A 56,247-nucleotide genomic window follows, 5' to 3' on the forward strand; every position below is an offset into this window, starting at 1 on the left:
GGCGTCGGCGCCGCGCGGGCGGTCGGCGGCGCGGCCGCGCGCCATCCGCTCGTCGGAGTTCCAGCGGGCCTTCTTGGCGGCGCCGGAGGCGGACTCGGCGGCGCGCGAGGCGCCCCCGCGGTGCTTCGGGCTGGGGCCGCCGACGCGCTTCGCGCCGGGGCCGCCGCGGCCGGTGGAGGATGTGGAGGCGCGCCCGTGCGCGCCGGAGTTCTTCGGCATGATTCCGGGGTTCTTCCCTGGTCGTGGGTGTGATGGCGCACACACGGAGGGTGCGCGGGATACCCGGGCGCATCGTGGGCCGGGGCCGTGTCTCGAGGAGTTCCTCGACGGGGTCTGCCCCATCGATCCGGCCCGCACGACATACAGATGGTGCACGCGGCGGCAGGCCGCGGTGTCGTGAGCCGACACACCAGGATAGCGGAAGACTCCCGCGCATAGGCTGGATGGGGATGGCGACGACTCGGAACAGGGCCCGCGCGACGGCGGTGCTCTCCGCCGCGACCGTCGCGATGGCCCTCCTGGCGGGCTGCACGACGGGCGGACAGCCCGACGACACGGCCACCTCGCGGCGCGATCCGGCCTTCGCCCGCTTCAGCACCGACCCGGACGTGCCGGTGGTCGCCGACCTCGTCTACGGCCGCACCGACGACGGCTCGAAGCTGCTCGCGGATGTCTGCCTGCCCCCGACCGGACCGGACGAGGAGGACGGCCAGGTGCCCGCCGACCAGCCGGGCGACCCGGGCGAGGGCGACGACTCGGCGGACGACGGCGCGGCGGACGACGGCACCACGACGCCGACCTCGGCCCCGACGAGCGGACCCGACGGCGCGGCGCCCGCGGACGGCACGGCGGGCTCCGCGGCCACCGGCGAGAGCACGCCGCAGCCGGATCCGGGCGACGCGACGACCACGAGCCCGGCGGCCGGCGACGACGTGCCCGACGACGCGACGCCGGGCATCCTCATGGTCCACGGCGGCGGCTGGGCCCGCGGCGACAAGGCGACGCTGCCCTATCGCGCCACCTGCCAGTGGCTGGCGAAGTCGACCGGCTTCCCGGTCGTGACGATCGACTACCGGCTCGCGCCCGCACATCCGTTCCCGGCCGCCTGGGACGACGTGCAGACGGCGGTCGAGTGGATGCGGCAGCCCGAGCAGGTGCAGCGCTTCCACATCGACCCGGACCGGATCGGCGCGTTCGGCGGGTCGGCCGGCGGCAACCTCGTCGCGCTGCTCGGGGCGAGCGGGACCGGCTCGTGGTCCGCCGGCACCCGGGTCGCGGCGGTCGTCGACCTCAGCGGACCGGTCGACCTCACCGGCGCCGACGTCGACGCCAAGTTCGTGCCGACGCAGCTCTCCTACACCGGCTGCCAGCAGCTCGAGGACTGCGCCGCGGCCGTCGACGCGTCCGTCGCGCCGCAGCTCGACCGCTCGGATCCGCCGTTCCTCGTCGCGCACGCGGTCGACGATCCGCTCATCCAGTACGCGCAGTCGACGACGTTCGTGAAGCGGCTGCGCGCGAAGGAGGTCGACACGACCTTCGTGAAGGTGGCGGGCGGCGCGCACTCGATCGCGATGCTGTCGGGCAACGACCGCCTCCGCGCCCGCATCGTGCAGTTCCTCACGACGCACCTGACGACGGCGGGCTGAGCGCCCGCGCGCCGGTCAGGCGGTGACGGTGAGGTGGTGCGGCCGGTCGCCGCCGTCGGGGCCGCCGCCGTCCGAGCCGTTCCCGTCGCGCTCCCGCCTCGCCGCGCGGCGCGCCTCCCGGCGCTCCTTCGCACCCTCGACGAGCCAGTACAGCGCGGGCAGCACGATGAGCGTCAGCACGGTCGAGGAGACCAGTCCGCCGATCACGACGATCGCGAGCGGCTGCGAGATGAAGCCGCCGTGCCCCGTGATGCCGAGGGCCATCGGGGTCAGCGCGAAGATCGTCGCGAGCGCGGTCATGACGATCGGCCGGAACCGCCGCGCGGCGCCGTGGATGATCGCGTCGCGGGTCGACATGCCCCGGCTGCGGTACTGGTTCACGAGGTCGATGAGCACGATCGCGTTCGTCACGACGATGCCGACGAGCATGAGCACGCCGATGAGCGACGAGACGCCGAGCGGGATGCCGGAGGCCAGCTGCAGCAGGATCGCACCGGTCGCCGCGAACGGCACCGAGACGAGCAGCAGCAGCGGCTGCCGGAGGCTGCGGAACGTCGCCACCATCACGGTGTAGACGATGAGGATCGCGGCGAGCAGGGCGAGGAACAGCTGCTGGAACGCCGTCGCCTGGTCGGAGCTGACGCCGCCGATCTTCGCGGATACGCCGGCCGGGAGGTCCGTCGACGTGATCGCGCGCGACACGTCCGCGCTCGCCGTGCCGATGTCCTGCGACGAGGGGGTGATCGTGATCGTCGACGAGCGGATGCCGCGCACCGTCGTGATCGACGCGGGACCCTGCCGCTCCTCCACGGTGGCGAGCGACGACAGCGGCACGGGGCCGGTCGCGGTCGGCACGGTGAAGTCGCGCAGCTCCTGCAGCGACGTCGGCTTGCGCGGGTCGTCGATGTAGATGCTCAGCGACGTGTCGTCGATCGTCACGGTGCCCGAGGCGGCCGGCAGCATCGAGTTGGCGACGAGCCCGCCGACCTGCACCTCGCTGAGGCCCGCGGCCGCCGCCTTGGCGCGGTCGACCTCGATCGCGAGGTAGGGCTGGGTGGCCGACAGGTCGTCCTGCACCTGATCGGCGACGCCGGTCTTCTTCACCGCCGCGACGAGCGCGTCGGTGGCGTCGGAGAGCTTGTCGCGCGTCGGGGCGGTGACGTCGATCTCGATGTCGCTCGAGCCGAACCCGCCGGACGAGCTGGCGAGGGTGACGGTGCCGACGTCGTCCGCGTCGAGGCCGTCGACGGCCGTGCGGACGCGCCGCTCGACGGCGGCCTGGTCGGCATCCGGATCGGTCGTGATGTTGAAGGTGACGGCGCCCGACCCGCCGCCGCCGAACGCGGCCGCGACCGACGACCCGGACGAGCCGAGCGAGGTGGCCACGGTGTCGACGCCGTCCACGCCGCGCAGCGCCGACTCGACGGTCTTCGACGCGTCGTTCACGCGCTCGAGGCTCGTGCCCGACTTCAGCGTCTCGCGGACGGTGAGCGTGTTCTGGCCGCTCGAGCCGAGGTAGTTGGTCTGCAGGCGGGTGGCCGCGAAGCCGCTCGCGCCGAGCACGAGCAGCGCGAGCAGCACCGTGACGAGCGGCAGCCTCAGCACGCCCCGGATCACGGGCAGGTAGACGCGCTGGAGGCGGGTCGGCCTGTCGAGCTCGTCGCCGGTCACCGCGTCGACCGCGGCGCCGTCGTGCTTGTGCCCCTTCGCGGGCAGGAACCAGTAGGCGAGCACCGGCACGATCGTGAGCGAGACGAAGAGCGACGCGGCGAGGGCGATCGTCACCGTCAGCGCGAACGGCCGGAACAGCTCGCCCGTGATGTCGGACACGAGCGCCAGCGGCAGGAACACCGCGACCGTCGTGATGGTCGACGCCGTCACCGCGGTCGCGACCTCGCGCACGCCGGCCTTGATCGCCGCGAGCTTGTCCTCGCCGAGGCCGAGATGGCGCTTGATGTTCTCGATCACGACGATCGAGTCGTCGACGACGCGGCCGATGGCGATCGTGAGCGCGCCGAGGGTGATGAGGTTCAGCGTGTAGCCGGAGGCCTGCATCCCGATGAAGGTGATGAGCACGCTGACCGGGATGGAGATGGCGGTGACGAGCGTCGAGCGCACCGACAGCAGGAACACGAGGATGACGATCACCGCGAAGCCGAGGCCGAGCAGCCCCTCGGTTGCGAGCGACTCGATCGAGGACTGGATGAACGGCGCCTGGTCGAAGACGATCGTCATCTTCGTGCCGTCGCCGAGCGCCGACTCGAAGCCGGCGATCTTCGCGCGCACCTCGCGGGAGACGTCGACGGTGTTGCCGTCCGGCGTCTTCGTGATCGAGATCGAGAGGGCGTCCTTGCCGTCGACGCGGGAGTAGCCGGTGACCGGGTTCGCCGCGAGCTGCACGTCGGCGACGTCGCCGATCGTTGCGGCCTCGCGTCCGCCGAGCAGCGGGATGGCCTTCACGTCGTCGACGGAGGTCAGCCGCGTGCCGGACTGCACGACGAGCGTCGAGTCGTCCTCGGTGACCGTGCCGGCGGCGAGCAGGTCGCCGTTGTCGCCGAGCGCCGAGCGGATGGACTGGTTCGAGAACCCTCCGGCGAGCAGCTTCGCGGAGTCGGGCGTGATGGTGACGCGCTGGCCGCTGTCGCCGAGGATCTGCGCCTGGCGCACGCCGTCGAGCTTCTCGATGTCGGTCACCGTCGACGACGAGAGCCGCGAGCTGAGGTCGCTCGCGTCGAGGTCGCTCGTCACGGCGAGCACGATCACCGGGAGGTCGGCGATCGATCCGGCGATCACCTGCGGCTTCACCCCGTCGGGCAGCGCGTCGTCGATGTTGTCGATCGCGAGCTGCACCTTCTGCTGCGCGGTCGTGATGTCGGTGCCGTACTTGAAGGAGGCCGAGACCGACGACACGGACGCCTGCGACGTCGCGCTCGTCTGGTCGAGCCCCTCGACGCCCTGGATCGCGCGCTCGATCGGCGTCGACACGTCGTGCTCGACCACCTCGGGGCTCGCGCCCGGGTACGACGTCGAGATGAAGAGCTGCGGCAGGCTCAGCGACGGGATGAGCTCCTGCTTCAGGGTCGTCAGCGTGATGCCGCCGAAGACGCCGACCACGATCGTGATCAGTGCGATGAGCGCGCGGTTGCGCAGGCTGAAGACGGAGAGCAGGTGCACTGATCAAGTATCGCCACCGGCGGTGGACGAACCGGTACTCCCGGGGGAGCATTCCGCCTGGGGATCAGCCCCGAGCGCGCGCTACGCGATCTGGGCGAAGTCCTCCGTGCCGATCGCGACCGGCTGCCGGGTGACGATCCCCCAGGCCCGCTCCAGCGCATCCAGCCCGCGGTCGAGGTCGGCGACCGGATAGGAGAACGGGATGCGGAGGTAGCGCTCGAACACCCCGTCGAGCCCGAAGCGGCCGCCCGAGGCGATCACGAGCCCCTCCGATCGCGCGGCGAGCGCGAGCGACGAGCTCAGCGGCGCGCCGAGGTTCACCCACGCGGTGAGCCCGCCCGGCACGTGCGGCATCGACCACGCGGGCAGCCGGCGGCGCAGCTCGCCCGCCAGGTGGTCGCGGCCCGCCCGCAGCAGCTCTCGGCGCTCGGCGAGGATCGTGTCGAGCTGCGGCAGCAGCTCCGCCACGAGCAGCTGCTCGAGCACCGGCGTGCCGAGGTCGTGCGAGAAGCGCACGCGCGCCAGGCGCTGCACGAGGTCGCGGGAGGTGCGGATCCAGCCGATCCGGAGTCCGCCCCAGATGCTCTTGCCGACCGAGCCGATGATCGCCACGGACGCCCCGGCGCCCGCGAGGGGCGCGATCGGGCCCTGCCCGTCGAGGCCGAGGTCGCCCATCGTCTCGTCGATGATGAGCGTCGTGCCCTGCCGGGCGGCGAGGTCGAGCACGCGCTGCCGCTGCGCGTCGGACATGACGCGGCCGGTCGGGTTGTGGAAGTCGGGCATGAGGTACGCGACCGTCGGGCTGGTGCGCTGGAAGGCCTGCTCCAGCACGGAGTCGTCCCAGCCGTCCTCCGGCGTGACCGTCACCGGCACGAGCCGCGCGCCCGCGGCGCGGAGGGCGTCGAACGCGTGCGGGTAGCTCGGCGACTCGACGACCACGCGGTCGCCGCGCGAGATGAGCGTGCGCGACAGCAGCCCGATGGCGTGCTGCGCGCCGATCGTGATCATCACCTCGCCCGCGTCGGTCGGCAGCCCGCGGTCGGTGTAGCGGCGGGCGATCGCGTCGCGCAGCCGGTGCAGGCCGACGGCGTCGAAGCCGGACTCGCCGAGGTAGGCGGGCAGCTGGCTCGTCGCGCGCTCCGCGGCGGCCGCGACGGACGGGTGGCTCGGCAGCGTGGCCTTCGAGAAGTCGAGCAGCTCGGGCGCGTAGTCGGGCAGCACGGCCGTGCCGGCGGAGGGCAGCCGCACGACGCTGCCGGATCCGCGCACGCTGTCGACGTAGCCGCTGTCGCGGAGCTCGGCGTAGGCGCTCGTGACGGTCGTGCGGCTCAGCGCCAGGGTGGCGGCCAGCTCGCGCTCCGCCGGAAGCCGGGTGCCGAGCGGGATGCGGCCGTCGAGCACGAGCAGGCGGATGCGGTCGGCGAGGGCGCGGTACGCGGGGCCGGTCGAGCCGTCGCGCCAGCTTCCCAATTGGACCCCGAGCGAGCGGGCCGAGAGCACAGGCATGCGGCCAGGCTATCCGGATTGGCTATCGATTCCCAGTCCAATACTGCGATTGGATGCTCGCGTGACCTCCCCGACCCGGGCCGCCTCGGCCCTCTGGACGCGCCGCATCGCGCAGCTGCTGATCGGCCTCGTGCTCTACGGCGTGGCGATCGCGTTCATGGTGCGCGCCTCCGTCGGCGTCGCGCCGTGGGACGTGCTGACGCAGGGCGTCTCGAAGCGCACCGGCATCGAGTTCGGGTGGGTCACCAACCTCATCGGCGTCGCCGTGCTGCTGCTCTGGATCCCGCTGCGGCAGCGGCCCGGCGTCGGCACGGTGCTCAACGTGCTCATGATCGGCCCGAGCGCGCAGCTCGCGCTGTGGATCATCCCCGAGCAGACGTCGCTGCTGGTCCGGATCCCGCTGTTCGCCGGCGGCCTCCTGCTGCTCGCCGTCGCGACCGGGCTGTACGTGGGGGCGCGGCTCGGACCGGGCCCGCGCGACGGGCTGATGACCGGACTCGTCGCCCGGACCGGCTGGCCGGTCTGGGTGGTGCGCACCGGCATCGAGGTCGTCGTCACGGCGACCGGCTGGCTGCTCGGCGGCAACGTCGGCCTCGGCACGCTCGCCTTCGCCCTGCTCATCGGGCCGCTGGTGGGGATCACGCTGCCGCGGCTGCGGGTGCCGGAGGCGGTCGTCGCGGAAGCCGCCGTCGTGGAAGGCGTCCGGAATCCGCTGGCTGAGGAGGCCCGCTAGGGCCACGCCGGCCTTCCTCAGCCATCGGAACAGGCAGCGCGCTGCTCAGCCATCGGAACAGGCAGCGCGCTGCTCAGCCAACGGAGTCGGGAGCGCGCAGCTCAGCCATCGGAGCCGGCGCGGAGCCCCCGCGCGTACACGGCGAGCGCCTCCCGCACGAGCTCCGCACCCGCCGCTCCCCCGTAGTTCCTCGCGAACCTCGGGTCGGCCGCGACCATCGCGCCGAGGCCCTCCAGGTAGTCCGGCGTCGGGCCGTCCGGGTAGCCGGGCGTGCCCGGGATGCCCGCGAGCTGCTCGGAGTGCCGCGCGGCGAGCGCCTGCGCCTCCGCGCCGGCCGGGTCGGCGCCGCGCGCGGCGGCGTCCGTCCAGTCGGCGGCGAGGGCGCGCTGCCGCTCCTGCTGCTCCGCGCGCTCGGCGTCGCCCATCCCGCGCCACCAGGCGTCCGACTCGGCGTAGGCGCGCCGCCCCCAGCGCTCCACCACCTCGCGCTCGTGGGCCGTGTGATCGAATCCGTCGAACATGTCCTCGTCCATGGGGTCGCCCCCTCCTTCCAGTGCGCCGATGGTGCGCTCGACGCTTGCGATGCGCCGGTCCAGCAGGTCGCGCTCGTGCTCGAGCCGGCCGAGATGGCCGCGGAGCGCCGCCGCGGAGTCCGTCGATCCCGCGAGCACCTCGGCCACGGCGGGGATGCCGAGCCCGAGGCTCCGGAGCAGCAGGATGCGCTGCAGCCGGACGAGCGCCGCCGTGTCGTAGTAGCGGTACCCGTTCGCGCCGACGCGGCTGGCGGGCAGCAGGCCGACGTCGCCGTAGTGCCGCAGCGCGCGGCTCGTCGTGCCGGCGAGGCGCGCCACCTGCTGGATGCTCCAGTCGTCCATGCGCTCGACCGTAGAGGTTGACGCAGCGTCAAGGTCAAGCACGGGATCCGGCCGCACTCGCGATATATCTTGACTCCCCCGTGATACGCGATATATCGTGATGCACGCCGACGCGATATATCGCGAATCGGCCGAACCAGACCCGATCAGGATCCGAACGGAGGGGCCGCCATGGCTCAGGAGAAGTGGCTCGTCAGCGGGCCGAAGACCATCGACCTCGAGCAGGTGCGCCGCCTCAAGGTCGGGCTCGTCGCCGGCCAGGTCGACATCGTCGCCCACGAGGAGCCCGGCGCCCGCGTCGAGGTGCATTCCGTCGAGGGCAAGGAGCTGAAGATCACGCTCGACGGCGACACCCTCGAGATCGACCACGCGCAGCTCGGCTGGGACAACTGGCTCGACGTCTTCCGCAACTTCACCGGCAAGTCCCGCGCCGAGGTGAGCATCATGGTGCCCGCCGACGTCGCGCTGAAGCTCGGCGTGGTCAGCGCCACCGGCCTGATCAGCGGCATCCGCGATGACGCGACGCTGTCCACCGTCTCCGGCGACCTCGTCGTCGACGGGATGTCGGGCGACATCACCCTCAACTCCGTCTCCGGCGACGTGTCGGTGCGCAGCCACACCGGCCGCATCACGGCTCACACGGTGTCGGGCGACGTCACGGCCCAGGGTGAGATCCCGCGGTTCAGCGCCGACGGCGTCAGCGCCGACGTGTTCCTCGACCTCGCGGGCATCCCGACCGAGGTGCGCGCGAACACGGTCAGCGGCGGCGTGACCGTGCGCCTCGAGCCGGAGGTGCCCGCGCAGTACACGATCAACACGGTGAGCGGGCGCCTGCAGCTCGACGACAGCGAGATCCGCGGCGTCCGCGGGCAGTACAAGGGCCGCTACGGCGAGCTCGACCGGCACTGGCTGGCGTTCTCGGCGAACACCGTCTCGGGCGACATCAGCGTGCTGCACCGCACGGTGACGGCATGACCCCGCCCGTCTTCGCGCACGGCCACCTGCGCCTCTACCTGCTGCACCTGCTCGGCGAGCGGCCGATGCACGGCTACGAGCTGATCCAGGCGCTGGCCGACCGCTTCGGCGGCACCTACGTGCCGAGCGCCGGCACCATCTACCCCCGGCTGTCGAAGCTCGAGGAGGAGGGGCTCGTCACGAAGGAGGCCGACGGCCGCAAGACCGTCTACGCCATCACGGAGGCCGGCCGCGCCGAGCTGGACGCCCGCGGCGGCGAGCTCGACGGCATCGAGTCGGAGCTGTCCGACTCCGTGCGGCGGCTCGCCGACGAGGTGCGCTCGTCGGTGGCCGGTGCGATGAAGTCGCTCCGCGCGGACCTCGCCGCGGCGACGCGCGACGCCCGCGACGAGGCCCGCCAGTCCGGGCGCTCCGGCACCGCGGCGCCGACTGCCGACCGCACCGCCCGCAGCGAGTCGCGGATGCACCTCCACGAGGCGGAGCTCGCGCTCGGCGAGTTCCGCACCGCGCTCCGCAGCGAGCTCGGCCGCGCCGCCCTCCGCGGCGAGCTCGACGGCCCGACGGTCGAGGCGCTCCGGCAGGGCCTCGAGTCGCTCCGGAGCGAGGTGCTCGCGCGCATCGCCGGCGCGCGATGACCGTCGCGGCCGTGCTCGGCGTCGTCGCGATCGCGCTGTCCGGCCCGGCGGCGGGCATCTACCTCGCCTTCTCGACCGGGGTGATGCCCGGGCTCGGGCGTGCCGGCGACGACGTGCTGACCCGCGGCATGCGGGGCGTCAACCGCGCCGTCGTCAACCCGGCCTTCCTGGGTCCGCTGCTGCTCGCCCCGGTCGCCTCGGCGGGCGCCGCCGTCGCGGCCGGCGTGACGGGAGCCTCCGGCGCCGCCCTGCTGTCCGGGATCGCCGCCGCCGTCGGCCTCGTCGGCTCGGTCGGCGTGACCATCGCGGGCAGCGTGCCGCTCAACGACCGGCTGGAGCGCTCGACGGCCCCGGCGGCCGAGGCGCGCGCCGCGTACGAGCGCCCGTGGCTGCGCCTCAACGCGGTGCGGGTGGTCGCCGCGACGGCCGCCCTGGTGCTGCAGGCGTGCGCGGTCGCCGCGCTGTGAACCGGACCTGCTGACGAGCACCGCGCCGACCCCGCCGGTGGACGTGCGCTGACCGGCCCCTGAACACGGGCCGCGCCCGTTGTTGACAGCGTTCCTGCCGGGTCTACGCTTGCCCCTCGTGACCGAACAGAGCGGCGATCAGCCGCGGTCGCCGAAGCGGTGGCTCATCGGCGAGCCGCTCGCCTCGTCGAACCTCGAGGGGCAGCTGCTCCCGAAGCACCTCGCGCTCCCGATCTTCTCGAGCGACGCGCTCTCGTCCGTGGCCTACGCGCCGCAGGAGATGCTGCTCATCCTGCTGCTCGGCGGGCTCGCGTTCCTCAGCTTCGCCCCGTGGGTCGCCGCGTTCGTGGTGCTGCTGCTCGTCGTCGTGATGGTCTCGTACCGGCTGCTCATCAAGGCCTATCCGTCGGGCGGCGGCGACTACGAGGTCGCGTCGAAGAACATCGGCGAGAAGGCCGGCCTCATCGTCGGCTCCGCGCTGCTCGTCGACTACATCATGACCGTGGCCGTCTCGGTCGCGTCGGGCGTCGACAACATCATCTCCGCGTTCCCCGGGCTCAACCCGTTCCGCGTCGAGCTGGCGGTCGGCTTCATCGTCGTGCTGGCGGCCGTCAACCTCCGCGGCGTGCGCGAGTCGAGCAAGGCGTTCGCCCTGCCCACGTACCTCTTCATCGCGAGCATCGTGGTGATGCTCGTCACCGCCCTGTTCCGCATGGCGATCGGCGACACCCCGGTGGCCGAGAGCGCCGGCTACACGGTGAAGGCCGAGGACATCACGCACGCCGGATTCGCCCTCCTGCTGCTGCGCGCGTTCTCGAGCGGATGCTCGGCCCTGACGGGCGTCGAGGCGATCTCGAACGGCGTGCAGGCGTTCCGCCGCCCGAAGATCCAGAACGCGCAGAAGACCCTCGTCGCGATGGTGACTGTCGCCATCGTGCTCTTCATCGGCCTCACCGCCGTGGCGCTGACGACCGGCGTGCACTACGCCGAGCGGGCGTGCGACCTCGTGGGCTTCCAGAACTGCGAGACGACGCCGCAGCGCAGCCTCGTCGCGCAGATCGCTGCGGCGACCTTCGGCAACAACACCGCCCTGTTCTTCGTCGTGCAGGTGACGACGGCCCTCGTGCTGCTGCTCGCGGCGAACACCGCCTTCAACGGGTTCCCGCTGCTCGGCTCGGTGCTCGCGACCGATAAGTACGCGCCGAAGTCGCTCGCGAGCCGCGGCGACCGCCTCATCTTCTCGAACGGCGTCATCGCCCTCTCGATCGCCGCCGGCATCCTCGAGGTGATCTACCAGGCGAACGTCACGGCGCTCATCCAGCTCTACATCATCGGCGTCTTCGTCTCGTTCACCCTCGGCCAGAGCGGCATGGTCGTGCACTGGACTCGGGAGCTCCGCAAGTCGTCGACCACGAAGAAGGCCGCGCTGCGCACCTACCGGGTGATCAACTCGGTCGGCGTGCTCATGAGCTTCAGCGTGCTCGTGATCGTCACGATCACGAAGTTCACGCACGGGGCCTGGCTGGTGTTCATCATCATGCCGATCCTGTTCACGCTGATGCTCGGCGTGAACCGCTACTACCGCGACGTCGAGCGCGAGGTGGAGCCGGATCCGGAGACCGTCTTCGGCGCGAAGGGCGACCACGCGATCGTGCTCGTCGGCCGGATGCAGAAGCCGGTGCTCAAGGCGCTCGACTACGCGATCGCTGCCCGTCACGGCTCCATCGAGGCCGTGCACGTGTCGATCGACGACGCCTCGAGCGAGGCGCTCGAGCGGGCCTGGGCCGAGCACAACGTGCAGGTGCCGCTGACGGTGCTCGAGTCGCCGTACCGCGACATCAGCCTGCCGCTGATCAAGTACATCAAGCACCGGCGCGAGGAGCACGGCGCCGAGGTCGTCACCGTCTACACGCCGCAGTACATCGTGGGCCACTGGTGGGAGAACCTGCTCCACAACCACAAGGCGCGGCGCATCCGCCACAAGCTGATGCTGCTGCACGGCGTGATGATCGCGATCGTGCCGTGGCTGCTCGACTCCTCCGACCTCATCTACGGCCGCCGGTCGCGTCCGCTGCCGGGTCAGGACCGCCGCGGCGAGCCGGTGCGCCAGGTCGTCCGCCGCCCGATGGCCCCGGCCAACCCCGCGGCCGCGCGCCGTGCCGCGCTGAAGGGCCGGCAGAACGCGGTGAAGGCCCGCACCGGTGTGCGCGAGTCGACGCCGGACGGGATGCGCTCGGATGCCGGACGCATCGACGTGCGCGAGAAGGCCGACGAGGTCGGCAAGCCGTCGAAGCGCCCCGAGCCGCGGCAGTGACGTCGGCGCGTGACCGCGTGCTCCGGGGCGCCCTCCCGGTTGCCGCGGGCGGGCTGGTCGGCTGCGCGCTCCGGCTCGCGCTCGACGCCGCGCTGCCCCACGAGGCGGACGGCTTCCCGTTCTCCACGCTGATCGAGAACGTCAGCGGCGCGCTGCTGCTCGGGCTGCTCGTGGCCGCGCTCTGGCCGGTGGCGCCCGCCTGGCTCCGCCTCGCGCTCGGCACCGGCGTGCTGGGCTCGTACACGACGTTCTCGGCGCTCGCCGTCTCGATCGTGCAGCTCGGATCGCTCGGACAGGGGATGCTCGCCGCCCTCTACCTCGTCGTGTCGCTCGTCGCCGGCCTCGCCGCGGCGTGGGCGGGGATCGCGGTCGGTGCGGCGATCGCCGGACGCCGCGGGCTCGCGGCCGCGGCGGGCGAGCCGGGGGTCGACGAGTGACCGCCGGGGCCGTCGTCGCGGCGCTGCTGCTCGGCGTCGTCGGCGCGCTCGCGCGCTGGGGCGTGTCGACGGCGCTCGCCGGGCGCCCCGCCCGCATCCCGCTCGCCGTGCTCGTCGTCAACGTGGTCGGCTCCGCCGTCGGCGGCGTGCTGCTCGCCCTCGTGGACGCGGCCGTCGTGCCCGACGCCGCCCGCTACATCGTGGTCAGCGGGTTCTGCGCCGGGCTCACCACGTTCTCGACGTTCACGGTCGAGACCGTGCAGCTCGTGCTCGAGGGCAAGGGGCGCGCGGCGGTCGCGAGCGTCGCCGCGAACCTCGCCCTCGGCATCGGCGCGTGCCTCGCCGCCTGGGCGATCACGTCGGCCCTCGTCGCCTGACCCGCGCTACTCCTTCACCGCGCCCGCCGTCGCCCCGGTGATGCGGCGCTGGAAGATGAAGAACACCACCGCGACGGGGATCGTCATGATCGCACCGGCGGCGAGCTTGATCGGGAACTGCTGACCCGAGCTGAGCTGCCCGCTGGCGAGCGACGCGACGCCCTTCGTCAGGGTCGTCAGCGACGGGTCGTTCGTCGCGACGAGGAAGTGCGCGTACTCGTTCCACGAGCCCTGGAACGACAGGATGATGATCGTCACGAGCGCGGGCCGCGCCATCGGCAGCACGACCGACCAGAAGATCCGGAAGGTGCCGGCCCCGTCGATGCGGGCCTGCTCCTCGACGGAGACGGGGATCGACTCGAAGAAGTTCTTCATGATGAAGACGCCGGCGGCGTCCGCCAGCAGCGGCAGGATCATGCCGAGATACGAGTTGAAGATGCCGAGCTGGTTGATCACGAGGAACTTCGGGATGAGCAGCACCACGTTCGGCACCGCCATCACCGCGACGACGGCCGCGAAGACGACGTTCCGGCCGCGGAACCGCAGCCGCGCCAGCGCGTAGCCCGCGATCGAGTCGAAGAACACCCGCCCCGCGGTCACGAACACCGTCACGATCGCCGAGTTCATCGCCCAGGTGGGGAAGTCGGAGTTGACGAACAGGGTGCGCAGCGCGGCCGTCGTCCAGGTCTCCGGGATGAGCGACAGCGGGTTCGCCGCCGCGTCCGCGTCCGTCTTGAACATGGTCGCGATGTTGATGAGGAACGGGAAGATGTAGAGCACCGCGATGAGCACGAGCACGACGTAGACGGCGCTCTGCGCGACGACGCGGCGGGAGGTCCAGCCGCCGCGGGGTCGCTGAGGGGCTTCGGCTTCGACCGGGTCAGCCATCCGGATGGCGGTGTCGCTCATCGCGCCGTCTCCTTCCGCGCCGCGGTGATCCAGCGCATCCGGCGCTTCGAGACCGCCCTCTCTGCCAGCACCGCCCGCTGCACCAGCGTGAACACGATGATGATCGCGAACAGGATGAACGCGATCGCCGCGCCCGACCCCCACTCGTTCTGGCCGAACGAGTTCTGGTACGAGAGGTACGCCGGGGTGAGCGTCGTCTTGGCCGGGTTGCCCTTCGTGGCGATGTTGACCTGGTCGAAGACCTGCCAGCAGCCGATGAGCCCGAGCGTGATGACGGTGAACAGGGTCGGCCGCAGCTGCGGGAGCGTCACGCGCCAGAAGCGCGTCCACGAGCTCGCGCCGTCGACCTCGGCCGCCTCCTCGACGTCCGGGCTGAGGTTCTGCAGCGCCGCGAGGAACACGAGCATGAAGGTGCCGCTCGTGGTGAAGACGGCGAGCAGGATGAGCACGCTCATCGCCACCGACGGTCCGCCGAGCCAGTTCCACCAGCTCACGCCGAGCGCGGTGCCGTCGAGGAAGCCGGGGCCGCTCTGCGCGCCGAAGTGGAACAGCCCGTTCGGGTCGTTGAACCAGTTCGGCCCGTTCACGCCGAGCCAGCCGAGCACCTCGTTCACGGCGCCGGTGGTGGAGAAGAGGAACGTCCACAGCACGACGATCGCGACCGAGCTCGTCACGGACGGGAAGTAGTAGGCCGTGCGGAAGAACCCGCGCCCGCGCAGCAGCTTCCGGTTGACGAGCAGCGCGAGCGCCAGCGACAGGGCCGTCTGGATCGGCACGACGAAGATGACGTACCAGAGGTTGTTCTTCAGCGACATGCCGAAGTCGCTCTCCGTCAGCCCGCCGCCGCTGACGAGCGCCGAGTAGTTCGCGCCGCCGACGAAGTGCACGCCGGCCGCGAAGGGGCTGCCCCGCCCGGCCCAGTCGCTCACGCTGACCCAGGCCGCCATGAGCACCGGCACGAGCAGGAACAGCCCGAGGATGACGAGGACGGGCGCGGTGAACAGCCAGCCGGAGCCGGCCTCGCCCCGCCGGATGCCGGCGCCCCGGCGCCGCGGCGCCGTGCGGTCGCCGGTCGTCGGCGCTCCCGTCCTCGTCATCCCGGTATCCCTACTTCTTGTAGAGCGGCGCGAGGTTGGACTGCGTCGACTCGAGGATCGACTTCGGGTCGCCCGAGGCCAGCTGCGCCAGCTTCGAGTTGAGATCCGACACCACGTCCGCGGCGCCCTTGGCGGTCGGCGGGGTCTGGGCGTACTTCACGCCGTCGAGGAACGGCTGCAGCGCGGGGTAGTCCTTGCTGAAGTCCGAGGCCGCCGACTGGATGGAGGGCAGCACGCCGAACGCCTTCGAGAAGGCGAGCTGGTCGGACTTGCTCGTCAGCGCGGCGACGAGGTCCTTCGCGCCGTCCTGGTTCGCGCTGTCCGCCGCGATGCCCCAGCAGTTCGTGAACTGGAGCGTGCCCTCGCCCTTCGGGCCCTTCGGCAGCGGCACGGCCTTGTACTTCACGTCCGGGTAGTCGTTCGTCATGGCGCCGGCGATCCAGTTGCCCTCGATCGTCATCGCGCCGAGCTGCTTGCCGAACGCCTCGCCGCCCCAGCCGGCCCCGACGTCCGCGGCGAGCTTGAAGTCGCCGGCCGTCAGGTTCTGCTTGATGTAGGTGAGCGCGTCGACGTTCGCCTGGCTGTCGGCGGTCGCCTCCGTGTTGTCGGCGTTGACGATGTTGCCGCCCGCCTGCACCATGAACGCGCCCATGCGGGCGTACTCGCCGCTCATCACGAGGCCGGTCGTGCCGCCCGAGGTGAGCTTCGTCGCGACGCTCTGGAGCTGGTCCCAGGTGGTCGGGATGTCGGCGTCGGTGAGGCCGGCCTCCTGCCACTTCTGCTCGTTGATGATCAGCTGCAGCGTGGAGAAGTCCTTCGGCGCGCAGTAGAGCTTGCCGTCGTACGTGAACGCCTTCACCAGCGAGGGGTAGAAGTCGTCCTTGTTCGACAGGTCGTCGCCGTAGGCGAGCAGCGAGCCGTTCGAGGCGTAGTTCGCGAGCGAGTCGCTGGAGAGGTAGAACACGTCGGCGGGCTTGCCGGAGCTGAAGCCCTGCGCGAGCTGCTGGCTGAGGTCGCTCGCCGCGGTGACGGTGACCTTGGTGCCCGACTTCTTCGACCAGTCGGCCGCGGCGGCCTTGACGGCCTTCGTCTCGGCGTCGCCGCTCGAGCCGATGAGCACGGTGAGCGGCTTCGACGAGTCCTGCTTCGCGCCGTCGCCCGAGCTGAAGCCCGAGCCGCACGCGCTGAGCGCGAGGGCGGCCGCGACGGCGACGCCGCCGACCGCGATCCTGCGGATCCTCATGATGGTTCCTTTCGTCCTTCGATCGCCGAGGCTGTGGTCTCGGCCGGGTGGTCCTCATCGACGGGTGCCAGGTGACTCGACCGGCGGACGACAAGACGGGGGTCGACGAGCCGATGGCGCGGCTCGCCGGTGTCGGATCCGGCCGGCAGCACGCGGCCGCCGGTCGGTCCGAGGAGCAGGTCCAGCGCGGAGGCGGCGACCTCGTCGAGCCGCTGATCGACGCTGGAGAGTCCGACCGCCTTGGCGACCGGGGTGTTGTCGAAGCCGATGACCGGGAAGCGCGGGAACCCCGCCTCCCGCACGGCCATCATCGCGCCGAGCGCGAGGGAGTCGGAGGCGCAGACGAGGGCGTCGAGCGGCGGCTCGCCGCCGTGCGCGAGCAGCTCCTCGACGACCTGGCGGGCCGGGGCGACGTTCTCCTCGGCGGTGCTCGAGATCGCGTCGAGCTCGGCCTCGTCGCTGCCGAACAGCCCCCGCATCGCGTCGGCCCAGCCGGACCGGCGGTCGTCGCCGGTGCCGGATCCCGCCGGCCAGCCGAGCCAGCCGATGCGCCGCAGCCCCCGCTCGGCGAGGTGCGCCGTCGCGGCGCGGGTGCCGACGGCGCCGTCCACGTCGACCCACGGCCGCAGCGGGTCGTCGATGGTCTCCGACCCCCAGGGGCGGCCGAACGCGACGTACGGCATCCGCTCGCGCACGAGCCAGTCGATCCGCGGGTCGTCGTACGACGTGCCGGTGACGATCACCGCGTCGATGTCGGCGCCGTCGCGGAGGCGGCGGTACTGCTCGATCTCCGACTCGTCGTCGGCCGCGGTGAACAGCGTGATGCGCATGCCGCGGGCGTCCGCGCGCAGCGTGAGCTCGTGCAGGAAGCGGTCGAGCACCGATCCCGAGACGCCGTTGCCGCTCACCGGATCGAGGCGCACGCCGATCGTGCCGCTCGCCCTGGTGCGCAGCCGCCGGGCGGACGCGTGCGGGCGGTAGCCGAGCTCGGCGATCGCCGTCTGCACCCGCTCGCGCGTGGCCGGGCGCACGACGTCGGGAGCGTTGAGCACGTTCGAGACGGTCTGGCGGGAGACGCCGGCGAGCCGTGCGACATCGTCGACGGTGGGCAGTCCTGCCATCCCGATCTCCTTCGACGTCATCGGCGCTCGGCGATCCGCGTTCTGTTTTGAACGATCAAATCGACGGTGCTAGCGTACCCCCGGAAGGCGGGGTGTCAACTCCCCCGCGACCGCGACGACGAGGGGCCGGCCGATGACCGAACCGATCCAGGAGCCTCCGCTCCAGCCGCTCCTGCACGACGGGCTCGTGACGCTCCGCGCGCCCGGCCAGGCCTGGTCGCGTGCCGACGGGCGCATGGGCGCCTCGTCGATCGACGGCATCTACGTCTCCGACGTGCGGATCGCCTCCGGCCTCGAGGTCGTCGCCGGCGGCGGCAGCGGCGAGCACGTCGCCACCGCCGTGCTCGATGCCGCGACCGTGCTCGTCACGACGCTGCACCGCGGCCTCGACGCCGCCGGCGCCGACCCGGACGTGCGCGGCGAGCTGCGCCGCACCACCACGGGCGGCGGCACATCGCTCGACTTCACGCTCCGCTCGCGGCACACCGAGGAGCTCCGCGTGCCCGTCGCGCTGCGGCTGCGTGCCGCGGTCGACTCGATGGCGCTCGTGCGGTCGGGACGCTCGGATGCCCCGGTGGGGGTCGCGGTCGACGGCGCGGGCGCGAGCTGGTCGCGCGACGCCGTCACCGCGCGGCTGGCGGCGCCGGGCGCGGTCGTGGCCGCCGACGGGCCGGATGTCGTCGCCGCCTGGCAGGTCGTCATCCCGGCCGGCGGCTCGGCCTCCGTCGCGTTCGCGATCGAGGGCGCGGACTCCGCCGCCGTCGTCGCCGCGCCCGAGGGCCCGGCGGGCTGGACCGAACCGGACGCCTCCGGCGCCGACGACCGGCTGCGCCGCTGGCTGCGCCGCGCGCTCGACGACCTCGACGCGCTCCGCGTCGTGCGCACCGGCGCCGACGACCAGTTCCTCGCCGCAGGCGCCCCCTGGTTCTTCACGCTCTTCGGCCGCGACTCGATCTGGGCGGCCCGGCTGCTGCTGCCGATCGACGACGGCGTCGCCGCCTCGACGCTGCGCACGCTCGCCGGCCTGCAGGGCACGCGGCGCGACGTGGCGACGGCCGAGCAGCCCGGCAAGATCATCCACGAGGTGCGCCGCACCGAGCCCGACGGACCCGAGGGCATGATGCTGCCGCCCTTCTACTACGGCACCGTCGACGCCACCCCGCTCTGGGTGGGCCTGCTCGTCGACGCCTGGCGCGCCGGCGGCGTGCCGCTCGAGGCCGCGCGCAGCCTCCGTCCGCATCTCGTCGCCGCCCTGGAGTGGATGCGCGACGCCGGCGACAGCGACGGCGACGGACTGCTCGAGTACGTCGACGAGTCCGGGCGCGGGCTCTCGAACCAGGGCTGGAAGGACTCCGACGACAGCGTGCAGTGGCGCGACGGCCGCCTCGCCGAGGGGCCGATCGCGCTCGTCGAGGTGCAGGCCTACGCCTACGAGGCGGCGATCGGCGGCGCCGACCTGCTCGAGGCGCTCGACGGGTCGGACGCGGCCTCGGCCGAGTGGCGGGCCTGGGCGGCGCGGCTGCAGCAGACCGTGCGCGAGCGCTTCTGGATCGACGACCCGGCCGGCGCGTACCCGGCGATCGCGCTCGACGCGCACAAGCGCCCGGTCGACACCCTGACCTCGAACATCGGCCACCTGCTCGGCACCGGCCTGCTCTCGGCCGAGGAGTCGGCGCTCGTGGCGCGACGGCTGGTGTCGCCGGAGCTGTCGAGCGGATTCGGCCTGCGCACCCTCGAGACCGGCGCGGCCGGCTACTGGCCGCTGAGCTACCACGGCGGTGCGGTGTGGGCTCACGACACAGCCATCGCCATCCGGGGGCTCGCGCGCGACGGCTTCGCGGCGGAGGCGGCGCAGCTCGCGGAGGGCCTGCTCGCCGCGGCGGTCGCGTTCGACTACCGGATGCCGGAGCTGCACTCCGGCGACCCGGCGTCGGAGCTGCCCTCGCCCGTGCCGTACCCCGCGGCCTGCCGTCCGCAGGCATGGTCGGCCGCGGCGGCGATCACGGTCTGGGACGCGCTGCGCGGCTGACGGTCAGATCTCGGATCCCCGAGCCGGTCGAAAGGTGCGGCCGCACACGCCGGACCCGTGCGCCCGTCGACGGGCGACTTCGACAGGCTCAGGCATCCGAGCGGAGCCGTCTCAGAGCGACGAGAGCGTCGACACGACCTGCCGGGCGATCGTGCGGCCGACCCGGTTCGCGCCGATCGTCGACGCCGTCGGGCCGTAGCCCGCGAAGAACACCCGCGAGTTGCGCCACGAGGCGCCCTGGCCGACCGTGATGCCGCCCTGCTTCTCGCGGAGCTTCAGCGGCGCGAGGTGCCGGAGCTCGGGGCGGAAGCCGGTCGCCCAGATGATCGCGTCCGCCGGCTCGAAGCGGCCGTCGGGGAAGCGCACGCCGTCCGGCTCGATCGAGGAGAACATCGGCTGCGCCACGAGCAGGCCGCGGTCGATCGCCGCCTGGATGCGCCGCGAGCGCGGCACGCCGGTCGTCGACACGATGCTCGGCAGCGCCCGGCCGTCGCGGGCCGCCTCGTCCTGCATCGCCACGGAGCGGCTGCCGGCCTCGATGTCGAGCTCCTGCTCACCGAGGAACTCGACCGGACGCCGGGAGACCCAGGTGATGCTGCCGGCCACGCGCTCCAGCTCGATGAGGAACCCGATCGCGCTCGTGCCGCCGCCCACGACGATCACGTTCTGCCCGCGGAACTCCTCGGCGTCGCGGTACTTGGCGGTGTGCAGCATCCGGCCGCCGAACGAGCGGAGGCCCGGGTACCACGGGATGAACGGCGCACCCCAGGTGCCGGTCGCGTTGACGAGCACCCGCGAGGTGACGGTCTGGGTGCCGACGCCGTCGTCGAAGTGCACGGCGAAGCCGTCGAGCATGCCGTCGACCCGCGTGACGTCGGCGGGGCGCACCACCTGCAGGTCGAAGTGCTCCTCGTAGCGCCGGTAGTAGTCGGCCACGACGTCCTTCGCCGGCACCTGGCGGTCCGCGGTCTCGAAGCTGATGCCGAGCTCGTCCATGCCGGGCAGGTCGTTCACCCGGTGCGCGTAGCCGAGGCGCAGCGCCTCCCAGCGGAACTGCCATGCCCCGCCGGCGCCGGGGCCGCGGTCGAGCAGCACCACGTCGTTGCCGGGGTCGAGGCCGAGCCGGCGGAGGAAATAGGCCACCGAGAGGCCGGCCTGGCCCGCCCCGATGACCACGACGGACGTGTCGTAGTCAAGGTCGGTCACCCGCAATACGCTAGTGCTGACGGACCGTGCACAGCAGGACGGATGCTGTGTTCACGGGCCCGGCACATCCCCCGGAGGCCGACGTCGCCCCGGAGGGGGCGTCGCGTGCCCCGTGTTAGACTCGCGGCCAGATTTCACCACTGTCCACATCCTGATTTTCGAGGGGGTCACGCATGGGGCGCGGCCGTCAGAAGGCGAAGCACACCAAGGTCGCTCGGGACCTGAAGTACTTCAGCCCGGACACCAACTACTCCGCCCTCGAGAAGGAGCTGGGTGGCAACCCGCGGCTCGAGGAGGATCTCGAGAAATGGCCGGAGTACTCGGACGAGTACGACACCGATCAGGACGACGCCGACGAGTCGAAGACCGCCTAGGTCTCCTCGCCCGGCGGATGGCTGAGCCGCCCACCGGATGGCTGAGCCGCCCACGGGATGACTGAGCCGCCTGCCGGATGGCTGAGCCTGTCGAAGCCCCGCATCCGAGCCCGGGAATGATCTCGCCCGTCTCCCCGTTGCCGTCGTCATGCCGCTGACCGGAGACTACGCACCCTCGACCGCCGACTGGGCCCGCACGCAGGCCGAGACGTACGAGGCCACAGGGGGCGCCGAGGGCGGCGACCTCCAGGGGCATCCGGTGATCGTGCTGACCAGCGTCGGCGCGAAGAGCGGGATGCTGCGCAAGACCGCGCTCATGCGCGTCGAGCACGAGGGCCGCTACGCCGTCGTCGCCTCGAAGGGCGGCGCCCCGCAGCCGCCGGTCTGGTACTGGAACCTGCTGAAGCACCCGCACGTCGAGCTGCAGGACGGTCCGGTCAAGCGCGATTACACCGCGCGCGAGCTCGAGCCCGGTGCCGAGCGCGACGCCTGGTGGGAGCGCGCCGTCGCCGCCTGGCCCGGCTACGCCGACTACCAGACGAAGACCGACCGCCTCATCCAGGTGTTCGTGCTGGAGCCGATCGAGGGCTGAGGTCCCCGCGGGCTAGTCCCCGTACGTGCCGGCCAGTCGCACGGCGCCGCCGTCGACGCCCTTCGCGCCCTGCTCGAAGCCGGTGAGGTCGCGCTGCGACGTGGAGATGCGCCCGGCGGCCCAGGCCGGGATGCCGTCCGCCGCGAGCTCCGCCACGATGCCGTCGGCCGCGCGCGCCGACACGACCGCGAAGAAGCCGATGCCGAGGTTCCACGTCGACTCGACGCTCTCGAGGCTCGTGCCGCCGAGGTCGGCGAGCACCCGGAACACCGGCGGCGGGCTCCACAGCCCGCGCTCCAGCTCGACCCACGAGCCGCGCGGCAGCACGCGCGCGAGGTTCGCCGCGATGCCGCCGCCGGTGACGTGGCTCAGCGCGTGCACGCCGGTGGTCAGGGCCGGGTCGGCGAGCACCCGGAGCAGCGGGGCGGTGTACAGCCGCGTCGGCTCGAGGAGCACCTCGCCGACGACGCCGCCGAGGTCGTCGAGCCGGTCGCCGTAGCCGATGCCGCGGCGCTCGAGGATGCTGCGCACGAGCGAGTAGCCGTTGCTGTGCAGGCCGGACGATCCGAGCGCCAGCACGACGTCGCCGTCCTGCACGCGCTCGGCGCCGAGCACCGACCCCGCCTCGACCGCGCCGACCGCGGCGCCGGCGACGTCGTAGTCGTCGGGTCCGAGCAGTCCGGGGTGCTCCGCCGTCTCGCCGCCGACCAGTGCCGTGCCGGTCTCGGCGCAGGCGCGCGCGATGCCGGCGACGATGTCCGCGATCCGCTCCGGCACGACCTTGCCGCAGGCGATGTAGTCGGTCATGAAGAGCGGTCGCGCGCCGACGACGACGATGTCGTCGACGACCATGCCCACGAGGTCCTGGCCGATGGTGTCGTGCTTGTCGAGCGCCTGCGCGATCGCGACCTTCGTGCCGACGCCGTCGGTGGAGGTCGCGAGGAGCGGGCGGTCGTAGTCCTTGAGGAACGACACGTCGAACAGCCCTGCGAAGCCGCCGACCCCGCCGAGCACCTCGGGCCCGTGCGTCCGCGCCACCGCCGACTTCATCAGCTCGACGGCGAGATCACCGGCCGCGGTGTCGACTCCGGCGGCGGCATAGGGGTTCGCGGGGGCGTCCGTCACGCTCCCAGGGTACCGGCGGCGCGACGGCGGCCCCTCGTAGGGTGGGCGCATGGATCCGATCGGACCGCTCGGCGTCGACGGCCTCTTCCCCATCGCGTTCGGCATCATCGCGCTCGCGGTCGTCGTGGTCGCGGTGCTGATCCTCGTGCGCATCCTGCGCGGTGGGCTCGGCTCCGGCACGCCCACCCGGCCCCCGGGTGCCGGCACGGGCGGGAGCGCCGCGATGCGCGCCGGCCGCGACGCGCACGAGCAGGTGCTCCGCCAGCAGGAGGTGCAGCGCCAGCAGGATCTGCTGAACCAGCAGATCATCAACCAGCAGAATCAGCAGAACCAGCAGCCTCCGGGGCCGCCACCGGGCACCCCGTGAGCGCCCGCTGGCGGGTGGACGAGGACGCGTCGCGCGACGTCCTCGTCGCGCTCTACCTCCGCGACGCCCTCGGCGTGCCCGACCCCTCCGGCCTGCCCCGCCTGCTCGGCACCGGGCTGCCCGCGGCGACGACCGCCGACGAGCGGACCACCTGGGCCTGGACGCGCTGGTGGGTGTCCGTCACCGACCCGGACTCCGGCGTCCGGCCGTTCGCGGAGGCCGGCGGCGAGGCCTTCGAGGCGCTCGTGCGGCGCCACCTCGACGACGCCCGCGCCTGGGCCTCCGTCGTGCACGACGCGTTCGAGACCGCGCACCTCGAGGCCGCGGTCGCCGGCACGCTCGACACCGTCGTGGATGACGCGATCGCGGACTGGGAGACGGCCGCCGGCCACGCGGCGCAGCCGTTCCGCCTCCGCGTGGAGGTCATCCCGCTGACGGCGAGCGGCATCTGGTGGATCGGCGAGCAGGCCATCGCCGTCGACGACCTGCTGCGCGAGGACCCGGCAGCCTGGCGCGCGGCGCTCGAGCCGATCATCGCCCGGCTCGCCGCGGGGCCGGGCGACCAGTCCGCGGAGGGCGCCCCGTAGGGTGACGACATGACGACGCTCGTCCTCACCCTCGTCGGCGCCGACCGGGCCGGCCTCGTGTCGGCGGTCGCGGACGTGGTCGCCGCCCACGACGGCAACTGGGAGCGCAGCCAGCTGGCCGAGCTGGCGGGGGCGTTCGCCGGCGTCGTGCAGGTCTCGGTGCCGGAGGCGCGCGCCGCGGAGCTGCGCGCGGCCCTGCGCGGACTCGACGGCATGCTCGCCATCACCACGCACGACGGCGCCGCCGACGCGACCTCCGGCGGCCGCGACCTCGTGATCGAGCTGATCGGCAACGACCGTCCCGGCATCGTGCGCGACATCTCGACGGCGCTGCAGCGGCACGGCGTCGGCATCCAGGAGCTCGAGTCGCGCACCCGCGACGCGGCGATGTACGGCGGACTGCTGTTCGAGGCACGGGTCGTCGCGCGGATCCCGGACGGCGCCGACGCCGACGCGGTGCGCGAGGAGCTCGAGCGCCTCGCCGCCGAGATCCAGGTCGACCTCACCCTGCTGTAGACCGGATCGCGCCGAGCCGTCCGGGCGCGGTCGACCCGATCCGGGTACGTCGGCGCTCCCGGCCGCGCTGTGCGAAACTGGACCGTACCCGTCCGGGTGCCCCGCTCTTCCTCTCTCGGGAGCCACCTCCTCGCATGTGCGGCATCGTCGGCATCGTCTCCGCCAGCCCGGTCAACCAGCAGGTCTACGACGCGCTGTCGCTGCTCCAGCACCGCGGCCAGGACTCGACCGGCCTCGCCACGAGCGAGGGCTCGATCATCCACATGGTCAAGGCCCGCGGCCAGGTGCGCGAGGCCTACCGAACCCGCGACATGCGCAGCCTGCTCGGCACGATGGGCCTCGGCCACGTGCGCTACGCGACCCGCGGCGACGCGTCGAAGGAGCAGGAGGCGCAGCCCTTCTACGTGAACGCGCCGTACGGCATCGTGCTCGTGCACAACGGCAACCTCACGAACACCCGCGAGCTGACGCAGGAGCTGTTCCACGTCGACCGCCGGCACCTCAACACGAACTCCGACACCGAGCTGCTCGTGAACGTGCTCGCCCACGAGCTGCAGTCGCAGGTGCGCGGCACCGACCTCGATCCCGACCAGGTGTTCGACGCGATCGAGACGCTGCACGAGCGGGTCGAGGGCTCCTACGCCGCCATCGCGCTCATCGCGGGGCAGGGCCTGCTCGCCTTCCGCGACCCGTTCGGCATCCGCCCGCTCATCCTCGGCCGCCGCACGACCGGGCTCGTCGGCGACGACTGGGTGGTCGCGAGCGAGTCGCTCGTGCTCGAGGCCGGCGGCTACGAGGTCGTGCGCGACATCGCCCCCGGCGAGGCCGTCTTCGTCACCGCGAACGGCGAGCTGTTCTCGCGGCAGTGCGCGAAGAACCCGCGCCTCATCCCGTGCTCGTTCGAGTACGTCTACCTCGCGCGCCCCGACTCGATCATGAACGGCATCTCCGTCTACGACGCGCGCTTGCGCCTCGGCGACCGCCTCGCCGACACGATCGCGAAGTACACGCCGTCCGGCGCGATCGACGTCGTCATGCCGATCCCGGACTCCTCGCGCCCCGCAGCCATGCAGGTCGCCCGCAAGCTCGGCATCGAGTACCGCGAGGGCTTCTACAAGAACCGCTACGTCGGCCGGACGTTCATCATGCCGGGCCAGGAGGAGCGGCGGAAGAGCGTCAAGCAGAAGCTCAACGCGATGAGCTCGGAGTTCCGGGGCAAGAACGTGCTCATCGTCGACGACTCGATCGTGCGCGGCACCACGTCGCGCGAGATCGTCGACATGGCCCGCATCGCCGGCGCCAACTCGGTCACGTTCACCTCGGCCGCGCCCCCGGTGCGCTACCCGCACGTGTACGGCATCAACATGCCCACGCGGCGCGAGCTCATCGCCTCCGGCCGCCGCATCCCCGAGATCTCGGACGCCCTCGGCTCCGACTACCTGATCTACCAGGAGGTCGCGGACATGCAGTCGGCGATCCTCGAGGGCAGCGACATCACCGAGCTCGAGATGAGCTGCTTCACCGGGGAGTACGTCACGGGCACGGTCACCGACGAGTACCTCGCCTGGGTGGAGAAGAACCAGCTCAGCTGAGGTCTGGTCTGTTCCGCCGCCGTCCGTGCATCTCGCGGCCGTCCGGATGGGCGCGGAACGCGCAGACGGGCGCGGATCGCGACCTCGCTGGGCCTGAGCGGCGGGCGTCAGCGCGCGACGCGTGAGGGGCAGGCGACTCAGCGCGCGGCGGCGATCCGCTCCACGGCCTCCGTCAGCACCTCGGGCGCGCAGGCCAGGTTGAACCGCACGAAGCCGCGGCCGGGTCCGCCGAACGCGGGTCCGTTGCCGAGCGCCACCTTCGCACGCTCCAGCAGCACCGCGGCCGGGTCGTCGCCCCAGCCCGCCGCGGAGAGGTCGACCCAGCCGAGGAACGACGCGCGCGGCTCGTGGTAGACCGCCTCCGGGAGGTGCTCCGCCAGCAGCTCGCGCAGCAGCACGCGGGAGGCGGCGATCGTCTCGACCACGTCGTCCAGCCAGGCGCCGCCGTCGCGGAAGGCGACGACGGAGGCCTCGGCGCCGAGCTTGCCGGCGCGGAACCCGACCTCCTCCGGCATCCCGGCGATGAGGGAGCGGCTGCGCTCGCCCTCGCCGACGAACAGCGCGCACTTCAGCCCGGCGATGTTGAAGGCCTTGCTCGCGGAGTGCGCGGCCAGGCCGACCTCGCGGGCGGCATCCGAGACGGCGAGGAACGGCACGAACGTCGAGTCCGCGTGCACGAGCGGGGCGTGGATCTCGTCGCTGAGCACGAGGGCGCCGTGGCGACGGGCGATGTCCGCGAGCTCGGCGAGCTGCTCGCGCGGGTGCACCAGGCCGATCGGGTTGTGCGGGGAGCACAGCAGCACGGCCCGCGCTCCCGCGGCGAGCGCGGTCTCGATGCCGGCGAGGTCCATCGACCAGGCGCCGGCGCCCTCGCCCGCGAGCCGGGCGGCGTCGAGCCGGAGCGGCACCTCGACGACCGTGCCGCCGGCCTCGGGCACGAGGTCGAAGAACGGCGGGTAGACCGGCGGCATGATGACGACGCCGTCGCCGGGCTGGATCGCGGCGCGCAGCGTCTCCACGAGCACGACGCTGACGTCCGTCGTCGCGAGCACGGCCTCCGGATCGACGCGCCAGTCCCAGCGGTCGCGGGCGAACCCGGCGAACGCGTCGGCGACCGGACGCGACCCCTCGACGTATCCGGCGTCGTTCGCGCGGAGGCGGTCGATCACGGCCTCGGCGAGCGCCGGCATCAGCGGGTAGTCCATCTCGGCGACGAAGAGCGGCAGCACGTCGTCGGGGAACGTGCGCCACTTCACGCTCGTGCGCCCGCGGAGCGCGGCCAGCGGATCGGCCGGGATGCGGCTCACGCGCGGGGCTCCGGGTCCGGGGCGGCATCCGGGTCCTCGTCGGCGTCGGGGTCGGCCTCAGCGGCGGGCTCCGGGTCCGCCTCGGCGGCGGGCTCCGGGTCGATCGGCTCCGCGGCGACGTCGGGGTCCGGTCCGACACCCGGGTCGGACGACTCGAGCTCCTCCGGCGCCTCGACGACCTCGACCTCGACGGCGACCTCGCGCGCGCGGCGCGCGAGCACGGCGTCGAGCACGAGCCCGACGACCGCGCCGACGACGACGCCGAGCACGGCGCCCCAGATCGCGAGGTAGCCGAACGTGCCGGCGAAGCCGACCTCCTCGTCCACGGGGAAGACGGTCGTGAGCACGAGGGCCGTGATGATGCCGAGCGCGGCGCCGAGCCCGATGAACACGCCGAGCTTCGGAGCGCGGCGCACCCGCACCCGGTCGGGACGGTCGGCAGGCTGCTCGCTCACGCCTCCATCCTCCCAGGCCGCGGGTGAGAGGTCCGACTGCGCGCGGTTCTCAGGCCCGACGCGCGGGACGCGCCGCCACCCGCGCCGGATCTGCCCCACGGCCCGAGAACCGCGCAGCCGGGCCGACGCCGTGAGCCGCGCGCGCGTCGGCCGCGCACGTCAGCCGCACGCGTCAGCCGCGGACGACCGGCAGCGCGTCGGCCAGGTCCGCGCGCGAGCCGGACGCCGAGACCCGCGCCGCGGCGACCGCCTCCGCCCAGGTGAGCCGGCCGGAGGCCATCGCGAGCCAGGTGACGGCATCCGTCTCGACGACGTTCGGCGGGGTGCCGCGGGTGTGCCGCGGCCCCTCGATCGCCTGCACGGCGCCGAACGGCGGCACGCGCACCTCGACGGTGTGGCCGGGGCGCAGCTCCGCCAGCACCTGGAGCGTCCAGCGGACGGCGAGCGCGACCACCGGGCGCTCCGTCGCCCCCGCCAGCGCCGCGTCGTACGCGGGTCGCCCCTCGGTGTCGGGGATGCGGGCGCGGGCCATGCCGACACGGTACCCGCGGGAGCGGATCCCGGTGCCGTCCCGCCCGAGTACCCTGGTCCGGTGCGCATCCTCGTCCTGGGCTCGGGAGCCCGCGAGCACGCGATCGTCAAGGCCCTCCTCGCGGAGGACGCCGGCCACGAGATCACCGCGGCCCCCGGCAATGCCGGCATCGCGGCGGACGTGGAGACGGTCGGGCTCAACGCCTCCGACGGGCGACTCGTCGCCGACTACGCGCGCGACAACGCGGTCGACCTCCTCGTGATCGGACCGGAGGCGCCCCTCGTGGCGGGCGTCGCCGACGCGGTGCGCAAGCACGGCATCCCGGTCTTCGGCCCCGGGAAGGCCGCTGCCGAGCTCGAGGGCTCGAAGGCCTTCGCGAAGCGGATCATGGCGGAGGCGCAGGTGCCGACCGGCAGCGCCACCCGCGCGACCACGATCGAGGAGGTCGAGACCGCGCTCGACGTGCTCGGCTCGCCGTACGTGATCAAGGCCGACGGCCTGGCCGCGGGCAAGGGCGTCATCGTCACCGAGGACCGCGCGGCCGCGATCGACCACGCCCAGTTCTACCTGCAGCAGGGCGGCGTGCTCGTCGAGGAGTTCCTCGCCGGCCGCGAGGTCTCGCTGTTCCTGCTCTCGGACGGCCACGACGTGCTGCCGCTCGCGCCGGCGCAGGACTTCAAGCGCCTCCACGACGGCGACGAGGGTCCGAACACCGGCGGCATGGGCGCCTACTCGCCGCTGCCGTGGCTGCAGCCGCGCTGGGAGACCGAGGCGGACTTCGTCGACGAGGTGATCGACACGGTCGGCCGCCCGACGGTCCGCACGCTCGAGGCCGCCGGCACCCCGTTCATCGGCCTGCTCTACTGCGGGCTCATCGTGACCGAGCAGGGCATCCGCGTCATCGAGTTCAACGCGCGGTTCGGCGACCCGGAGACGCAGGTGGTGCTCGCCCGGCTCGAGACCCCGCTGTCGGAGCTGCTGCTCGCGTCGGCCGCGGGCGGCCTCGCCCGCCTGCCGTACCCGCGCTTCAGCACGGACGCCGCCGTGACGGTCGTGCTCGCGAGCGAGGGCTACCCCGACTCGCCGGTCACCGGACGCCCGATCGACGGCCTCGACCTCGTGTCGGACGTCGTGGTCGAGCACGCCGCGACGGCGCTCGTCGACGGCCGCTTCGTGGCCACCGGCGGCCGGGTGCTCAGCGTGGTCGGCCGCGGGGCCGACATCGCGGAGGCGCGACGCCGGGTGTACGCGGCACTCGACGACATCGAGCTCGAGGGCGGCCAGTACCGCCGCGACATCGCGGACTCGGCGGCCCGGTCGTGACCGGCGCCGGCGGCGAGCCCGCGGGCACGGTCCCGGGCGCCTCCGGCGATCCCCGCCTCGCCACGCTCGGCTGGCGGCACGTGTACTCCGGCAAGGTGCGCGACCTCTACCGGTCCGACGACCAGCCCGGACGCATGCTCGTGGTGGCATCCGATCGGGTGAGCGCCTTCGACCACGTGCTCGAGCCCGGTGTGCCGGGCAAGGGCGCCGTGCTCACGCAGCTCAGCCTCTGGTGGTTCGACCGCCTCGGCATGCCGAACCACCTCGCGGCCGCGCATCCGTCGCTCGGCGAGCACCTGCCGGAGGGCATCGCCGAGCGGGCGATGCTCGTGCGCGAGCTCGACATGCTCCCGATCGAATGCGTCGTGCGCGGGTTCCTCGTCGGCTCCGGCTGGGTCGAGTACCAGGCGTCCGGCACGGTGTGCGGCATCGCGCTGCCCGCCGGGCTCGCGAACGGCGACCGGCTGCCCGAGCCGATCTACACGCCCGCCTGGAAGGCCCCGCTCGGCCAGCATGACGAGAACATCACGTTCGAGCGCACGGTGGACCTGGTCGGCGTCGAGACCGCCGCGGAGCTGCGCGACCGGAGCCTCGCGGTGTTCGCCGAGGCGTCCGCGATCGCGGAGGCGCGCGGCCTGATCCTCGCCGACACGAAGTTCGAGTTCGGCCGCGACCCGTCGGCCGGCGGCGCGATCGTGATCGCCGACGAGGTGCTGACGCCGGACTCGAGCCGCTACTGGGACGCCGAGCACTACGCGGCCGGCGGCCCGGGGCGCCTCGACAGCTTCGACAAGCAGATCGTGCGCGACTGGCTCGCCTCCGTCTGGGACCGCACGGGCACGCCGCCCGAGCTGCCCGGCGAGATCCTCGAGCGCACGTCCGCCCGCTACCGCGAGCTCGGACGCCGGCTGCGCGGATGACCCCCGCGGTGCTGCTGGAGCGCGTCGGCTGGGACGACCCCCGCGGCGCCGCCCTCCGCGCCGCCCAGCGCGTCGAGATCGAGACCCGCTACGGCACACCGGACTCGGAGCCCGGCCCGGCGCCCACGGCCGACGACATCGCGCTGTTCCTCGTCGCCTCCGTCGACGGGGTGCCGGCCGGCTGCGGCGGACTCCGCCGGATCGACGCGACGCACGGCGAGATCAAGCGGATGTACGCCGACCCGGCCTTCCGCGGCCGGGGCGTGGCCACCGCCGTGCTGCGGGGGCTCGAGGTCGCCGCGCGCGAGCTCGGCTGGACGCGGCTCGTGCTCGAGACCGGCACGCTGCAGCCCGACGCCGTGCGGTTCTACCAGCGCGAGGGCTACACGCCCATCCCGCGCTTCGGCCACTACCTGCACTCCGACGACTCGCTCTGCTTCGCGCTGGTGCTGGGGGCGGACGATGCCGCGGAGGCTCCCACGGAGGACGCGGCGAGCGCGTGAGCGGCATCGGCTACGGCGACGAGCGACCGGTCGAGCTGCCGGTCGTGCCGCCGGAGTTCCGCACGGCGCCGCCGCCCGGCTCCGAGCCGCCCGAGCCGGAGCGCCCGGCCCGGCGACGTCGGCGCTGGGTGCTGCCGGTCGTGATCGCGGCCGCGGTGCTCGTCGCCGGGACCGGTGCGGGCGCGGCCGTCCTCGCCATCCGCGGCGGCGATCCGACCGCCTCACCCGAGGCGGCCGTGCGCGGCTTCGTCGACGACCTGCGGAACGGCCGCGCCGAGCATGCCGTCGCCGCGCTGGCCTCGAAGCCGGCCGGGGACCCGGCGCTGCTGACGGATCGCGCGTTCCGCGACGGCGACGCGGGCATCGGCGGCGTGAAGATCGGATCCGTCACCCGGCACGGCACCACCGCGACCGTCGTGGCGACGGTGCGGGCCCGGCTCGGCTCGACCGAGGTCGCGTTCCCCGTACGGACCGTCGGCGGCGCCTGGCGCGTGGAGCCCGACGTGCTCGGCCGCGTCTCGCTCGTCACCCCGCTGCCGAGCGGCAGCACGGTGGAGCACCTCGGCGACCGCGTGGACCTGCGCGCCGCGCTCCCGGCCCTGCCGGGCAGCTACCGGTTCTCGACGCGGAGCAGCGACTCGATCGTGGAGGAGGAGGACGCGGACGTCGCCGTCGCGCTCGCGACGGGCGGCGACACGGTCGCGCTCACCTTCCGCAGCCCGCTCAGCGCCGAGGGCGAGCAGCGCGCCGGCGAGGCGGTCGACGCCTTCTACGACGCCTGCCTGGCGCAGACCGGACTGCACACCACCGGCGGCTGCGGCTTCGGGCTCGTCGGCGAGGACGGCGTCACCTACTCCGACGTGACCTGGACGGCGAAGCCGCGGCCGGTCGCGGAGTTCGGCGCCTGGGACGGGCACGGCTGGTCCGTCTCGGCGAAGGACCTCGGCGCGATCCACCTCGACGCGGTCTACCACGAGGGCTCGGACTCCGGCCCGGCGCAGGGCGACTACGAGGGCGCGACGCTCGGCGGCACGGTGTCGGTCGGCGCCGACGGCGAGTGGTCGTACGGCTCGAGCCTCCCGGACGTGACCTAGGTCGACGCCGACGCTCGGATCCCTGAGCGCACCCTTCGGATCCCCGAGCGCACCCTTCGGATCCCTGATCGCACCCTTCGGATCCCTGAGCGCACCCTTCGGATCCCTGAGCCTGTCGAAGGGCCGCCCCGGGCATGGATCGCCCCGCTCCGGCGTTGAACGCGCACATGGACCGCCTCGCCGACGCCACCGCCATGGGCGCCGTCACCCTCCGCGTCGCCGACCTCGACGCGATGATCCGCTACTACCGCGACGCCGTCGGGCTCGACCTGCTCTCGCACGACGGGCCGCGTGCCGAGCTGGGACGCCCCGGTCGCACCCTGCTCGTGCTCGAGCACGCACCGGAGCTGCGGCACGCCGCGCCCCGCGAGGCCGGCCTCTTCCACACCGCGATCCTGTTCGACACCCGCGCCGACCTCGCCGCCGCGGTGTACTCCGTGGCGCGCTCGCGGGCGGGCGCCTTCACCGGCTCGAGCGACCACCTCGTGAGCCAGGCGTTCTACTTCGACGACCCGGAGGGCAACGGCGTCGAGCTCTACTGGGACCGCGACCGCACGCAGTGGAGCTGGGTGCACGGCCGGATCGAGATGGGCACGCTGTTTCTCGATCCGAACGCATTCCTGTCGGAGCATCTGACGGAGGCGGGCGCCGAGGGACCCGGCTCCGGCGATGCCGTCATCGGGCACGTGCACCTCTCGGTGGGCGACATCGCGCCCGCGCGGGAGTTCTACATCGACCGGCTCGGCTTCGCGGAGACGTTCGAGGTGCCGGGCCAGGCGCTGTTCGTCAGCGCGGGCGGCTACCACCACCACATGGCCATGAACGTCTGGAACAGCCGCGGCGCCGGACGCCGCCAGCCCACCCTCGGGCTCGGCCGGGTCGACATCCGCGTGCCGGGCGCGGACGATCTGGGCGAGCTCGGCGAGCGGATGGCGCACTTCGGGCTCGACGCCCGCGGCGACGCCGACGCGCGCGGCGACTGGCTCGAGTTCGACGACCCGTGGGCGAACCGCGTACGGGTGAGCGCCGCCGGCTGACGCATCGTCGCACTCCGTCCGGGAAGCCGGGGCGGGCGAGGGCGCAGAGCCTCACGAGTCGCACCGGTCCCGGATCTCCGGACGGAATGCACCGCACGAGCGCCGGTGCCGGCGACGTCCGCCGACATCCCAGGCGCGTCCGGCACCATGGACGCATGCGATCCGGACGACGACGCCCGACCCGCCGCGCCGTCCTGGCCGCCGCCGGGTCCGCCGCGGTGATCGCGCTGCTGGCGGGCTGCGGACTCGGCGCGCCCGTGCCCGAGCCGACGGCCGATCCGCTCGGCGCCCGCAACGACGGCGCGCTCGAGATGACCGCGTGGCAGCCCGACTACTCGAACCCGGACCGGATTACGGCGAGCGCGGACGGCCTCGACGTCGTCTCGGTCGGCTCGATCGCGCTCCGCGACGAGGGCGCCACGGTCAGCGAGCCGACCGATAAGGTGCTGCGCCAGCTCGACCGGGCGAAGTCGCTCGGCAAGGAGGCGACGATCCTCGTCACGAACTCGCGCCCCGGCACCGGGTTCAGCAGATCGCTCGCCGCCGGGCTGCTGAGCAGCCCCGCCCACCGGATCGTCGTCGCCACCCGGCTCGCCGACATCGTGACGGCGCACGGCTGGGACGGCATCATGCTCGACTTCGAGGCGCTGTCGTCGAAGGAGGCCGGCGGCCTGGTGCAGTTCGCCCGCGACCTGCGCGACGCGGTCGGGCCGTCGGTGCGGCTGGAGGCCGCCATCCCGTCCGCCCGCACGCCGGAGGGCTACCTCACCCGCGGCTACGACGTCGCCGCCCTGGCCGAGCACCTCGACCACCTCACGATGATGGCCTACGACCAGCACGGCACCTGGAACCCGGCGGCGCCCGGGCCCGTCGGCTCGATCGACTGGCAGACCCAGTGCCTCGACGCGCTGCTGCAGCTCGTCGCGCCGGCCCAGGTCGACCTCGGCGTCGCGGGCTACGGCTACCGCTGGGGCGGCACGCTCGGCGCCCGATCCCTCGGCGACGTGCAGGCGCGGCGCCTCGTCACGGAGGACGGCGCCACCGCCACCTGGGACGACGCGTCGCAGGAATGGACGGCCACCCTCTCGGACGGGTCGGTGTTCTGGTGGGCGGACGCGCGCTCGCTGACGGCGCGGATCGCCCTCGCGAAGGACCGCGGCCTCAACGGCGTCGCGGTGTGGTCGCTCGCCGTCTCAGACCCGATCGAGCGGCACGACGGGTGAGCCGGCTCCCGTTCCTGCTGACCGCGCCCGTCGTGCTCGCGCAGGCGCGGCGCCTCAGCGCGAGCACGCCGCGGCTGCCGCCGCCGCCCGGGCCCTGGACCGGGGAGGCCGGTGCCGGGTCCGACGCCCTCCGCCTGCTGGTGCTCGGCGACTCGACCTCGATCGGCACCGGGACGGAGGCCGCGGCCGACGGCCTCGCCGGCCGCCTCGCCGAGCTGCTCGCCGACGACGAGCCCGGCACGACCGTCACCTGGCGCGCGCTCGGACGCAACGGCGCGACCGCCGCCGACGTGCGTGACGAGCTGCTCCCGGCCGCGCTCGAGGATCCGGCCGGGCTCGTCGTGGTCGTCGTCGGCTGGAACGACGCCCTCCGCCTGCGCTCGCCGCGGGCCTTCGCGCGCGACCTCGCGACGCTGACCCGCACGCTCGCCGCGCGCCGGCTCGACCGGCGGGTGGTGGTCGTCGCGGCGCCGCGCTTCGACCGGCTCGACGTGCTCCCCCAGCCGATGCGCTGGGCGCTCGGCGCCCACGCCGCCGGCCTGCGCCGGGCGGCCGCCCGCGTGACCGCGACCTGGGGCGCCGGGATGGCGACCGGGTTCGACGGGGCCAGCACGGCACTCGATCGGTTCCATCCGGACGCCGCCGGCTACGAGCGGATGGCGGCGGCGATCGCGCGGACGCTGCGCCGATAGACTGGCGGCCTCCCTCCCACCGACCCTCTGGAGCGCCACGTGCCCACCATCGTCGTCGAGGTCATGCCGAAGGCCGAGCTGCTGGACCCGGCGGGCAAGGCCGTCGCCGGAGCCCTCGCCAAGCAGGGCCTCGGGCACTTCTCGGGCGTCCGCATCGGCAAGCGCTTCGAGCTCGAGGTCGACGAGGTGACCGACGCGACGCTCGCCGAGGCCCGCCGCCTCGCCGACGACCTGCTCTCCAACGGCGTCATCGAGGACGTGCTGCGCGTCTACCCCGCGGAGTCGGCCGCGTGAGGATCGGCGTCGTCACCTTCCCGGGCTCGCTCGACGACCGCGACGCCCAGCGGGCGGTGCGGCTCGCCGGCGCCGAGCCGGTGGCGCTCTGGCACGCCGACCACGACCTCCAGGGCGTCGACGCGATCGTGCTCCCCGGCGGCTTCAGCTACGGCGACTACCTGCGCTGCGGCGCGATCGCCGCGCACGCGCCGATCATGTCCGAGGTCGTCGCCGCCGCGGACGCCGGGATGCCGGTCCTCGGCATCTGCAACGGCTTCCAGATCCTGGTCGAGGCGCACCTGCTGCCGGGCGGCCTGATCCGCAACGACCACGGCGACTTCGTCTGCCGCGACCAGCTGCTCCGCGTCGAGAGCACCGGTACCGCCTGGACCTCGGGCTTCGAGCAGGGCCAGGAGATCGTCGTGCCGCTGAAGAACGGCGAGGGCGGCTTCCTCGCGGACGCCGAGACGCTCGCGCGGCTCGAGGGCGAGGGCCGCGTGGTGTTCCGCTACCTCGGCGTGAACCCGAACGGCTCCGCGAACGACATCGCCGGGGTCGCCAACGAGCGCGGCAACGTGGTCGGCCTGATGCCGCACCCCGAGCACGCGACCGAGCCGGGCTTCGGACCGGACACCTCCGCCGCGATGCGCTCCGGTGTCGACGGCCTCACGTTCTTCCGCAGCGCGATCGAGCACGTGCTCGCCGGGGTCTGAGGTCCCGGGTCCGGGTCGCTCGCCCTCGCGACTGCACGCGATCGGCGGGTGCAGACGCCCGCCACTCGCCATCTGCGTTCAGTCGCGGTCGCGGATCCGACCCGGTGAGCCGTTCGCACCGCGGTCGATCGCACGTCGAACACGAGCGACCGTGTCCGGCGCACCGCCGCGGAGCCCGGCGCTGCGCACCCGGACCACGCGCCAGGCTGCATCCGCCTCACGGTCGAGCCGGCGCACGTCGATCTCGTACTGTCGGCGATCCGTGCGGTGCTGATCGCCGTCGTACTCCACCGCGACTCGTTCGCGCTGCCAGACGAGGTCGAAGCGGCCGATCCAGCGACCGGCGTCGTCGAGCACGTCGACGTCGAGTCGAGGCGCGACCAGCCCGTGCCGCGCGAGCAGCAGGCGCAGCTCGGTCTCCTTCGGCGACTCCGCCCCGCCGCGCACCTGCGCCGCGGCCTCGCGAGCGCGACGACCGCCCCGTCCCCGGAACGCCGCGGCCACTTCGACGAGGCGCTCCGGCGTCGTCCAGGGCGGAGCGGTGGCCCACGACGCCTCGACTGCGCGCCTGACCCGCGATCGCAGATGTCACGTGCACGACGTCCACCGGGATCGCGGCCGGCAGCGGCGCGGACCAGATCAGGGCCGCAGAGACGTGGGAGAAGCGGTCGCCCGGTCGGAGCAGCGGCGCGGAGTCGCGGACCCGTGCGAGCGGACCGCGTGGTGCCGGAACGCGCCGCCTGATCCCCGCGAACGGCGCGGTGAGGTCCGCGGCACGCAGCCGACCGCGGCTCGCACCCGCCTCCCGTGCATCCTGCACGCGGAACGCGGCGCCGAGCGACGAGGCGAGCGGTGCGCGACGGGTCACCCGCCGATCGTGCCGTGGGTGACGATATGACGGCTCCGGTCATCCACAGCGCGATCATCTGGGTCGCGAGTGCACGCAGACGCACGGTCCGCGGGGCGGTGCACCGGCCATCCGCGTGCAGTGGTCGGGGATCCGAGCCGACGAGCCCCCGCCCCGGCCGCGCGCGCCGCCCCCGTCGAAACCTGGAAGAATCGGCAGGGTGACGGATGCCGCCCCCGCCCCCCGCTCCTCCATCGACACGGTGGACGACGCCGTCGCCACCCCGGAGCGGGAGCAGCCGTACGCCGCGCTCGGCCTGAAGACCGACGAGTACCTGCGCATCCGCGAGATCCTCGGCCGGCGCCCCACCAGCGGCGAGCTGGCGATGTACTCCGTCATGTGGAGCGAGCACTGCTCCTACAAGAGCTCGAAGGTGCACCTCCGCAAGTTCGGCGAGCGCGTCAGCGACGAGATGAAGACCAACCTCATGGTCGGCATGGGCGAGAACGCCGGGGTCGTCGACATCGGCGAGGGCTGGGCCGTCACCTTCAAGATCGAGAGCCACAATCACCCGAGCTACGTCGAGCCGTTCCAGGGCGCCGCGACCGGCGTCGGCGGCATCGTGCGCGACATCATCTCGATGGGCGCACGTCCGGTCGCCGTGATGGACGCGCTCCGCTTCGGCGCGATCGACCACCCCGACACCGCGCGGGTCGTGCCGGGCGTCGTGAGCGGCATCAGCTTCTACGGCAACTGCCTCGGTCTGCCGAACATCGGCGGCGAGACCTGGTTCGACCCGGTGTACCAGGCCAACCCGCTGGTCAACGCGCTCGCCGTCGGCGTGCTCCGCCACGAGGACCTGCACCTCGCGAACGCCCGCGGCGCCGGCAACAAGGTGGTGCTGTTCGGCTCGCGCACCGGCGGCGACGGCATCGGCGGCGCCTCGATCCTCGCCTCCGAGTCGTTCGACGAGGGCGCCGGCCGCAAGCGCCCCGCCGTGCAGGTCGGCGACCCGTTCATGGAGAAGGTGCTCATCGAGTGCTGCCTCGAGCTCTACCGCGAGGGCCTCGTGGAGGGCATCCAGGACCTCGGCGCCGCCGGCATCTCCTGCGCGACGAGCGAGCTGGCCTCGAACGGCGACGGCGGCATGGCCATCGCGCTCGACGACGTGCTGCTGCGCGACCCCACGCTCACCGCCGAGGAGATCCTCATGTCGGAGAGCCAGGAGCGGATGATGGCGGTCGTCACGCCGGAGAAGCTCGAGGGCTTCCTCGCCGTCACCGCCAAGTGGGACGTCGAGGCGAGCGTGCTCGGCGAGGTCACCGACAGCGGCCGGCTCGTCATCACCTGGCACGGCGAGACCATCGTCGACGTCGACCCGCGCACCGTCGCGGTCGACGGCCCGGTCTACGAGCGGCCCTACGTCCGTCCCGTCTGGCTCGACCGCGTGCAGTCCGACAGCGCCGCGGCGCTCGCCCGCCCGGAGGACGGCGACACCCTCCGCGCGCAGACGCTCGCCCTGATCGGCAGCGCCAATCTCGCCGACAAGAGCCGCATCACGGCGCAGTACGACAAGTACGTGCTCGGCAACACCGCCCTGAGCTACCCGGACGACGGCGGCATGGTGCGCGTCGACGAGACGAGCGGGCTCGGCTTCGCGATCGCCACCGACGCGAACGGGCGCTACTGCTACCTCGATCCGCGCGAGGGCGCGAAGCTCGCACTCGCGGAGGCGTACCGCAACGTCGCGGTGACCGGCGCCGTGCCGGCCGCCGTCAGCGACTGCCTGAACTTCGGCAGCCCCGAGGACCCCGAGGTCATGTGGCAGTTCGTCGAGGCCGTCGAGGGCCTCGCCGACGGCTGCCTCGAGATGGGCATCCCGGTCACCGGCGGCAACGTCAGCTTCTACAACCAGACCGGCGACGTGCCGATCCACCCGACCCCGGTCGTCGCGGTCATGGGCACGATCGACGACGTCGCCCGGCGGGTGCCGTCGGGCTGGCAGGACGCGGGCGACAACCTCTACCTGCTCGGCACGACCGCGCTGGAGCTGGACGGCTCCGCCTGGGCCGGCGTCGTGCACGGACACCTCGGCGGACGCCCTCCGGCCGTCGACCTCACCCGCGAGAAGGCGCTCGGCGACCTCCTCGCGAACGCGGCGAAGGAGGGGCTGTTCAACGCCGCCCACGACCTCGCGGACGGCGGGCTCGTGACGGCGCTGGCGGAGGGCGCGCTGCGCTTCGGCGTCGGCGCCCGGGTCTCCCTCGGCGACCTGCTCGCGCGCGACGGCATCGACGCCGCGACCGCGCTGTTCAGCGAGTCGACCGGCCGGGTGCTCGTGGCCGTGCCGCGCGAGGAGGACGTGAAGTTCATCCGGATGTGCGAGGGCCGCGGCTACCCGGTGCTGCGCATCGGCGTCACCGACGACGGCGGCGCGGACGGCGCCGCGCTGGAGCTGCAGGGGCTGTTCACGCTGCCGGTCGAGGAGCTGCGGGGCACCTGGTCCGCGCCGCTGACCGAGGTGCTCGGCGCCGGCGCGGTCTGACCCTGACGCACCCGCAGCACCGCTGGCCGAGGAAGGCCGTCGACGGCCTGTCTCGAAGCCTCGGGTCTGCGTGCGTGCGGCTTCGAGACGGCGCTGGCGCGCCTCCTCAGCCGGCGAGAAGCGCGAGCAGGCTCAGCGGATGCGGTCGGCCGCGGCGCCGAGGTTCTCGGCGAGCTGCGCGAACGCGCGGGTGACCGCGGTGAGGTCCTTCTGCGGGATGGCGCGGCCGAAGGCCTCTCCGTAGATCGCGCCACCGCGGTCGACGGCGATGCGGCCGGCCGGGGTCAGCTCCACATGCAGGCTGCGGCGGTCGGCGGGGTTCGCGACGCGGACGGCGAGGCCGGCGCCCTCGATGCGGTCGACGAGCGAGGTCATCGCCCCGGTCGTGAGCCCGAGGTGCTCGGAGATCTGCTTCGGCGTGACCCGCTCGGATCCGGCGATGTGGAACAGCGCCCGGAAGTCGGTGGCGGCGACGTGGAGCGACGAGGCGAGGGCGTCGAGCAGGCGCGAGTTGGCGGCACGCAGCAGCGCGAAGGCGTTCATGGCGTCGGCGATGTCGTGGTGGGCCGGCACGTCGTCGACGAGGTGCAGGTCGGGCGCGGCGAGGGCGTCGGTCATGGGATCCCCTTCAGGAATCAGGGTGGTGCGCACGTCGGATCCGTGCGTCAAGCGGTGCTCGGGTGGTCTCAATATGGCACGCGAGCACCCGTGATTCCAGGCATGCAAGCGGTTGCACCCCCGCACTGGGGGCATCGACGGTCTTGTCGACTACGTACCGGGTGAATAACTTGATCATCGAACTACGCGTCGAGCCGTCCATCCGGCAGCGGAGTTCTGGGGGGCTCGTCCGACCGGGATGACCCATGCCGAAAACCGTCTCACCGATCAGGAGAAACCCGAGATGTCCAGCTCCGCCCACCGCGCCGTCCGCCGCCCGTCCGTCCGCGCCGCGCGCATCGCCGCCTTCGCCGCGATCCCCGCCGCCGTCATCCTCAGCGGCGCGCTCATCGCCGGCGGCTCCTACTCCGCCTTCTCGGCGACGACCTCGAACCCGACCAACAACTGGACCACCGGCTCCGTCGTGCTCACCGACGACGACGCGAACGGCGCCATGTTCAACGCCTCCGGCCTCAAGCCGGGCTCGACCGGCAGCAACTGCATCACGGTCACCTCGACCGGCACGCTCGCCTCCGCCGTCAAGCTCTACGCGACCTCGACCGCGACCGGCACGCTCGCCCCGTACATCACCCTCAAGGTGGAGCAGGGCACCAGCTCCGGCGCGGCCGGCACCTCGTTCGGCTCGTGCGGCAACTTCACAAGCACCTCGACGCTCTACACCGGCCTCGCGTCGACGTTCAGCACCACCTACACCGGCTACTCGAACGGCCTCGCGACCTGGTCGCCCACCGGCAGCGGCTCGGAGTACAAGGCCTTCCGCTTCACCTACACGGTCGACCCGAACCTGACGAACTCGTTCCAGAGCTCGACGGCCGGTCTCGGCTTCACCTGGGAGGCGCAGAACAGCTGAGCTGTTCCGCTCCGGCGGCGCCGGCGGCTCACCACCGCCGGCGCCGCACTCCGCGGGTCCCGACCCCGCACCCGCACCACCCTCACCCGACGAGGATCAGGAACCCCATGACCGCCCTGCTCGAGACCGCGGACTCTCCCGCGGCGGCGCCGACCCCGGCGTCCGACGAGCAGGGCTCGCGTCGTCCGATCGCCTGGGGCGACTGGGGCCGGATCCTCGTGGCCTCGATCGGCCGGATCGTGCTGCTCTGCCTCGGCGGCTCGCTGCTCTGGATCGCCGTGCCGACGCTGTTCGGCTGGACCGCGACCACCGTCATGAGCAACTCGATGGCCCCGCGCTTCTTCGCGGGCGACGTCATCGTGTCGATGCCCGCCTCGGCCGCCGACGTCACCATCGGCCGCATCCTGCTCGTCGACGACCCGGACCACCCGGGCCGCCTGCGGATGCACCGCTTCGTCGCGCTGGACGACGAGAAGCGCCTCATCACGAAGGGCGACGCGAACGTCGACCGCGACTCCTCGCACGTGGACGCGGACCGCATCCGCGGCGTCGCCGTGCTGCGGGCGCCGTGGGTCGGGCTGCCGATCGTCTGGGCGCGCGAGGGCCGCTGGGTCGACATCGCGATCGCGGGCCTCGGCATCGCCGGCATGGCCGCGCTCGCCACCGTCGACGCCCCGCTGCGCCGCCGTCGCCGCGACTCCGACTCGGGCTCGACGCCGATCCGCCCGCGCCGCGCCCCGCGTCGCGCCGTGCCGCGCATCCGCCTCGTGCTCGGGGCCACCGGCGTCGCCGCCGTCGCCGCGCTCGTCGTCTCGACGGGCGCGCACGCCGCGTTCGCCGCGACCGCGTCGAACTCCGCGAACAGCCTCGCCGCGCAGTCGACGAGCGGCGACTGGTGCTCGCAGACCGCCCCGCTCGACTCGCCGTACTTCTACTACCGCTTCTCCGAGTCGGCCGGCACGGTCGTCACCGACGGCTCGGCCAACGGGCGGACCGGATCCCTCGGCACCGGCGTGACCCGCACCGGCGGATCCTGCACGGTCTCGCCGTCGCCGTACGTGACGCTGCCCGGCACCACCGCCGGCGTCGTCACCGCGGGCGGCGGCGCGGTCGCCGCCCCGCAGACCTTCAGCCTCGAGGCCTGGTTCAAGACCACCTCGAACTCCGAGAAGATCATCGGCTTCGGCAACGCGGCCACGGGCGGCTCCGGCACCTACGACCGGCACATCTTCATCGACGCCAACGGCAAGCTCGTCTTCGGCGTCAACAACCTCACCGCCCGCACGATCGTCTCGACCGCGAGCGTGAACGACGGCGCCTGGCACCACGTGATCGCCGTCATGGACGGCACCACGGGCGGTGCCGGCACCGGCATGAAGCTCTACCTCGACGGGGTCTCGGTCGGCACGAACGCGAACGCGGTGACCTCCGAGAACTACTCCGGCTACTGGCGCATCGGCTACGACAGCCTCAGCGGCTGGCTCGGGCTGTTCCAGGGCGGACAGCCGTTCGCCGGGCAGCTCGACGACGTGGCGGTCTACACGACCGCGCTCACCGCCGCGCAGGTGACCGCGCACAGGAACCTGGGGCACTGAGCCCCGTCACGACCAGGGACGCGGACGTCCCGATCGCTCCCCCGGCTCCGCCGGGCGGAACCCCGCGGATCCCGGTTCGGGTCCGGATGCTCCGCGGGATGCACGGCGCGGCCGTCCCTGGTTCGGGTCCAGGGCGGCCGCGCTCGTGCTCGTCGCGCTACTCGGCGACCGGCGCGCGCTCCGGTGCGGCCTCCGCGGCCGCCGGAGCGGGCGCACCGGCCGGGGCGCCCCAGCCCTCGCGGCGCACGGGCTTGGCGAAGAACAGCGCCAGCACGAAGGCGACGATGATCACGAACGCCGGCAGCAGGAGCACCTGCGACATGGCCGCGGTGAACGGGGCGTGCAGCATCTCGGGGAGGGTCGCGCCGGAGAAGGAGGCCTCGCTCCCGCCGCCGGCCGCGGCACCGCCGAACCCGGCCTTGTCGAACTCCGCCGCGAGCCGCGACTCGATGAGCGCCGCGATGGACGCCGATCCGATCACCGAGCCGACCTGGCGGGTCGTGTTGAAGACGCCCGAGCCGGCGCCCGCCTTCTGCAGCGGCAGGTTGCGGGTCGCGGTGTTCGAGATCGGCGCCCACATGAAGCCCGATCCGATGCCCATGATGCCGCTCGGGATGAGCAGCCACGGCCAGTCGACGTCCGGGCTGATCAGCGCCGAGTAGAGGAACAGCGCCACGCAGAACAGCGCGGTGCCGATGAGCGCGAACCACTTCGGGTTCATCCGGTCGAGGGCGCGGCCGACGAGCGGCGCGACCGGGATCGACAGGATGGCCATCGGCAGCAGCATGAGCGCCGACTGGGTCGGCGAGAAGCCGAGCACGACCTGGAAGTAGAACACCAGGGGGAGCGACATGCAGGTGATGGTGAAGCCGACGGCCGTGATGGCGCCGTTCGCGAGCGAGAAGTTGCGGTCGCGGAACAGGCCGAGCGGCAGCAGCGGCTCCTTGCGGTTCAGCGCCTGCCAGACCACGAAGCCGACGATCACGACGATGCCGACGACGATCATCGTCCACACCGTGGCGCCGGGGATGCTGTCGCTGTTGAGCTCCTGGATGCCGAAGACGAGCAGGAACATGCCGATCGCCGACAGGATGACGCCGAACCAGTCGAAGCTGTGGCTGTGCGTCTCGAGCTTCGGCACGAAGCGGAGGGCGAGCAGGAAGCCGACGACGCCGACCGGCAGGTTGATGAAGAAGATCCACTCCCAGCCGAGGGTGTCGACGAGCACGCCGCCGAGGATCGGGCCGACGAGCGTGGCGATGCCGGCGACCGAGCCCCAGATGCCCATGGCGGCGCCGCGGCGGTCCGGCGGGAAGATCCGGGTGATGACGGCCATCGTCTGCGGGGTCATCAGCGCGGCGCCGAGCCCCTGCACGACGCGGGCGACGATGAGCCAGACGATGTCACCCGAGAGCCCGCACCAGAGAGAGGCCAGCGTGAAGACGGTGAGGCCGACCAGGTACAGGTTCTTCGGGCCGAAGCGGTCGCCGAGGCGGCCGGTGATCAGCAGCGGCACCGCGTAAGCGAGCAGGTAGGCGCTCGTCACCCAGATGACGTTGGTGATGTCGGTGTCGAGGCCGGACATGATGGCCGGGTTGGCGACCGACACGATGGTGGTGTCGATCAGGATCATGAAGAAGCCGACGACCAGCGACCAGAGCGCGGGCCAGGGCTTCGTGACGGGGGTGTTCATTCTCTTCCCTTGTCGTTCTCGAGGGGGTTCCAGTCGGGGGTGAAGGCCGGCCAGCTGAGGGAGCCGTCGCGGAGGCGGGCGATGAGCCCGTCGATCCACGCCGCCTCGGCCTCGGCCATGGCCAGCCCGTAGGTCACGTCGATGTAGTACGCCGGGGGCACGTCGCGCCCCTCCATGGAGGCGATCCCGGCACGCAGCGACTCGACGGCGCCGCGCGCGGCGACCTGCCGGCGATCGAGCATCTCGGCGACGAGCTCGGGCGGGATGTTGTGCGCCTCGGAGAGCCCCACCGGGAAGACGGGGTACTCCTCGGCGCGCTGCCCGAGCAGGTCGATGACGCTCTCCTGGAGCAGCGCGGCCCCGGCGTCGGTGATGCGGTAGGTGGTGCGCTCGGGCCGGTTGCCCTCGCGCTCGGTGCCGGTCGCCTCGACGTGGCCCTGCCGGGCGAGGCGGTCGACGGTGTGGTACAGCGAGCCCGGCCGGACCTTGATCAGCCGGTCCGCGTGCCGCTTCATCATGAGCTGGAACATCTCGTACGGGTGCATCGGATGCTCGCGCAGCAGCGCGAGGGCCGCGATCGCGAGCGGGGTGAGCAGTGCGGACACGTGTTCATCCCTTCCGGTGCTCCGTGCTGATTATTCCACGTGGAATATACGCCGCGGAGGATTCGAGCGCAAGCCGTGCACGGCGCCGCCGGCTGAGGAGGCGCGCCGGCGTCGTCGTCGACGGCCTCCCTCAGCCAGCGGGTGTCGTCAGTGGAGCGGGCGGTAGGCGAGCGCTCAGGCGTCGCCGGCTGCGAGACGCTCGTGGTGGTGGATGACCTCGGCGACGACGAAGTTGAACCACTTCTCGGCGAACGCGGGATCGAGCTGCGCGGCGAGGGCGATCTCGCGGAGGCGGGCGATCTGGGTGCGCTCGCGGTCCGGGTCGCTCGGCGGCATGGCGTGCGCCGCCTTGAGCCGGCCCACCTTCTGCGTGAACTTGAACCGCTCGGCGAGGAGGTGCACGAGGGCGGCGTCGATGTTGTCGATCGACAGCCGGATCGCCGCGAGCTCCGCGCGTGCGTCCTCGGCGTCCGACGGGATGCGCGGTGCCTGCTCAGCCATGCTCGACAGCGTACCGATCCGGCTCGGCCGGGACCGGGCCGGACGCGGCTCGGGCCGGACGCGGCTCAGGCGGGTTCGGCCATCACCCGCAGCAGCAGCGGACGGGTGCCGAGGATGCCGAGCAGCACGAGCCCGATGCCCGCCGCGATCGAGACCGCGATGGTCAGCAGCGACCCGGGCGCGACGATGAGCGCGATGCCCGTGAGCGGCAGCAGCACGACCGCGGCGCACGCGGCGGACCCGAGCGTCGTGACGAGCAGCGGCACGAGCACCGCGCCGCGCCGTGCGCCGTCGACGGTGCGGACGGGGGTCCCGAGCCGCGCGAGGCTGCGAGACAGCTCCGCCCGGTCGAGCACGGACGCCGCCTGGGTGACGCCGACCGAGCAGGCGATCATGAGGAACGAGCCGGCGATCGTGACGATGACGCCGGTGCGGATGTCGGTGAGCAGCGTGTCCTCACCGCCGCCGCCGACCGTGCCGAGCAGACCGACGCCGATGCCGGTGAACACGGCCATGAAGGTCGTCATCGCGGCGCCGGCGACCTGCCGCCACGCCTCGCGCGGCGACTCGAGGATGCCGCGCGCCGCGAGCAGGGACGCCGCAGTGCGCGCCTTGCGCACGCGGATCCGGGCGGCGAGCGCGACGACCGGGGGTCCGATGAGGTTGAGCAGCGCGAGCGTGCCGCCGAAGACGGTGCCGAGCACCGCGAGCATGAGGCCGGTGTCCGGCTGCCGGGTGATCACCGAGACGACCGCCGACCCGGCGCCGACCAGCACGACGCCGACCACGGCGCCGATCCAGGGCTGGCGCGGGGCATTTGTGCGCAGCCGGACGCCGAGCGGCGAGAGCACGACGCGGCGGAGCCCGAGCGCGGCGCTGACGACGGCGATGAGCACCATGACGGCGATCACCGCGACGACGCCGCCGGGCGCGACGAGCACCGCGCCCGTGCCGAGCCGCTCGCCGCGGAACGGGATGAGCCCGATGAGCGGGGCGATGCCGAGCGACAGCAGCCCGCCGGCCAGCGCCCCGGCGAGCGCGAGCACCCCGGCCTCGATCACGGCCATGGCGCCGACCGCCGGCACGGTGGCGCCGAGCAGCCGCAGCGTCGCGAGCCGGTCGTCGCGGCGACGGGCGGCGAGCCGCGCGGCGGCGCCACCGAGTCCGAGCAACGGCACGACGAGCAGCGCCAGCGCGACGAGCGAGAGGAAGCGGTAGGCGAACGCGTCAGGATCGTCGTCGTCGCGCCAGAAGGTCTGCGCACCCCCGAGCACGGCGAGCACGAGCGCCGTGACGACGGCGAACGCGACCACCGGCAGCACGGTGAGGCCGACGCCGGCCCGGCTCGGCCGGGTCAACATCCAGGTGAGGCGGAGCGCGGTCATGCGCCCTGCTCCTGCGGGGCCTGCTCCAGCCGGCTCTGCTCGAGCAGGATGCGGCCGTCGGCCATGTGCACGGTGCGGGCGCACCGCGCGGCCACGTCGGCGTCGTGCGTCACGACCACGAGCGTGCGGCCGTGCGCGCTGACCGTGAGCATGAGCGCGTCCATCACGTCGGCCGACGTGCGCGAGTCGAGGGCGCCGGTCGGCTCGTCCGCGAAGATCAGCGGCGCGCCGGTCACGAGCGCGCGGGCGATCGCCACGCGCTGCGCCTGGCCGCCCGAGAGCTGCCCGATGCGGCGGTCCTCGAGGCCCGCGAGCCCGAGATCGGCGAGCCGCGTCGCCGCCTGGGCCTCCGCCGCGCGGCGCGGCGAGCCGTCGATCATCAGCGCGAGCGCGACGTTCTCGATCGCGGTGAGCTCCGGCACGAGGAGCCCCTGCTGGAAGACGAAGCCGAACGACTCCCGGCGCAGCCGCGAGCGGTCGCCGTCCGTCATCCCTGCCAGCTCGATCGCGCCGGTCGGGCCGGCGAAGCGGATGCTGCCCGCGTCGGGTGCGGTGATGCCGGCCAGGCAGTGCAGCAGGGTCGTCTTGCCGGATCCGGAGGCGCCCATGACCGCGACGGACTCGCCGGCCGCGATGTCGAGGTCGACGCCGCCGAGCGCCGTGGTCTGCGCGTAGCGCTTGATGATCCCGCGGGCGCTGAGCAGGGGGACGGTGCGCTGCAGCGGGGCGCCGCCGAGCGGGGGGACGATGTCGGTCATGGCCCCAGGCTCCCCCGGGAGCCTCGGCGGCGGCGTCCGGCCCGCGACCGACTCCGGCCGCCCCGCGTCATCCGCCGGGATGACGGATGCTCAGCCGGGCACGCGGATGCTCAGCCCAGGTCGCGGAGCCGGACCGGGCCGTCCGCGGCGGCGATCCGCGCCTCGAGCCCCGCGCGCACGGCGGGCCACTCGACGTCGCGGAGGATCGAGTAGATCGCGGTGCCGCCGAACGAGCCGTCGGCGCGCACCCGGTCGCGGCGCAGCACGCCCTCGAACGTCGCACCGAGCTTCTCGATCGCGGCGCGGGAGCGGGCGTTCGCGTCGTCGGCCTGCAGCTTGACACGGCCGAAGCCGTGGTCGAAGGCGAGCGAGAGCATGAGCAGCTTCGCCTCCGGGTTGACCGTCGTCGCCCAGACCCGCGGATCCCACGCGGTCCAGCCGATGTGCGCCGCCTCGCGGGTCTCGTCGAGGTCGCCGAGCGTCGAGGAGCCGACGATGCGGCCGTCGTGCGCGCCGCCGATGAGCCGCGCGACGAGCTTGATCGCGTCCGGCCCGGTGCCGTAGCCGGAGATCCAGGCCCGGTAGGCGGGGCCGTCCGCGGGGAGGCCGCCGGGCCCGCCGCCGTAGCCGCCGGCGAAGACCTCGGCGCGGCCGGTCGCGGCCCAGAGGCCCTCCGCGTGGGCGTCGGCGTCGAACGGCTCGAGCCGGAGGTACCGGCCGGTCAGCGGTGCGGGATCGGGGCGGTGCGCGGTCACCGTCCGATCCTCGCAGGCCGCGGTACGGTACCGCGCTACACCCACTACTGGGGCGGCGACACGATCGCCCAGAAGAGGGGGCAGACGACGGGTGGCGGATCGGCGACGATCAGCGGAGCCGTCGTCTTCTTCCCGACAGACGCCGCGACGCCATCTCGGGCGCGCGCGGACGTGCGGCGCCCGATCCCACCCGAGGACCTCATGCTTCTGCGCCCGCGCGCACGCGCTCGTCAGCTCGCCGCGAAGGGGCTCGCCATCTCGGCGGTCGCCGGATGCGCCGCTCTCGCCCTCGGCGTCCTGCCGGCGGACGCGGCACCCGTCGTCACCGGCTCGGCGACGCCCGTGGCGTACACCGAGCAGGCGCCCCCCGTGCAGATCGGCACGAACGTGACGGTGACCGGCGGCGGCAACTACGGCGGCGGCTACGTCGACTTCGCCGTCGACGGCGGCACCGCCGCGGAGACCCTGTCGCTGCTGTCGGTCGCCACGGCGAGCACCGCGTCCGGCGTCGTCAGCATCGTCGGCAGCACGGTCTACGTCGGCACCGGCACGCGCGCGGATGTCGTCGGCACCGTGAACTCGGCGCGGTCGGGAGCGAACGGCGCGCTGCGCGTCGACCTCGCCACGCAGTTCACCAACCCGAGCTTCGAGTCGATCACCGGCTCGTCCATCGCGGGCTGGACCTCGATCCAGAGCCGGATCGACCTCGGCGTCACCCAGATCGCCGGCTTCACGTCGCAGGACAACAGCACCTACTTCCCGGGCCAGGCACGCCAGCCGCTCAACGACGACGTGGCGCCCCTCAGCGGCGCGACGTACACGATCTCCCGCAACTCGTCCCTCAAGACCGAGGGGCTCTACAGCCTGCAGCTCACCTCGAACATGACGACGGCGCGCGGCTGCGACGTCGTGCACGGGCCGGCGGTCTACAGCGAGCCCTTCTCGGCCGCCGCGGGCGACACCATCGGCTTCGACTGGCGCGCCTACAACGGCTCGGACGACTACCACGTCTTCGGCTACATCCTCAACGTCGCCACCGGCGCGCAGACCACGGTGCTCGACGCCACCGGCGGCAACACCAACGCCTGGATCTCGAAGAACACAGCCGTCCCGGCCAGCGGCAAGTACCGCTTCGTGTTCGTCGCCGGTACGCACGACCTCACCTGCGGCCAGGCGGCCGGCGCCACCCTGCTGCTCGACAACGTGCGGGTGCAGGGCGCCACGCAGGCGCAGGCGACGGATGCCGTCGTGTCGCAGATCGCGCAGAAGCTGCAGTACGCGAACTCGTCCGACAACCCGGCGCTGAGCCGCACCGTGAAGATCACCGCGTCCGACCAGACCGGCGTCTCGAACGCCGGCACGGTCTCCGTGGCGATCACGCCCGTCGACGACGACCCGGTGTTCTCGGCGATCCCGTCGATCACGCTGACCAACGTCGAGGCCGCGCAGACCTTCGCGCCGGTCGGCGGCACGCTGCCCGTCACCGACCCCGACAGCACCGGCCTGACCTACTCGATCGCGGGCGGCGTCGCCGACCCGGCGACCGTGAACGGCGTCGCCTACACGCACAGCAAGGCGGGCCGCTACGGCGTGCTGCGCCTCGACTCGGCCACCGGCCGGTACGTGCTCGTGCCCGACTCGGCGACCGCCGACGCGCGGCAGACCGATGACTCCGAGTCGTTCACGCTCGCCGTCTCCTCGCCCGACCAGAGCACGGGCGGGCCGGCGAAGACCGCGCAGCAGACGCTGACCGTCAAGCTCGACGTGCCGGAGACCGGACCGGGCGCGACCTCCGCGACCCTCGCCACCGCCGGCATCCGCACCGCCTCGACGAGCTGGACCGCGCCCACCTGGATCGGCGGCTCGGCGATCACCGGCTACCGCATCCAGACCTCGCCCGACGGCACGACCTGGACGACGGCCGTCGAGAACACCGGCACCACCGCGACCAACGCGCTGCTGACGGGCCTGACCCCGGGTCAGCAGATCCGGGTGCGCGTCGCCGGCATCAACGCCACCGGCGTCGGCAGCTATGGCACGGCGAGCGCCGTGCTCACGCCGTACGACAGGCCGGATGCGCCGCTGGCGCCGACCGCGACGCCGAAGGACCGCCGCGTCGACCTCGACTGGACCGCCCCGGCGCACGACAACGGCCGCCCCGTCACGGGCTACCGCGTGCAGTACTCGACCGACGGCGGCACCACCTGGACCACCGCGAGCGAGGACACCGGCTCGACCGCGACGCACTTCACCGTGACCGGGCTGGTCAACGGCCAGGCGGCGTCGTTCCGCGTCGCGGCCTGGAACCTCGCGGGGCTCGGCTCCGACAGCGACGTGAGCTCGGCCACCCCGCGCACCGTCCCGGGCCGCACCACCGTCCTGACGGCGGCGCCGGGCGACGAGCAGGTCCGGCTGTCGTGGAACGCGCCGTTCTCCGACGGCGGCGCCCCGATCACCGGGTACCTCATCGAGACCTCGGCCGACGGCGGCACCACCTGGACGACCGCGGTCGCCGACACCGGGTCGACCGCGACCACCGCGACGCTGACCGGCCTCGTCAACGGCACCCGCGCCGACTACCGCGTCTCCGCGCTCAACGCGGCGGGCGCCGGCCAGGCGAGCGAGACGGCCTCCACCGCCCCGCGCCGCGCCGCGACCGCTCCGGTCATCGACTCGATCGCCGCGAGCAACCGCACGCTGCTCGTGTCGTTCACGGCGCCCGCGGACGACGGCGGCGCGGCGATCACCGGCTACGAGTACTCGGTCGACGGCGGCGCCACCTGGCGCACCGCCCCGGCCGGCACCACGGGCGCCGTCCCCGCGCCCGTCGTGCGCCTCCTGGCCGCGGCTCCGGTCGCGGCGGCCGCCGCCGGCACCCCGCTGCGCATCACCGGCCTGATCAACGGCAACGAGTACCCGGTCGTCGTCCGCGCGATCAACGCGGCCGGCCCGGGTGCGGCGAGCGCCCCCGAGCCCGGCACCCCGGTGCTGGCTCCCGTGCGCACCGAGAGCGGCACCACCTCGACGCTGCCCGACCAGACGGCCGGCACCGCCTCCTCGTCGCTGAACGGCGCCGGCGGGTCGGCGACGCTGAACGCGGACGGCGACGCGATCGTCGTCGCGGCCGGCGGCGGATCGCTGCGCATCCAGAGCCTCGACATGAACGGCGCCGTGGTCCGTCCGGTCGGCGGCACGCTCTCGACCGTGCGCGGCGGATCGCTCCGGATCACCGGATCGGGCTTCCAGGCCGGCAGCACGCTCGACCTGTGGCTGCTCCGCTCGGGCGTGCTGCTCGACGGCGCGGTGCCGGTGGGCGCCGACGGCTCGTTCGGCGCGACGGTCGCCGTGCCGGCCTCCGGCGACTTCGGCGTCGAGTCGCTCCAGATCAACGGCCTCGACCCGGCCGGCGAGGTGCTCAGCTTCGCGGTCGGCGTCGACGTGATCAGCCAGCCCGCCGCCGCGGCCGCGGCCCTCGCAGTCACCGGCACGGATGCGCTGGGCGGCCTCGCCGCCGCGCTCGCGCTGCTCGGCGCCGGCGCCGGCCTGCTGGTCGCTCGCCGCGTCCGCCGGAACCGTCCCGAGCGCTCGCGCGGCTGAGCTCCATCCCGCCGCACTTCCTGCCGAATGAAGGACATCGGCCCGCCGCTGGTCCCGGATGCTCGTCATCCGAGGCCATCGGCGACGCCGCTCCTTCATTCGGGAGCATCACCCCGGACCGTCAGCCGGCGGCGTCGATCGCGGCTGTGACCTCGGCGAGCGCGGCATCCACCCGGCCCGGATGCGACGTGATCCGCACCGCGCCGGGGCGGATCGCCGCGAGCTCGAGCATCCGCTCCTGCTGCGCGCGCACGTCGCCGCCGACCCGTGCCTGCAGCGCGGCGGCGTCCGCCTCGATGCCGTCGGTGCCGACGGCCGCCGCCGACCGGGCCGCGAACCGGTCGGCCAGCTCGTCCGCGTCCGCGACGAGGACGAGCTCGACGAAGCGCGCGCCGCGGTCCGCGGCGACCGCCGCCAGGGCGTCCCAGAACTCCGGCTTCGCGAGGAACTGCGGCACGATCACGTCGCGTCCGTCTGCGAGCGCCTCGCCGATCATCCGGAGCGCCATGCGGCGGGGCAGCAGCCCGGACGCGGGGTCGTCGAGCCAGCCGGACACCGTGGCGCGCACCGCGTCGATGTCGACCACGACGCTGCCGGGATGCGCGGCCCACCACCGCCGCGCGAGCGTGGACTTGCCGCTCGCCGGCGCGCCGTTCAGGAGGACGAGCCGCGGGATCCGGGCCGCGCCCGCACCGATGCCACCGTCCGCCGCGTCGTCTCCGGACCGCCGTGTCATATCCGCGGCATCCTGAGGGACCGCGCGGCGATCATCACAGGGGTGCCCCCCTCAGAGCAGGTCGTGCCGAACCACGATCGCGTCGCGGCCGGGGCCGACGCCGATCGCGGACATCCGCGAGCCGGACATCCGCTCGAGCGCGAGCACGTAGTCCTGCGCCGCCTGCGGCAGGTCGGAGAACTCCCGGGCGCCCGAGATGTCCTCGCTCCAGCCCGGCAGCTCCTCGTAGATCGGCGTCGCGTGGTGGAAGTCGGTCTGGTTGACCGGCACCTCGTCGTGCCGCACGCCGTCGACGTCGTACGCGACGCAGACCGGGATGCGCTCGAGCCCGGTGAGCACGTCGAGCTTCGTCAGCACGAAGTCGGTGACGCCGTTGACGCGGGCCGCGTAGCGGGCGATCGGGGCGTCGTACCAGCCGGTGCGGCGGCGGCGACCCGTGGTGGTGCCGAACTCGGCGCCGCGGTCGGAGAGGAACTCGCCCCACTCGTCGAACAGCTCGGTCGGGAACGGCCCGGAGCCGACGCGGGTCGTGTACGCCTTGACGACGGCGATGACCCGCTCGAAGCGGTTGGGAGCGACGCCCGAGCCGGTGGCCGCGCCGCCGCTCGTCGCGTTCGACGACGTGACGAACGGGTAGGTGCCGTGGTCGACGTCGAGCATGGTGGCCTGGCCGCCCTCGAAGAGCACCGTCTTGCCCTCGTCGAGCGCGCGGTTGAGCACGAGGCCGGTGTCGGCGACCATCGGCCGCAGGCGCTCGACGTAGCCGAGCAGGTCGTCGACGATCTCGTCGACGCCGATCGCGCGCCGGTTGTAGATCTTGACCAGCAGATGGTTCTTCTGGTCGAGAGCGCCCTCGACCTTCTGCCGCAGGATGTTCTCGTCGAACAGGTCCTGGATGCGGATGCCGACGCGGTTGATCTTGTCCGCGTAGCTCGGGCCGATGCCGCGGCCGGTGGTGCCGATCTGGCGCTTGCCGAGGAAGCGCTCGGTGACCTTGTCGAGCGTGCGGTGGTACTGCGTGATCACATGGGCGCTCGCGCTGACGAGCAGCCGCGACACGTCGACGCCGCGCGCGGCGAGCGCGTCGAGCTCCTGGAACAGCACCTCGATGTCGACGACGACGCCGTTCGCGATGACCGGCACGACGCCGGGCGACAGGATGCCGGACGGGAGCAGGTGGAGGGCGTACTTCTCGTCGCCGACCACGACGGTGTGGCCGGCGTTGTTGCCGCCGTTGAACTTGACGACGTAGTCGACGCGGCTGCCGAGCAGGTCGGTGGCCTTGCCCTTCCCCTCGTCGCCCCACTGGGCACCGATGAGCACGATCGCGGGCATGGGCATCTCCCTCTCAGGTCGGGTGGGATTACACCCCAGCCTATCGGACCGCCCTGTCGACCCCCGAGGAGATGACGGCGGATCCGGAGGTCCGCGTCCTGAACTTGCACAGTGTTGTGCAAGTTGGTGCTATCCTGATCGCATGACCGACACCCGTGCGCCGCGACGTGACGCCGCCGAGAACCGCGAGGCCCTGCTCGAGGCCGCTCGCGTGCTGCTCAACCGCGACCCCGCGACGAGCCTCGAGTCCATCGCCACCTACGCCGGGCTGAGCCGGCGCACGATGTACGGCCACTTCCCCAACCGCGACGCGCTGCTCGCCGCCCTGGCCGAGACCGGCACCCGCCGCGTCGTCCAGGCCGTCGCGGGCGTCGATCACCCCGACCCGGTCGTGCGCCTCGCCCTCATCGCCGCGGCGGCCTGGGACGACGTCGCCTCCATCCGCGCCATGACCGTGATGACGCTCTCGAGCGGACGGATGCCGATCGTCGAACGCGGCCTGGAGCCGCTGCGCCGCCGCATCGCCGACACGATCGCCGAGGGGGCCGGTCGCGGCCTGCGCGACGACATCCCGGCCGACCGCCTCGCCCGCATCGTCGAGGACGCCGTCATCTCGCTGTTCCCGACCACCATCCGCGACGGGCTCGACGCCGACGCCGGGCGCGACCTCGTCGTCCGCATCGCGCTCGGGGTCGTCGGCCTCGGCGCGGGCGAGACCGCCGCGCTGCTCGCCGAGCACCCCGAGATCATCGCGCCGCGTCCGCGCGTCGACGAGCTCTGGCCGCCGACCGCCGCCATCGCCGTCGTCGCCGCGCCGGCCGAGGGCGGCGCACGATGAGGCTCGTCGCCGACGCCGCCGCCCTGGGCGACGGAAGGGATGCCGAGGTGCCGGCGTTCGACCTCGCCGCCGCGCCCGGCACGCCCGTCGCGCTCGCGGTCGAGACAGATCAGCGCCCGCGCCTCGTCTCGCTGCTGCTCGGCGGCCGGGTGCGCCCGGACGCCGGCCGGGTGCTCGCCGACGGACGAGCGGATGCCGCCGCCCTCCGCCGCCGTGTCGCCGTCGTCGACACCCCGTTCGCCTCCGAGCCCGGCCCGGGGCTCAAGCTCGGCACCGTCGTCGCCGAGGAGCTCGCGTTCGCCGGGCTGCCGGCCGGGCGCGCGGCGGTCGCCGCGGTGCTGGCCGAGCACGGCCTCGGCGACGCCGTACGCACCCGGATGGACCTGCTGCCCGCGGCGGACCGCATCCGCCTGCTGTCGTGGCTCGCGCTGCGGCGTCCCGGCGTCGAGGCGCTCGTCGTCACCTCGCCGGAGCGCCACGGCGGCGACCCGCGCGAGTGGATGCCGGCCCTCCAGCGCGTCGCGGACGACGGCACCGCCGTCGTGATCGTCACCGACCAGCCGACCGCGGGGCTGCTCCGCGAGCTCGGCGCCGCGGGGCCACTCGACACGCCGCGCACCGACCCGGAGCCGGAGCCCGACTCCGAGCCGGACACCGACGCCGACGCCGACGCCGATACACAGACCGACACCACCCCGACCACGGAGGACGAACACCGATGAGGACGTTCCTGACGGCGGCGCGCGCGGAGCTCGCACGCATCACGGCGGAGCGCATGAGCACGATCTCGCTGATCGCGCTCATGTTCATCCCGGTCGTCTACGGCGGCCTCTACCTCTGGGGCAACAAGGACCCGTACGGCGCCCTCGACCGCGTGCCCGCCGCGATCGTCGTCGCGGACCGCGGCGCCGAGCTCGACGGCGCGCACCGCGTGCTGGGCCGCGAGGCCGCGGACGACGTGCTCGACTCCAAGGACTTCGACTGGCACGAGGTGTCGGCCTCCGCCGCCCGCACCGGCGTCGAGTCGGGCCGCTACGACTTCGCGCTCGTGTTCCCGGCCGGGTTCTCCGCCGACCTCGCCTCGGCCTCCGGCAGCTCGCCGGCGAAGGCCGACCTGCGCCTCATCACCGACGACACGAACGCCTACCTCTCGACCACCATCGCCAAGCAGGCGGCGGAGCGGGTCGGCGCGGCCGTCGCGAAGAGCGTCGGCCGCACCGCCTCCCTCCAGCTGCTCGACGGCGTCGCCGACCTGCGCGGCGGGCTCTCGGATGCCGCGGACGGCGCCGGACAGCTCGCCGACGGCGCGACCGCCGCGCACGACGGCGCGGCGCAGCTCGCCGACGGCACGGCCGCGCTCGCGACCGGCTCGGCCTCCCTCGCCGACGGCACCGCGCAGCTGCGGTCGGGGGCGGCCTCCCTCGACACCGGCCTCACGACGCTGCAGAGCTCGACGGCGTCACTGCCCGACCAGACCGGACGCCTGGCGTCCGGGGCGCAGCAGGTGTCGCAGGGCGTCGGCACGCTCAACGCCGGCACCGTCCAGGCGCGCGCCTA

53 protein-coding genes and 1 pseudogene (1 of these 54 only partly in view) are annotated in these 56,247 nt (G+C 73.4%); 31 read left to right on the forward strand and 23 right to left on the reverse strand.

Translation table 11 applies throughout. From position 1 onward, the window contains the following. Positions 1–219, reverse strand: a pseudogene (locus AC1RSJ_RS07440) (hypothetical protein); the annotation flags it as partial. Between the two features lie 230 nt (positions 220–449). Here AC1RSJ_RS07440 and AC1RSJ_RS07445 point away from each other — a divergent pair. After that, positions 450–1,646, forward strand: coding sequence for an alpha/beta hydrolase (locus tag AC1RSJ_RS07445; protein WP_493117719.1), 1,197 nt, complete (start codon positions 450–452; stop codon positions 1,644–1,646). A 15-nt stretch (positions 1,647–1,661) separates the two neighbouring features. Here the strand turns inward: AC1RSJ_RS07445 and AC1RSJ_RS07450 are convergent, their stop codons facing one another. Together AC1RSJ_RS07450 and yczR are read right to left on the reverse strand one after the other, a co-directional pair. Continuing rightward, on the reverse strand, positions 1,662–4,820 hold the full coding sequence (locus AC1RSJ_RS07450) for an efflux RND transporter permease subunit (RefSeq protein ID WP_493117721.1): 3,159 nt from the start codon (positions 4,818–4,820) through the stop codon (positions 1,662–1,664). An 81-nt stretch (positions 4,821–4,901) separates the two neighbouring features. Then, on the reverse strand, positions 4,902–6,326 hold the full coding sequence (gene yczR, locus AC1RSJ_RS07455; RefSeq protein ID WP_493117722.1) for a MocR-like transcription factor YczR: 1,425 nt from the start codon (positions 6,324–6,326) through the stop codon (positions 4,902–4,904). Positions 6,327–6,387: 61 nt separating this feature from the next. Here yczR and yczE point away from each other — a divergent pair, with 61 nt between their 5' ends. After that, on the forward strand, positions 6,388–7,059 hold the full coding sequence (gene yczE, locus AC1RSJ_RS07460) for a membrane protein YczE (RefSeq protein WP_493117723.1): 672 nt from the start codon (positions 6,388–6,390) through the stop codon (positions 7,057–7,059). A gap of 101 nt (positions 7,060–7,160) precedes the next feature. Here yczE and AC1RSJ_RS07465 read toward each other — a convergent pair whose 3' ends face one another. Further along, a complete protein-coding gene (locus AC1RSJ_RS07465) occupies positions 7,161–7,934 on the reverse strand; it encodes a MerR family transcriptional regulator (RefSeq protein ID WP_493117724.1) in 774 nt (257 codons plus the stop codon). Positions 7,935–8,105: 171 nt separating this feature from the next. Between AC1RSJ_RS07465 and AC1RSJ_RS07470 the strand changes: the two genes are divergently transcribed. The 6 genes from AC1RSJ_RS07470 to AC1RSJ_RS07495 all read left to right on the forward strand — a co-directional run bounded on the left by AC1RSJ_RS07470 (position 8,106) and on the right by AC1RSJ_RS07495 (position 13,139). After that, on the forward strand, positions 8,106–8,909 hold the full coding sequence (locus tag AC1RSJ_RS07470) for a DUF4097 family beta strand repeat-containing protein (protein ID WP_493117725.1): 804 nt from the start codon (positions 8,106–8,108) through the stop codon (positions 8,907–8,909). Then, positions 8,906–9,544, forward strand: coding sequence for a PadR family transcriptional regulator (locus AC1RSJ_RS07475; protein ID WP_493117726.1), 639 nt, complete (start codon positions 8,906–8,908; stop codon positions 9,542–9,544). The genes AC1RSJ_RS07470 and AC1RSJ_RS07475 overlap by 4 nt, the downstream gene beginning before the upstream one ends. Continuing rightward, the gene (locus tag AC1RSJ_RS07480; protein ID WP_493117727.1) at positions 9,541–10,011 is read left to right on the forward strand and encodes an anthrone oxygenase family protein; all 471 of its coding nucleotides are present in this window, start codon (positions 9,541–9,543) and stop codon (positions 10,009–10,011) included. The genes AC1RSJ_RS07475 and AC1RSJ_RS07480 overlap by 4 nt, the downstream gene beginning before the upstream one ends. 118 nt (positions 10,012–10,129) lie before the next feature. Then, positions 10,130–12,325 carry an APC family permease gene (locus AC1RSJ_RS07485; RefSeq protein ID WP_493117728.1) on the forward strand — a complete coding sequence of 732 codons (2,196 nt, stop codon included), beginning with the start codon at positions 10,130–10,132 and terminating at the stop codon, positions 12,323–12,325. Then, a complete protein-coding gene (locus tag AC1RSJ_RS07490; RefSeq protein WP_493117729.1) occupies positions 12,322–12,762 on the forward strand; it encodes a fluoride efflux transporter FluC in 441 nt (146 codons plus the stop codon). Before AC1RSJ_RS07485 ends, AC1RSJ_RS07490 begins: the two co-directional genes overlap by 4 nt. Continuing rightward, complete coding sequence (locus AC1RSJ_RS07495) at positions 12,759–13,139, forward strand: FluC/FEX family fluoride channel (RefSeq protein ID WP_493117730.1); 381 nt, start codon at positions 12,759–12,761, stop codon at positions 13,137–13,139. The genes AC1RSJ_RS07490 and AC1RSJ_RS07495 overlap by 4 nt, the downstream gene beginning before the upstream one ends. Before the next feature lie 6 nt (positions 13,140–13,145). Here AC1RSJ_RS07495 and AC1RSJ_RS07500 read toward each other — a convergent pair whose 3' ends face one another. Genes AC1RSJ_RS07500 through AC1RSJ_RS07515 form a run of 4 tightly spaced genes read right to left on the reverse strand, consistent with a single transcriptional unit; the run spans position 13,146 to position 17,509 of the window. Next, positions 13,146–14,048 (reverse strand): carbohydrate ABC transporter permease, encoded by a 903-nt coding sequence (locus AC1RSJ_RS07500; protein ID WP_493117731.1) that lies wholly within the window; start codon positions 14,046–14,048, stop codon positions 13,146–13,148. Continuing rightward, on the reverse strand, positions 14,045–15,145 hold the full coding sequence (locus AC1RSJ_RS07505; protein ID WP_493117732.1) for a carbohydrate ABC transporter permease: 1,101 nt from the start codon (positions 15,143–15,145) through the stop codon (positions 14,045–14,047). Before AC1RSJ_RS07505 ends, AC1RSJ_RS07500 begins: the two co-directional genes overlap by 4 nt. Before the next feature lie 10 nt (positions 15,146–15,155). Further along, positions 15,156–16,388 (reverse strand): sugar ABC transporter substrate-binding protein, encoded by a 1,233-nt coding sequence (locus AC1RSJ_RS07510; RefSeq protein ID WP_493117733.1) that lies wholly within the window; start codon positions 16,386–16,388, stop codon positions 15,156–15,158. Further along, positions 16,385–17,509, reverse strand: a complete 1,125-nt coding sequence (locus AC1RSJ_RS07515; RefSeq protein WP_493117734.1) for a LacI family DNA-binding transcriptional regulator — start codon at positions 17,507–17,509, stop codon at positions 16,385–16,387. Before AC1RSJ_RS07515 ends, AC1RSJ_RS07510 begins: the two co-directional genes overlap by 4 nt. Before the next feature lie 133 nt (positions 17,510–17,642). Here AC1RSJ_RS07515 and AC1RSJ_RS07520 point away from each other — a divergent pair, with 133 nt between their 5' ends. Continuing rightward, positions 17,643–19,538, forward strand: a complete 1,896-nt coding sequence (locus AC1RSJ_RS07520; RefSeq protein ID WP_493117735.1) for an MGH1-like glycoside hydrolase domain-containing protein — start codon at positions 17,643–17,645, stop codon at positions 19,536–19,538. Between the two features lie 111 nt (positions 19,539–19,649). Here AC1RSJ_RS07520 and AC1RSJ_RS07525 read toward each other — a convergent pair whose 3' ends face one another. Then, entirely contained in the window at positions 19,650–20,744 is a 1,095-nt protein-coding gene (locus AC1RSJ_RS07525) for an FAD-dependent oxidoreductase (RefSeq protein WP_493117736.1), read from the reverse strand. A gap of 173 nt (positions 20,745–20,917) precedes the next feature. Between AC1RSJ_RS07525 and AC1RSJ_RS07530 the strand changes: the two genes are divergently transcribed. Together AC1RSJ_RS07530 and AC1RSJ_RS07535 are read left to right on the forward strand one after the other, a co-directional pair. Continuing rightward, on the forward strand, positions 20,918–21,118 hold the full coding sequence (locus AC1RSJ_RS07530; RefSeq protein WP_493117737.1) for a DUF3073 domain-containing protein: 201 nt from the start codon (positions 20,918–20,920) through the stop codon (positions 21,116–21,118). Between the two features lie 148 nt (positions 21,119–21,266). After that, entirely contained in the window at positions 21,267–21,710 is a 444-nt protein-coding gene (locus AC1RSJ_RS07535; protein ID WP_493117738.1) for a nitroreductase family deazaflavin-dependent oxidoreductase, read from the forward strand. A gap of 12 nt (positions 21,711–21,722) precedes the next feature. On the opposite strand, the gene purM is transcribed toward AC1RSJ_RS07535, so the two are convergent. Further along, complete coding sequence (gene purM / locus AC1RSJ_RS07540; protein ID WP_493117739.1) at positions 21,723–22,835, reverse strand: phosphoribosylformylglycinamidine cyclo-ligase; 1,113 nt, start codon at positions 22,833–22,835, stop codon at positions 21,723–21,725. A gap of 49 nt (positions 22,836–22,884) precedes the next feature. Between purM and AC1RSJ_RS07545 the strand changes: the two genes are divergently transcribed. The 4 genes from AC1RSJ_RS07545 (at position 22,885) to purF (ending at position 25,897) form a co-directional block, all read left to right on the forward strand. Next, the gene (locus AC1RSJ_RS07545; protein ID WP_493117740.1) at positions 22,885–23,202 is read left to right on the forward strand and encodes a hypothetical protein; all 318 of its coding nucleotides are present in this window, start codon (positions 22,885–22,887) and stop codon (positions 23,200–23,202) included. Then, positions 23,199–23,789: a hypothetical protein gene (locus tag AC1RSJ_RS07550; protein ID WP_493117741.1), complete on the forward strand. Its 591-nt coding sequence runs from the start codon at positions 23,199–23,201 to the stop codon at positions 23,787–23,789. The genes AC1RSJ_RS07545 and AC1RSJ_RS07550 overlap by 4 nt, the downstream gene beginning before the upstream one ends. 9 nt (positions 23,790–23,798) lie before the next feature. Further along, positions 23,799–24,305 (forward strand): glycine cleavage system transcriptional repressor, encoded by a 507-nt coding sequence (locus tag AC1RSJ_RS07555; protein WP_493117742.1) that lies wholly within the window; start codon positions 23,799–23,801, stop codon positions 24,303–24,305. Positions 24,306–24,439: 134 nt separating this feature from the next. After that, positions 24,440–25,897, forward strand: a complete 1,458-nt coding sequence (purF, locus tag AC1RSJ_RS07560) for an amidophosphoribosyltransferase (protein ID WP_493117743.1) — start codon at positions 24,440–24,442, stop codon at positions 25,895–25,897. A 137-nt stretch (positions 25,898–26,034) separates the two neighbouring features. On the opposite strand, the gene AC1RSJ_RS07565 is transcribed toward purF, so the two are convergent. The 3 genes from AC1RSJ_RS07565 to AC1RSJ_RS07575 all read right to left on the reverse strand — a co-directional run bounded on the left by AC1RSJ_RS07565 (position 26,035) and on the right by AC1RSJ_RS07575 (position 28,191). Continuing rightward, positions 26,035–27,204, reverse strand: coding sequence for a MalY/PatB family protein (locus AC1RSJ_RS07565; protein ID WP_493117744.1), 1,170 nt, complete (start codon positions 27,202–27,204; stop codon positions 26,035–26,037). Continuing rightward, the gene (locus AC1RSJ_RS07570; protein ID WP_493117745.1) at positions 27,201–27,659 is read right to left on the reverse strand and encodes a hypothetical protein; all 459 of its coding nucleotides are present in this window, start codon (positions 27,657–27,659) and stop codon (positions 27,201–27,203) included. The genes AC1RSJ_RS07565 and AC1RSJ_RS07570 overlap by 4 nt, the downstream gene beginning before the upstream one ends. 172 nt (positions 27,660–27,831) lie before the next feature. Next, positions 27,832–28,191, reverse strand: a complete 360-nt coding sequence (locus tag AC1RSJ_RS07575; RefSeq protein WP_493117746.1) for a sterol carrier family protein — start codon at positions 28,189–28,191, stop codon at positions 27,832–27,834. A gap of 60 nt (positions 28,192–28,251) precedes the next feature. Here AC1RSJ_RS07575 and purD point away from each other — a divergent pair, with 60 nt between their 5' ends. The 9 genes from purD (at position 28,252) to purQ (ending at position 35,972) form a co-directional block, all read left to right on the forward strand. After that, entirely contained in the window at positions 28,252–29,514 is a 1,263-nt protein-coding gene (purD, locus tag AC1RSJ_RS07580) for a phosphoribosylamine--glycine ligase (RefSeq protein WP_493117747.1), read from the forward strand. A gap of 80 nt (positions 29,515–29,594) precedes the next feature. Further along, entirely contained in the window at positions 29,595–30,434 is an 840-nt protein-coding gene (locus AC1RSJ_RS07585; protein ID WP_493117901.1) for a phosphoribosylaminoimidazolesuccinocarboxamide synthase, read from the forward strand. Next, complete coding sequence (locus AC1RSJ_RS07590) at positions 30,431–30,937, forward strand: GNAT family N-acetyltransferase (protein ID WP_493117748.1); 507 nt, start codon at positions 30,431–30,433, stop codon at positions 30,935–30,937. Before AC1RSJ_RS07585 ends, AC1RSJ_RS07590 begins: the two co-directional genes overlap by 4 nt. Beyond that, positions 30,934–32,031, forward strand: coding sequence for a hypothetical protein (locus tag AC1RSJ_RS07595; protein ID WP_493117749.1), 1,098 nt, complete (start codon positions 30,934–30,936; stop codon positions 32,029–32,031). Before AC1RSJ_RS07590 ends, AC1RSJ_RS07595 begins: the two co-directional genes overlap by 4 nt. A 167-nt stretch (positions 32,032–32,198) precedes the next feature. After that, the gene (locus AC1RSJ_RS07600) at positions 32,199–33,068 is read left to right on the forward strand and encodes a VOC family protein (protein WP_493117750.1); all 870 of its coding nucleotides are present in this window, start codon (positions 32,199–32,201) and stop codon (positions 33,066–33,068) included. Between the two features lie 155 nt (positions 33,069–33,223). Continuing rightward, positions 33,224–34,291, forward strand: coding sequence for a glycosyl hydrolase family 18 protein (locus AC1RSJ_RS07605; RefSeq protein WP_493117751.1), 1,068 nt, complete (start codon positions 33,224–33,226; stop codon positions 34,289–34,291). Next, the gene (locus AC1RSJ_RS07610; RefSeq protein WP_493117752.1) at positions 34,288–34,983 is read left to right on the forward strand and encodes a GDSL-type esterase/lipase family protein; all 696 of its coding nucleotides are present in this window, start codon (positions 34,288–34,290) and stop codon (positions 34,981–34,983) included. The genes AC1RSJ_RS07605 and AC1RSJ_RS07610 overlap by 4 nt, the downstream gene beginning before the upstream one ends. A 39-nt stretch (positions 34,984–35,022) precedes the next feature. Further along, a complete protein-coding gene (locus tag AC1RSJ_RS07615; protein ID WP_493117753.1) occupies positions 35,023–35,277 on the forward strand; it encodes a phosphoribosylformylglycinamidine synthase subunit PurS in 255 nt (84 codons plus the stop codon). Then, on the forward strand, positions 35,274–35,972 hold the full coding sequence (gene purQ / locus AC1RSJ_RS07620; protein ID WP_493117754.1) for a phosphoribosylformylglycinamidine synthase subunit PurQ: 699 nt from the start codon (positions 35,274–35,276) through the stop codon (positions 35,970–35,972). The genes AC1RSJ_RS07615 and purQ overlap by 4 nt, the downstream gene beginning before the upstream one ends. Before the next feature lie 78 nt (positions 35,973–36,050). On the opposite strand, the gene AC1RSJ_RS07625 is transcribed toward purQ, so the two are convergent. Beyond that, the gene (locus tag AC1RSJ_RS07625; protein ID WP_493117755.1) at positions 36,051–36,476 is read right to left on the reverse strand and encodes a putative endonuclease domain-containing protein; all 426 of its coding nucleotides are present in this window, start codon (positions 36,474–36,476) and stop codon (positions 36,051–36,053) included. Positions 36,477–37,039: 563 nt separating this feature from the next. On the opposite strand from AC1RSJ_RS07625, the gene purL reads away from it, so the two are divergent. Then, positions 37,040–39,364, forward strand: a complete 2,325-nt coding sequence (gene purL, locus AC1RSJ_RS07630; RefSeq protein WP_493117756.1) for a phosphoribosylformylglycinamidine synthase subunit PurL — start codon at positions 37,040–37,042, stop codon at positions 39,362–39,364. A 132-nt stretch (positions 39,365–39,496) separates the two neighbouring features. On the opposite strand, the gene AC1RSJ_RS07635 is transcribed toward purL, so the two are convergent. Continuing rightward, positions 39,497–39,982 (reverse strand): MarR family winged helix-turn-helix transcriptional regulator, encoded by a 486-nt coding sequence (locus tag AC1RSJ_RS07635; protein WP_493117757.1) that lies wholly within the window; start codon positions 39,980–39,982, stop codon positions 39,497–39,499. A gap of 283 nt (positions 39,983–40,265) precedes the next feature. Here AC1RSJ_RS07635 and AC1RSJ_RS07640 point away from each other — a divergent pair, with 283 nt between their 5' ends. Then, positions 40,266–40,892, forward strand: a complete 627-nt coding sequence (locus AC1RSJ_RS07640; RefSeq protein WP_493117758.1) for a hypothetical protein — start codon at positions 40,266–40,268, stop codon at positions 40,890–40,892. A gap of 107 nt (positions 40,893–40,999) precedes the next feature. After that, positions 41,000–42,487 carry a LamG-like jellyroll fold domain-containing protein gene (locus tag AC1RSJ_RS07645; protein ID WP_493117759.1) on the forward strand — a complete coding sequence of 496 codons (1,488 nt, stop codon included), beginning with the start codon at positions 41,000–41,002 and terminating at the stop codon, positions 42,485–42,487. 157 nt (positions 42,488–42,644) lie between these two features. Here the strand turns inward: AC1RSJ_RS07645 and AC1RSJ_RS07650 are convergent, their stop codons facing one another. The 6 genes from AC1RSJ_RS07650 to AC1RSJ_RS07675 form a co-directional block, all read right to left on the reverse strand. Beyond that, positions 42,645–44,180, reverse strand: coding sequence for an MFS transporter (locus AC1RSJ_RS07650; RefSeq protein ID WP_493117760.1), 1,536 nt, complete (start codon positions 44,178–44,180; stop codon positions 42,645–42,647). Beyond that, positions 44,177–44,785 carry a helix-turn-helix transcriptional regulator gene (locus tag AC1RSJ_RS07655; RefSeq protein WP_493117761.1) on the reverse strand — a complete coding sequence of 203 codons (609 nt, stop codon included), beginning with the start codon at positions 44,783–44,785 and terminating at the stop codon, positions 44,177–44,179. The genes AC1RSJ_RS07650 and AC1RSJ_RS07655 overlap by 4 nt, the downstream gene beginning before the upstream one ends. 174 nt (positions 44,786–44,959) lie before the next feature. Further along, a complete protein-coding gene (locus tag AC1RSJ_RS07660) occupies positions 44,960–45,286 on the reverse strand; it encodes a chorismate mutase (RefSeq protein ID WP_493117762.1) in 327 nt (108 codons plus the stop codon). Between the two features lie 65 nt (positions 45,287–45,351). After that, entirely contained in the window at positions 45,352–46,671 is a 1,320-nt protein-coding gene (locus AC1RSJ_RS07665; protein WP_493117763.1) for an FtsX-like permease family protein, read from the reverse strand. Next, on the reverse strand, positions 46,668–47,429 hold the full coding sequence (locus tag AC1RSJ_RS07670; RefSeq protein WP_493117764.1) for an ABC transporter ATP-binding protein: 762 nt from the start codon (positions 47,427–47,429) through the stop codon (positions 46,668–46,670). The genes AC1RSJ_RS07665 and AC1RSJ_RS07670 overlap by 4 nt, the downstream gene beginning before the upstream one ends. 110 nt (positions 47,430–47,539) lie before the next feature. Then, the gene (locus AC1RSJ_RS07675; RefSeq protein WP_493117765.1) at positions 47,540–48,184 is read right to left on the reverse strand and encodes a GNAT family N-acetyltransferase; all 645 of its coding nucleotides are present in this window, start codon (positions 48,182–48,184) and stop codon (positions 47,540–47,542) included. A 201-nt stretch (positions 48,185–48,385) separates the two neighbouring features. Here AC1RSJ_RS07675 and AC1RSJ_RS07680 point away from each other — a divergent pair, with 201 nt between their 5' ends. Further along, positions 48,386–51,781, forward strand: a complete 3,396-nt coding sequence (locus AC1RSJ_RS07680) for a fibronectin type III domain-containing protein (RefSeq protein ID WP_493117766.1) — start codon at positions 48,386–48,388, stop codon at positions 51,779–51,781. 121 nt (positions 51,782–51,902) lie between these two features. On the opposite strand, the gene AC1RSJ_RS07685 is transcribed toward AC1RSJ_RS07680, so the two are convergent. Both AC1RSJ_RS07685 and AC1RSJ_RS07690 read right to left on the reverse strand, forming a co-directional pair. After that, on the reverse strand, positions 51,903–52,517 hold the full coding sequence (locus AC1RSJ_RS07685; protein ID WP_493117767.1) for an AAA family ATPase: 615 nt from the start codon (positions 52,515–52,517) through the stop codon (positions 51,903–51,905). 51 nt (positions 52,518–52,568) lie between these two features. Next, the gene (locus AC1RSJ_RS07690) at positions 52,569–53,852 is read right to left on the reverse strand and encodes an adenylosuccinate synthase (RefSeq protein WP_493117768.1); all 1,284 of its coding nucleotides are present in this window, start codon (positions 53,850–53,852) and stop codon (positions 52,569–52,571) included. A gap of 142 nt (positions 53,853–53,994) precedes the next feature. On the opposite strand from AC1RSJ_RS07690, the gene AC1RSJ_RS07695 reads away from it, so the two are divergent. The 3 genes in view from AC1RSJ_RS07695 to AC1RSJ_RS07705 are tightly spaced (each overlapping or abutting the next) and all read left to right on the forward strand, a layout consistent with a single transcriptional unit that may run on beyond the window. Beyond that, positions 53,995–54,690 carry a TetR/AcrR family transcriptional regulator gene (locus tag AC1RSJ_RS07695; protein WP_493117769.1) on the forward strand — a complete coding sequence of 232 codons (696 nt, stop codon included), beginning with the start codon at positions 53,995–53,997 and terminating at the stop codon, positions 54,688–54,690. Then, a complete protein-coding gene (locus AC1RSJ_RS07700; protein WP_493117770.1) occupies positions 54,687–55,412 on the forward strand; it encodes a hypothetical protein in 726 nt (241 codons plus the stop codon). Before AC1RSJ_RS07695 ends, AC1RSJ_RS07700 begins: the two co-directional genes overlap by 4 nt. Next, positions 55,409–56,247, forward strand: partial view of a YhgE/Pip family protein gene (locus AC1RSJ_RS07705; RefSeq protein ID WP_493117771.1) — the start only. The gene runs 1,072 nt beyond the window's last position; only the first 839 of its 1,911 coding nucleotides appear in the window; it begins with the start codon at positions 55,409–55,411; its stop codon lies off the right edge, out of view. The genes AC1RSJ_RS07700 and AC1RSJ_RS07705 overlap by 4 nt, the downstream gene beginning before the upstream one ends.

It is taken from the genome of Schumannella sp. GW821-FHT10F01, assembly GCF_058809295.1.

Excerpts from the sequence above, each read along its gene's own strand:
- AC1RSJ_RS07690 (WP_493117768.1), bottom strand. The coding sequence starts at position 53,852 with ATGCCCGCGATCGTGCTCATCGGTGCCCAGTGGGGCGACGAGGGGAAG.
- AC1RSJ_RS07445 (WP_493117719.1), top strand. The coding sequence starts at position 450 with ATGGCGACGACTCGGAACAGGGCCCGCGCGACGGCGGTGCTCTCCGCC.
- AC1RSJ_RS07695 (WP_493117769.1), top strand. The coding sequence starts at position 53,995 with ATGACCGACACCCGTGCGCCGCGACGTGACGCCGCCGAGAACCGCGAG.
- AC1RSJ_RS07635 (WP_493117757.1), bottom strand. The coding sequence starts at position 39,982 with ATGACCGACGCCCTCGCCGCGCCCGACCTGCACCTCGTCGACGACGTG.
- AC1RSJ_RS07700 (WP_493117770.1), top strand. The coding sequence starts at position 54,687 with ATGAGGCTCGTCGCCGACGCCGCCGCCCTGGGCGACGGAAGGGATGCC.
- AC1RSJ_RS07520 (WP_493117735.1), top strand. The coding sequence starts at position 17,643 with ATGACCGAACCGATCCAGGAGCCTCCGCTCCAGCCGCTCCTGCACGAC.
- AC1RSJ_RS07475 (WP_493117726.1), top strand. The coding sequence starts at position 8,906 with ATGACCCCGCCCGTCTTCGCGCACGGCCACCTGCGCCTCTACCTGCTG.
- AC1RSJ_RS07510 (WP_493117733.1), bottom strand. The coding sequence starts at position 16,388 with ATGAGGATCCGCAGGATCGCGGTCGGCGGCGTCGCCGTCGCGGCCGCC.
- AC1RSJ_RS07685 (WP_493117767.1), bottom strand. The coding sequence starts at position 52,517 with ATGACACGGCGGTCCGGAGACGACGCGGCGGACGGTGGCATCGGTGCG.
- AC1RSJ_RS07645 (WP_493117759.1), top strand. The coding sequence starts at position 41,000 with ATGACCGCCCTGCTCGAGACCGCGGACTCTCCCGCGGCGGCGCCGACC.
- AC1RSJ_RS07505 (WP_493117732.1), bottom strand. The coding sequence starts at position 15,145 with ATGACGAGGACGGGAGCGCCGACGACCGGCGACCGCACGGCGCCGCGG.
- AC1RSJ_RS07575 (WP_493117746.1), bottom strand. The coding sequence starts at position 28,191 with ATGGCCCGCGCCCGCATCCCCGACACCGAGGGGCGACCCGCGTACGAC.
- AC1RSJ_RS07680 (WP_493117766.1), top strand. The coding sequence starts at position 48,386 with ATGCTTCTGCGCCCGCGCGCACGCGCTCGTCAGCTCGCCGCGAAGGGG.
- AC1RSJ_RS07605 (WP_493117751.1), top strand. The coding sequence starts at position 33,224 with ATGCGATCCGGACGACGACGCCCGACCCGCCGCGCCGTCCTGGCCGCC.
- AC1RSJ_RS07650 (WP_493117760.1), bottom strand. The coding sequence starts at position 44,180 with ATGAACACCCCCGTCACGAAGCCCTGGCCCGCGCTCTGGTCGCTGGTC.
- AC1RSJ_RS07500 (WP_493117731.1), bottom strand. The coding sequence starts at position 14,048 with ATGAGCGACACCGCCATCCGGATGGCTGACCCGGTCGAAGCCGAAGCC.
- AC1RSJ_RS07480 (WP_493117727.1), top strand. The coding sequence starts at position 9,541 with ATGACCGTCGCGGCCGTGCTCGGCGTCGTCGCGATCGCGCTGTCCGGC.
- AC1RSJ_RS07515 (WP_493117734.1), bottom strand. The coding sequence starts at position 17,509 with ATGGCAGGACTGCCCACCGTCGACGATGTCGCACGGCTCGCCGGCGTC.
- AC1RSJ_RS07665 (WP_493117763.1), bottom strand. The coding sequence starts at position 46,671 with ATGACCGCGCTCCGCCTCACCTGGATGTTGACCCGGCCGAGCCGGGCC.
- AC1RSJ_RS07465 (WP_493117724.1), bottom strand. The coding sequence starts at position 7,934 with ATGGACGACTGGAGCATCCAGCAGGTGGCGCGCCTCGCCGGCACGACG.
- AC1RSJ_RS07545 (WP_493117740.1), top strand. The coding sequence starts at position 22,885 with ATGGATCCGATCGGACCGCTCGGCGTCGACGGCCTCTTCCCCATCGCG.
- AC1RSJ_RS07590 (WP_493117748.1), top strand. The coding sequence starts at position 30,431 with ATGACCCCCGCGGTGCTGCTGGAGCGCGTCGGCTGGGACGACCCCCGC.
- AC1RSJ_RS07555 (WP_493117742.1), top strand. The coding sequence starts at position 23,799 with ATGACGACGCTCGTCCTCACCCTCGTCGGCGCCGACCGGGCCGGCCTC.
- AC1RSJ_RS07600 (WP_493117750.1), top strand. The coding sequence starts at position 32,199 with ATGGACCGCCTCGCCGACGCCACCGCCATGGGCGCCGTCACCCTCCGC.
- yczR (WP_493117722.1), bottom strand. The coding sequence starts at position 6,326 with ATGCCTGTGCTCTCGGCCCGCTCGCTCGGGGTCCAATTGGGAAGCTGG.
- AC1RSJ_RS07530 (WP_493117737.1), top strand. The coding sequence starts at position 20,918 with ATGGGGCGCGGCCGTCAGAAGGCGAAGCACACCAAGGTCGCTCGGGAC.
- purF (WP_493117743.1), top strand. The coding sequence starts at position 24,440 with ATGTGCGGCATCGTCGGCATCGTCTCCGCCAGCCCGGTCAACCAGCAG.
- AC1RSJ_RS07670 (WP_493117764.1), bottom strand. The coding sequence starts at position 47,429 with ATGACCGACATCGTCCCCCCGCTCGGCGGCGCCCCGCTGCAGCGCACC.
- AC1RSJ_RS07640 (WP_493117758.1), top strand. The coding sequence starts at position 40,266 with ATGTCCAGCTCCGCCCACCGCGCCGTCCGCCGCCCGTCCGTCCGCGCC.
- AC1RSJ_RS07535 (WP_493117738.1), top strand. The coding sequence starts at position 21,267 with ATGCCGCTGACCGGAGACTACGCACCCTCGACCGCCGACTGGGCCCGC.
- AC1RSJ_RS07660 (WP_493117762.1), bottom strand. The coding sequence starts at position 45,286 with ATGGCTGAGCAGGCACCGCGCATCCCGTCGGACGCCGAGGACGCACGC.
- AC1RSJ_RS07470 (WP_493117725.1), top strand. The coding sequence starts at position 8,106 with ATGGCTCAGGAGAAGTGGCTCGTCAGCGGGCCGAAGACCATCGACCTC.